Here is a 57,671-nt window from a genome sequence, read left to right as displayed (position 1 = left end):
AGTCCACGAGGACGGCACCGGGCTGCCGTCGGTCGACGCCGACGGCCAGCAGCATGCGTTCCGGGCCATCGGACGGGTCGACGGATGCGGCCGGGGCCGACCAGGACCACTCCCCCGGTTCGGCGGTGGCCTTCTGCCAGGGCCCGGCGGGGGGCAGCGGATCGCGCCCGGCCACGACGACGCGGACCTGGTCGCGGGCCGGGCTCAGCTGCACCGCCAGCGCGTAACAGCCGTCATCGGTGGTGGAGTCGGCGTGGTCGAGCGCGGCGAGCGCCGTGGCGGGTGCGGCGGGGTCGGCGAGATAGCCGGAGAGGATCCGGGCCCATCGGCGGTGGCGGCTGAAGACGCGGAAGGGCTCGGCGAACGCCCGTCGCGTCATCCGCACTTCCCAGACGATACGGCGGCAGGTGGACCGAAGGCCGCCCTGGGATCTGATCAACCGCGCTATCAGCCAGACCAGCAGGGTCAAAGCGGCGAGGAAGCCGAGGAGGATCAACCAGGAGGCGCGATCGGGCATGCCGAGAGCGAGCCGTGTGTACACCGGAACCTCACGCTGGGGGACGAGTCGGGGGAACGAACGCGGATGGCACTGAACCGCTCCCACCATACGGCGCGTCAGGCGGAGTTCACTGTTCCGCCTCCGCGAGAGCGCGTGCGACGAGTGGGCTGTCGAGCTGACGAGCGACGGCGACCAGATGCCGGCGCTCGCCCTGCGGCGGCACGTCGATGCCCGGCAGCCGCTCACAGGGCATGCCCGGGGGCCGCCCGGACCTCAGGGCTTCCAGAGCCCCCCTGATGCCCGCCGCCGCGGCCAGCGCGTCGTGTTCCGGCGCGTCGCGGTCGGGTGAGCCGAGGCCGTGTTCGTCGGTGAGGCGCCGTGCCGCGTTCACGATGTGCTGGGAGGTCCAGGGGCGCAGTGCGAGCTGTCCGTCCCGGATTTCATGCGCCCGGCGCAGGGTGTGGAACTCCCAGGCGGAGCCGGAGGGCGGACTGTGCAGGATGACTCCGGGGTCGGCCTGGGTGACGGTGGTCCACAGGGTCTCCAGGGCGTAGAAGTCGCGTCGGCGCTGTCGCCGGGTGCGCAGCGCGGCACGGGTCCATCCGGTGGCCGTGATCACCCCGCCGAGGGAGGACAGCGCGGTGGCCACATGGGAGGACAGGACGTCCAGCGTGTGGGTCCCGAGCACCACGCCGAAAATCGCGATGAGTTTGCATACGCCGTAACTGCCGATGAATGTGCAGCCGATGACCAGGAGGCGCAGACTGCCCCGCAGGATCGGATCGTGAACATCCTTCAAACGTTGGCAGCACACGTACACCATCGACCACAGCGCCCATCCGAAGGCCGCGTGATACACCAGCAGAAAGGCGAACACGGGCGGGCGGTCGGCGAAGGCGGTGTCGAAGGTCAGGGGCCTTTCGCCGGTGGGCAGGTCGGCGGAGAGGAACAGCGCCCACATCACGGCGACGGCGGCGCCATAGCGCGGCAGGACCCGGCGCAGGGCACCGCGCATACCGATCCCCCGGTGCGGCCGACCGCCGTTGCCGCCTTTGCCGCCGGCGAGCCGCCGTGGTGACCACAGCAGCGCCAGCGCGCGGAGACAGCCGAAACACACGATGACCTGCGTGTAGCCGACGAGGGTCGCCAGATTGGAGATTCCGCTGGTCTCCCCGAGCCACCGGTAGACCGCCGGGGTGGCGGCGGTGAAGGCGGCGCCGCCGGCCAGGGCCCCTATGGCCATCAGCAGCAGGGCGGGGATCCGTTCGGCGGCCCAGGCCAGCGCCTTGTACCCGGCCAGCCCGTACATGACGGCGCTCACGGTGGTGTAGGCGAGGGTGTGAACGTCACCCGCCTCAGACATGGCGCCCCTCGCGGTGGACCAGGGACGGTGCGAGGCGGGCGGCCGGTCCGACCTCGGGCGCGAGGTTCAGCTGCTGGTACAGCAGCGTGCCGATGGTCTCGGCCTCGTGCTCGGTGGGGTCGTCGTAGTGGGACCGCCCCAACACCCGGCGCACCACGGCGGGGTCGATGGCGTCGTACCGGGGGAGGTGGCCGAGCAGCAGATGCGCGAGTTCATGGCAGACGACCAGCAGTTGATGGGCGCGGCTGGTGTGCATGGGGTAGTAGATGCGGTCGTGCGTCAGGTACTGCTCGTACCGTCCGGTCGGCTCGCCGGGTGCCACGTCCTGCTCGATCAGTCGCAGCGCCCGCTGGAAACGGGCCTCGTAGGCGGCGTGCAGCTCGGCGAGGGTCGGATGCGGCGGTAGCCCCAGGTCCTTCAGCAAGGCCCGGACCCTGCGCCGTTCGGACCGCATGCCCACGCTGTCGTCCCTTCCTTCGGCGCGCTGTCAGGAGGCCGGTCCCCACGCGGATTTCGGGCGGGGCCGGTTCAGCGTGGCTGTCCCTCGCGGCTCTTGTGCTGGCGGGCGACGCGGCGCAGCTGGTCCACCAGGGTGCAGACGGTCTCGCGCATGTCGTGGGGCAGTACGGCCACGCCCTCGGCGATCTGACGCACCTGGTCATCGTCGAGCAGCCCGGTGTTCGCCGGTGCCGGACCGCCGACGAGCAGGGTCGAGCCGCCGGCTGCACGGTTCAGTTGACCGATGGGCTCGCCACGCCGCTCTTGTTCGATGGCCCGCAGGTGCCGCTCGACATCGCGTGCGTACGGGTCCTCGTCCGGGGAGAAGAAGTACTCCACGCGCACCCCGAACAAGGTGGCCAGCGCGACCGCCCGGTCGGCCCGGGGGACGGAGCGGCCGTTGCGCAGATTGCTGATCTGGCTCACGGACATCCCGACGGCTTCCGCGATCTCCCGCTCCGTGTACGGCCTGCCCAAGTCGGCGGGGTAGATGACCTCTTGCACGCGCTGGAAGCGTCGCGCGAAGCACTCTGCCGCGTCATGACGTCCTGACATCCGTGGACGCTCTCCGGGGTTGTGCTGGGGGGGCGACATAACCGTGGATCCTAAGCGAACCGTGAGGGGGCCACCGCCAGTTCATCCACGCCGGATCCAGAAAACTGCGACCGACCGGCCCTGGATTGCCCGATATGGGGAAGATGTGTCCGAGGTCGGCTGAATTAGTTGACAGTGTCGACGGACGTATTACAGGATCTCCTCGCTCGCAACACACCCTTGGTTCAGCACAACTCCTGATCAAGTAGACCCGTTTTTTCGGTAAAGGAGTTTCCTTGACGCCGGACGAGCTCTTCCGCGGCCCGCGCCAAGAGAATTCACTGACAAGAAGCGTACGTTCCGGGAGTCCCGCGTCCATTAATGGCCGACCGTCGCACAGCCGGGCCCGGAAAAGCGGACAGCCACAGCAGACAGGGGGAATGGCATGCGTGTCAGGACGGTTGACGGTCACCTCCTGATCGGAGACCCCCGATCGCCGCTGAGGGTGCTCTTCTTCCACTACGCGGGCGCGACCGCGCTGTCCATGCTTCCGCTGGCGCGGGCCCTGCCGCCGGGCTGCGCCGCGGTCGCGTTCGAGCTGGACGGCCGGGGGGAGCTGACCGACGCTCCCCCAGTGCACAGCTTCGACGACGCGGTGAAGCGGCTCCTCCCGGCGTTCCGCAGCTGGGTCGACCGGCCCGCCGTGGTGGTGGGGCACGGCCTGGGCGCCCTCCTCGCCCACGCCCTGGTCTCGGCGCTGCCCGGCGAACGCCGGGGCCATGTCAGGGATGTCGTGCTGTCGGGGGCCCGGTCCCCGGCGACCACCGCGCGGCTGGCGGCGCATCCGCGCGCCCCGTTCCTGACCAGGACCCGGGAAGAGCTCGTCACGGAGCTGCGGCGGCACGGCGGCTGCCCCGCGGAGCTGTTCGACTATCCGCATATGCTGGACGTCGCGGTCACGATGCTCGGCCAGGACCTGCATCTCCTGGATACGTACCGGGAACCGCCCGCCATGTCGGCGGGTGGCGGCACGGACTACCACGTGTGGTTCGGCCGTGACGACGAGAGCCTGTCCCCCGCGGAGCTGGAGCGGTGGCGGCTGAGCACACCGTCCTCGCCCCAGCCGCGGGACTTCGCCGGCGGCCATGTCTTCCTCTGCCAGGAGCGGCCGCCGACCGTCGCCCTGCGCGAGCTGGTGAGCGGCCGGCTGGCCGCCGTCAACGGGGAGCCGCCGTCCCCGCGGTGCGGCGCCGCTTGAAGGCACCGGCGAGGAATTTAAAGCAACTGCTTGACTCGGGCCGCGCGGATGCGGTTGCCTGGCCATGTGCCCGAGGAGGGTGGTGATCATGGCCGGCAGGACGGCAAGGGCGGAGCAGGTCAGCGCGACGAGGGAGCTGATCCTGACCGCGGCGGAACAGCTGTTCGCCGAACGCGGGGTGTACGCGGTGTCCAACCGTCAGGTCAGCGAGGCCGCGGGGCAGGGGAACAACGCCGCGGTCGGCTATCACTTCGGCACCAAGGCCGACCTGGTGCGCGCCATCGCGCGTAAACACTCCGAACAGGTCGAGCGGATCCGCACCCGGCTGCTGGCCGAGATCGGCGACTCCGACGACATCCGCGACTGGGTGGCCTGCCTGGTGCGACCGATCCCCGAGCATCTGTCGGCCCTGGGCAGCCCGACGTGGTACGCGCGGTTCTGCGCCCAGGTGATGACCGATCCCGCCCTCCACGACATCATCGTCGAGGAGTCCCTGTCCTCCGGGTCGCTTCCGCAGGTCGTCGAAGGGGTGAACCGGCGGCTGCCCGATCTGCCCGCCGATATCCGCGCCGAGCGGGGCGCCATGGCGCGCGAGCTCATCCTGCACATCTGCGCCGAGCGGGAACGCGCCCTCGCCGAGAACACCCCGACGCCCCGCGCCACATGGCACGGGACCGCCACCGGGCTGATCGACGCGATCGTCGGGATGTGGCTGGCCCCGGTCACGCGCCCGGGGAGTTGAGGAGCGAGGACCTGGTCCCCGTATCCGGGGCACCAGACGACCAGGCCCTCGGCGACCTGTCCGCCGTCTGATCGGCAACCAACTCCCCCGCACTCCACATTGGTTGGCTCTTCACCCCGTCGTCATCTGTCGCCACTGACGTTGTCAGGGAGCAGCGTCCAATATGCGACTCCGTCGCGTGGCAAGAGGCTGACTTGGGCATGCCAACGCTGACCGGCCCGCCCCCACCCCCCGGTCCTTCAGGAGGACGCAGTGAACAGAAGGTCGCGCATCCGCAAGGTCCCGCTCATCCTCGGCAGCGCCGTCGCGCTGGTCATCGCCTTTCCGGGCAGCGCGCTCGCCGACCCCCCGAAGGCACTGCCCGGCAACGCGGACGGAATGGAGCAGACGTTCCAGCCGGCCTTCGACTACGACACGGACGGCTGCTACCCGACCCCCGCCATCGGACCCGACGGGACCCTCAACGGCGGCCTCAACCCGTCCGGGAACCCCAACGGACAGTGCCATGACCAGTCCGACCTCGACAACACCAACGGATACGCGCGCTACAAGTGCAACAACGGCTGGTGCGCGATCATTTACGGCCTCTACTTCGAGAAGGACCAAGCCACGATCGGCGGGCACCGCCACGACTGGGAACACGTCGTGGTGTGGGTGCAGAACAACCAGGCGCAGTACGTCTCCACCTCCGCCCACGGCAACTTCCAGATCCACAGCCGCGACCAGATCCCGTGGGACGGAACGCACCCGAAGGTCGTCTACCACAAGGACGGCCTGAGCACCCACGCCTTCCGCGCCGCGAGTTCGGGCGACGAGCCGCCGGAGAACCACTACCACACCTGGCAGTTCCCCACCCTGGTCGGCTGGAACGGCTACCCCGCGGGGATCCGTGACAAGCTGAGCCAGGCCGACTTCGGCAGCGCTGTCTTCGGCCTCAAGGACGGCAACTTCAACAGCCACCTCGCGAAGGCCAAGCCGTCCGGGATTCCGTTCGACCCCAACGCCTGACGGGCGGGCCGGGAGCGGCACGGGCCGCCGTACCGCCCCCGGCCGCATGGAACGGACCCGGATCACCCGAAGCATTGACGCACTCTCAGCGGACCTCTACCTTTTGGTCGACATCTCGGACTTCGTTCGAAGCCTCGATGAGGAGATGTCCGCCGAGCCCGCCGGGACGGGCGGGACGGTCGGCTCCGCCGAGGCTGCCTCGGCGGCGGTGGCGCGCCCCGTGCGGCCGTTCGCGCTCAAGGACGTGGCGCTGAGCGATGGCCCGTACGCCACCAAGCGCCGGCTGATGCTCGGTTACGGCCGCCGCACCATGGTCGGCGCCCTGGTCGAGGTCCGCGACGCGCTGCGCGAGGAGCCGCGCGCGCTCGGTGTGCCGGGCAGATTCGGCACCGCGGTGGAGCAGATCCGCGGCTCCTACCAGTACATCGACCTGCCCGCCGATGTGCTCGGCGCGGCCGGCGCCCTCACCCTCTCCGCTTGGACACGCCCAGCGCACACCGCGAGCTGGGCCGCGAGGTGTACGCCGCCGAGTCTCCGCTCCGCTATTTTCTGTGCCGGCACGACTTTCTGTGGTGGGCCGACTTTCTGTGCCGACACGGCCTCCGGTGTCGGCAGGCCGCCGGGCACGGCCACGCCCACGCCTGGCGGTCGCTGAGGAATCCCAGGCCGATACCGAGCAGCCAGAAGTCCTTCGCGAGGGGGACGCCTTCGTCAGTGGGCAGCGGGCTGCCCTTCTGATGGGTGCCAGGGGTGCGCAGATAGAACCCCACCAGCCCGGTGGCGAAAGCGGTCAGCCCGGCCCCGGCCAGGGCGGTGGGCACCAGGGGCGACAGGAGCGCCGCGCCCAGAGCGACCTCGGTGGAGCCCAGCAGCCTGGTGAACTGGTGGGGCGACATCCGGCTGAATACGGGATAGGCGCCGGCGGCCATGCCGTGGAGCCCCTGCTCGGTCTGCTCGTCGGCGCGGAGCTTGCGCAGACCGGAGTTCAGCATGAACGCTCCGGTCGTGAGCCGAGGAGCGATGTGGTGGGGTCTCATCACGGGGTACATGGCCTACTCCCTTCGCCGGAAAGCGGGTAACCGTCGGGTAACCCTGCTCACGAGGGGTATGCAGTTCCCCGCTCAGCCACAGCCACCGCCCTCGGCAGAAACAGAGAGGCCCATGTCCCATGCGTATCGCCCTGAGCCAGCTCACCACCGGCCCGGAGCCCCGGCGGAACCTGGCTGCCCTGCGCGAGCAGGCACACCGCGCGGCGGAGGCCGGTGCCCGTCTCGTGGTGTTCCCCGAAGCGGCGATGGCCTGCTTCGGTACGCGGCTCGGCCCGCTCGCCGAGCCGCTGGACGGACCGTGGGCCACCGAGGTGCGGCAGTTCGCCAAGGGCGCCGGTCTGGTGGTCGTGGCGGGCATGTTCACCCCGGCGCCCGACGGCCGGGTGACGAACACCCTGCTGGTCACCGGCCCGGGCGTCGAGACGTCGTACGACAAGATCCATCTGTATGACGCCTTCGGCTTCACCGAGTCCAGGACCGTGGCCCCGGGCTCCAAGGTGGTGACCTTCGACCTCGACGGCCTCCGGATCGGCCTGGCCACCTGCTACGACGTGCGCTTCCCCGAACTGTTCCGGGCCCACGCCGACGCCGGCGCACATCTCTCCCTGCTGCCCGCCTCCTGGGGCGCGGGGCCCGGTAAGCGCGAACAGTGGGAGCTGCTGATCCGGGCGCGGGCGCTGGACGCCACCGTCTGGCTGGCCGCCGCGGGCCAGGCCGACCCCGCGGCCACCGGCCTCGCACCCGCGACCTCCGCCCCCACCGGCATCGGGCACAGCGCCCTCATCGGCCCCGACGGCACCGTACGGGAGCGGCTGGGGGCAGGCCCGGGGCTGCTGGTGGGGGATGTGGACCCCGACGAGGTCGCCGCGGTGCGGCGCTCCGTGTCCGTCCTCGCCAACCGCAGGCTGGACGGCTCATGAGTGCGTGGCGACCGGGCCGCGACAACGCGCCTGCGCGCCCTCACCAGCGGGACCTCAGGCGTCGTACGAGCTCCGCGGCGGCCTCCTCACCGCCCCGTGGTGCCTGTGGCCACTCATCGACCCGCGTCCACCAGAATTCCCGGGGCGTGCCGGGATAGCGCGGCAGGAGATGCAGGTGCAGATGGGACACGCGATCACCGATCACGGCCGCGTACACATGCTCGGCGCCCGCGACCTCCCGCAGCGCACGCGCGGACCTGGCGCTCCAGCGCCCCATGCGCTCGGCCTCCTCGTCCGTGAGGTCGGGGAGCCCGGCCGCGTGCCGACGCGGCTCCACGAGGAGGTGTCCCAGATAGACCTCTGCCGACTGCCCCGGAGCCCGCGGGGACACGTGTGAGACCACCACCAGCTCGTCCTCGTGTACCGGCCCTCCCGGCATCAGCGTGATATCGCGGTGCTTCCGGCACACGAAGCAGTCCACAGGGCACGCTCCTCAGGCGTCTCGGTCGCTCTCCGCGGCTTCGTCATGGTCGCCCTCCTCGACTCGGGGCCGGTCAGCCAAGGCCCGGCACCACCATGGCCAGCCAGGCCACGGCCGGAACCGTCGCCACCACCACGCCCCCGTACACCATCAGCTGCCGGAAGAACCGGTCCCGGTCGACGTCGGGGGCGGCCGCGAGCACCAGGGCGCCGTTGGTGGAGAAGGGGCTGACGTCGACCACGGTGGCCGAGACCGAGAGGGCGGCGACCATGCCGACCGCGCCGATGTCGCCCTTGGCCAGGAAGGGGACCGCGAGCGGGATCAGCGCGCCCATGATGCCGACGGACGAGGCGAAGGCGGAGATGAGGGCGCCGATGTAGCACAGCAGGAGGGCCGCGAGGAGGGGGACGCCGATGTCGCTGACGGCCCGGCCCGCGTAGTCGATGGTGCCCATCTCCTGGAGCACACCGACATAGGTGAGCACCCCGCAGATCAGCAGCACCGTCGGCCACGAGATCTCGTTGGCCGCCTTCTTGCCGTCCTTGGGCCAGAACAGGCTCAGCAGCGCGGCGAGGGTGATCGCGGCGAGGCCCGCGTCGAGGTCGAAGACGAGCACGGCGACGACGAGGGCGACCAGCGCGAGGAGGGTCGCCACCCGGTCGGGGGTCAGGCCGGTCGCCGACTCCTCGACGGGCGAACCGGCAGCCGCCTGGCCATTCCCGTCGGCCGGTGCGGACTCGGCGGCGGCAGCACCCGGGCCGGCCGACCGGGGTACGGTGGCCGCGTGGCGCGGCAGCTTCAGGCCGCCGCAGACGACGAAGACGACGGCGGCGATGACCAGGTTGACCACCAGGCTGGCCAGGAAGAGCGTGATCTCGTTGCCCGGCAGCTTCTCCCGTTCCACGATGCCGTTCACGATCGAGCCGTAGATGCTGATCGGCGAGAAGCCACCGCCCTGGGCGCCGTGTACCACCATGGCCCCCATCAGCAGTGGGCTGATGTCGTACCGCGCGGCGAAGCTCAGCGCGATGGGGGCGACGATGGCCACGGCGGCCGGGCTCACCGCGCCGATCGCGGTGAGGACACCGGTGATCGCGAACATCACCCAGGGGATCAGCGCCACCCGCCCGCCCACGAGTCTGACCGCGGCGTGGACCAGCCACTCCGTGGTGCCGTTGGCCCGGGCGAGGGCGAACAGATACGTCACACCCACGAGGACCACGAACAGGTCCCCGGGAAAGCCCGCGAAGATACCGTCCGCGTCAAGGTCGGCGACCAGCTCTCCCACGCCGAACGCGGCCGCGAAGGACAGAGCACCCATGTTGACGGAGCGGGTGGTGGCCAGCGCGAAGACCGCCACCAGCACGATGATCGAGATGAGTTCGGGGGACAACCAGGGCTCCCGTCGCCAAGTGATCAGTGGCCGAATCACGGTGGGCCCCACGGTGCGTCAGAGTCAATAGATGGGCAAGCCCTTGCTCGCCTCGCACGGGCCCGGACCCTGGCCGGGCGAACGCGTAAGCGCTCAGGCCGGGTTCACCCAGCCGCCCCGCTCGGCGGACCGGGCCATGGCGTCCAGCGCGGCGGCGCTGCGGACGGCGTCGTCCAGGGTGGCTCCGTACGCCGTGCCCTCGGCGATGGAGCGCAGGAAGTGGCACGCCTCGATGACCTTGAGGTCGTCGTAGCCCATGCTGTTGGCCGAGCCGGGCTGGAAGGCGGCGTACTCGCCATGTCCGGGGCCGACGTACACGGTGCTGACGGGCTGGTCCTGATAGGCGGTGCCGCGGCTGACGCCGAGCTCGCCCATGCGGCGGAAGTCCCAGAAGACCGCGCCCTTGGTGCCGTGGATCTCGAAGCCGTAGTTGTTCTGCTCGCCGACCGAGACCCGGCACGCCTCCAGTACACCCCGCGCGCCGGAGTCGAAGCGCAGCAGGCAGGAGACGTAGTCCTCGTTCTCCACCGGGCCCAACTCGCCGCCGGCGGAGCGGGCGTGGCCGGCGGTGGCGCCGGTGGGGCGGGCTCGCTCGGGGACGAAGACCGCGGTGTCGGCGGCCAGCGACTCGATCTCGCCGAGCAGAAAGCGCGCCAGGTCCACGCCGTGCGAGGCCAGGTCGCCGAGCACCCCGCTGCCACCGCGCTCGCGCTCGTACCGCCAGGTCAGGGCACCTTCGGGGTGGGCGGCGTAGTCGCTGAACAGCCGGATGCGGACATGGGTGACGGCGCCGATCTCCCCGGCGGCGATCAGCTCGCGGGCGGCGGCGACGGCGGGCGCGTTGCGGTAGTTGAAGCCGACGGTGCCCTGGACACCGGCCTTGGCCACGGCGTCGGCGACCGCTCGGGCGTCCTCGGCGGTCAGGCCGACCGGCTTCTCGATCCAGATGTGCTTGCCCGCTTCGGCCATGGCGGTGCCGATCTCACGGTGCAGGAAGTTGGGGGCGGCGATGCTCACGGCCTGGACCCGGGGATCGGCGGCCACCTCCCGCCAGTTACGGGCCGCGGTGGCGAAGCCGTACCGCTCGGCGGCCTCCTCGGCGCGGCCGGGCACCTCGTCGGCCACGGCGATCAGTTCGGGCCGCACGGACAGCTGGGGGAAGTGGTGCGGCACGCGGGCGTACGCCTGGGCGTGCACCCGTCCCATCCAGCCAAATCCGACGACGGCGACGCCGAGCGTACTCACCATGGCTGCTCTCCCCTGACTGCCCTGCTCAGGACTGTGGCCTGCGCAGGACTCCGGCCTGCTTGGGACCGCATCTGTTTTGGAACGGTCCACAACGTTCCCGGCCCACCCTGAGGGCCACCTCAGCAGCTGTCAATCCCTTTGACAACCCGGCGCGCCTTATGGAACGGTCCAGGCCATGAGACCACCGACGATCCGCGATGTCGCCGAACGGGCCGGAGTGTCGAAATCGCTGGTGTCCCTCGTACTGCGCGGCTCCGCCCAGGTGCGCCCGGAGAAGCGGCGGGCCGTGCTGGCCGCCGTCGAAGAGCTCGGCTACCGGCCCAACGCCGCCGCGCGCAGCCTCAGCGAGCGGCGCACCCGCACTGTCGGGGTGCTTCTGAACGACATGCGCAACCCCTGGTTCGTGGAGTTGCTGGACGGCCTCAACTCCCGGCTGCACGACTCAGGTCTGCGCATGCTGCTGGCCGACGGCCACCTCAACCGGCGGCTCGGCGAAGACCTCACCCGCACCTTCACGGATCTGCGGGTCGACGGTCTGATCGCCGTCGGCACGCTGCCGGCCCCCGAGGCGCTGCGCACCGCGGCCGGGCAGGTGCCCACGGTGGTGGCGGGCGCCCGTGAGCCCGTACTGCCCGGGGTGGACATCGTGGCGGGCGACGACGAGCACGGCGCCCGGCTGGCCACCGAACACCTCATCGGCCTCGGCCACCGGCGCATCGCGCATATCGCGGGGCAGGGGGCGGTCGGCGAGTTGCGCCGCCGTGGCTTCGAGACGGTGATGCGCGAGCGCGGACTGGGCGCGACGGCGGCCGTGGAGCAGGGCGACCTGACCGAGGAGGGCGGCTATCGGGCCACGGTCCGGCTGCTCGGCGCCCGCGAACGGCCCACCGCCGTCCTCGCGTTCAACGACATAGCCGGCGTCGGCGCCCTGTCGGCCGCCGAAGAGCTCGGCCTGCGGGTGCCCCGCGACCTGTCCCTCGTCGGCTACGACAACACCTATCTCGCGCGGCTGCGCCATCTGTGGCTCACCACCGTGGACAACGCCAGCCATGAGGTCGGCCGCCGCGCCGCGCAGTGTCTGCTCGACCGGATCGCCGACCCCGCCCGCCCCGGCGAGACCGTTCTGACCACCCCGGCCCTCGAGGTCCGCGGCACGACGGCGCGGTGCCCCGGCCCGCCCGACCGCCTCTAGCGGCCGGCCATCTCCTGGGGCGCCTGCTGAGGTGTGGCCTTTGCCCTGATCCGGCCCGCGACGCTGAGCGCGTTGGCCACCACGACGGCTCCCACGCCGGTCCATTCGATCCACCCCAGGCGCTGCCCGAGGACGATCCATCCGACCACGGCGGCGAGGACGGGGTTGACGCTCATGAAGAGCCCGAAGGCCGGTGCCGGTACGCGGCGCAGGGTGAACAGGTCAGCGAGGTAGGGCACGGCCGAGGAGAGGACCCCGGCCGCGACGGCGCAGCCGACGGCCGACGCGGTCGGCGGCTGCCTGATGGCGAGGACGATCCCGACGGGCAGGAACATCAGGGCGGAGAGCGTGGCGGCGGTCGCCGATCCCTGCGCGCCGGGGATGCGCCGGCCGACGGTGCGGTTGAGCAGGATGTAGGACGCCCAGCAGACGGCGGCCAGCAGGCCCAGGCCCGTCCCGACGTAGTCGGCGGAGGGCCGAGGGCGCATCAGGGTGATGACGCCCGCCGCGGCCAGCACCGCCCAGCAGGCGTCGGCGCGGCGGCGTGAGGCGGCCAGGGCGATGGCGAGCGGGCCAAGGAACTCCAGGGTCACCGCGAGTCCGAGGCCGATCCGGTCGATGGCGCTGTAGAGGGAGAGGTTCATGGTCCCGAACACCAGGGCCAGCAGCAGCACCGGCCACCACTGCCGCCAGGTGAAGCTGCGCGGCCGGGGGCGGCCGACGGCGATCAGGACGATGGCGGCGACGTATTGGCGTACCGCGACGACGCCGAGGGGGCCGAGCGCGGGGAAGGCGAAGGACCCGGTGGCGGCGCCGATCTGGTTGGACAGGCCACTGCCGATCATGGTGGCCACACCGGCCAGGCGTCCTCCCCCGGACTTGGGGGCGGAGGCTGCCGGGACGGCCCGGTGGGCGGGGGCTGCCGCGCGTACGGATGCTGTTCGCATGCCCCGATCGTGCGGCGGCCTCTCTCTTGCGCAAAATGCATCGACGGCGGGATCTATACGCTTGAGTCATGGATATCGAGCTGCGGCAGTTGCGCTGTCTCGTGGCGATCGTCGACGAGGGCAGTTTCACCGATGCCGCCGTCGCGCTCGGTGTCTCCCAGGCGGCCGTGTCCCGCACGCTGGCCTCGCTCGAGCGGGCGCTCGGGGTGCGGCTGCTGCTGCGTACCTCCCGTGAGGTGACGCCGACGGGCACGGGTCTGCGCGTGGTGGCGCACGCCCGGCGGGTGCTCGGCGAGGTGGACGGGCTGCTCCGGGAGGCGGCCTCGGGCCACCGGCGGCTGCGGATCGGTTACGCCTGGTCGGCGGTGGGCCGCCATACGCTGGCGTTTCAGCGCCGTTGGGCTCAGACGGTCCCCGAGACGGAGCTGCAGCTGATCCGCGTCAACTCCGCCACCGCGGGGCTGGCCGAGGGTGTCTGCGATCTGGCCGTCGTCCGCAGGCCGCTGGACGACCGGCGCTTCGACTCCGCCATCGTGGGGCTCGAGCGGCGGCTGTGTGCCCTGGCCGCCGACGATCCGCTGGCCTCGCGCCGTTCGGTCAGGCTCGCCGATCTCAGCGGGCGCACCCTGCTGGTCGACCGGCGGACCGGCACCACCACCGCGGAGCTGTGGCCCTCCGGCTCCCGCCCGGCGACCGAGGAGTCACACGACATCGACGACTGGCTCATCATGATTTCCACGGGCCGGCGGGTGGGGATCACGGCGGAGTCCACTGCGCACCAGTATCCGCGGCCCGGTGTCGTCTACCGGCCGGTGCGCGACGCCGAGCCGATCGCGGTGCGGCTCGCCTGGTGGCGGGACGATCCGCATCCCGCCGCCCCGGCCGTGATCGAACTGCTCACGGCGCTCTACCGGCCGGAGTGAGCCCCGGACTCCGGTTCCAGCTCCGGCTCCGGCTCCGGCCATGGCAGGTGGCGGAGCAGCGCGTGCAGCACCGGGTTGTCGTTGTTCTCGCGCCAGACGAGGTTGAGCTCCACAGGGTTGGGGGTCTCCAGCTCGACCGGTTTGAAGACGACATCCGCATAGCGCAGCCGCGCGGCGGCCTCGGGGACCAGGGACACCCCCAGGCTGCAGTTGACCAGGGCCAGGATGCTGTGGACCTGGCTCAGATATTGGGAGAAGACGGGGGCCACATGCGCCGCGCTGAAGATGCTGATGAGCAGTTCGTGGAAGTAGCGGGAGTCCGTGGGTGAGTACATCAGGAACAGCTGGCCGTCGAAGTCCGCGACCTGGAGCGCTCCTTCGCGCGCCACCAGGGGGTGTTCCTTGGGCAGCGCCGCGAGCAGCCGCTCCCGTACGGCCGGGCGGGAGCGCAGCTCCGGGTTGGTGACCGAGGGCCGGCCGAGACCGAGGTCAAGGCGGTTCTGGGTGAGGGCTTCCAACTGGTCGCGGGTGACCATCTCTTGCAGCACGATCTCCGCGCGGGGCATGGCCGCGCGGGCGGTTTCCAGCAGGGTGCCGAGTGTGGAGTACGCGCTTGCCGCGGTGAAGCCGATGGCGATGCTGCCCGCTTCCCCGGTCGACACCTGGCGGACGGCGAGCGCCGCGTGTTCCGACTGGCGCAGGATACGGCGGGCCTCGGTCAGGAAGGCGCGCCCGGCAGGGGTGAGCCGCACCGACCGGTTGGTGCGCTCCAGGAGCCGGACCCGCAGGTCGTTCTCCAGGAGCTGGATCTGGCGGCTCAGCGGTGGCTGTGTCATCTTGAGCCGTTCCGCGGCCCGTGTGAAGTGCAGTTCTTCGGCCACTGCCACGAAGCTGGCCAGCTGGGCGAGTGTGAACAATGATGCTCTCCCTGTATCAACGCATACAAACTTTAAGTTAGACGGAGATCAATCGACCACCTAGCGTCAAGGGACGGCCGAGCGGACACGCCCGCCGACACCGCGACCGGCCACCTCAGGGACCGGCCGCCCCGCCCGCACTCACAGGGGACGCTAAGTGATGAGCACACCGGAAACGACGGCACATGCCGCGCAGCAGGCAGGGGAGGCGACCCTCGACAGGATCTCCTGGATCAAGCTGTCCTCGGTCACCCTTCCACTGGCCACTCCGATCAGCGACGCGAAGGTCTTCACCGGGCGGCAGAAGCCGATGACCGAGGTGGCCTTCCTCTTCGTCGAGCTGGCCACCGAGGGGGGACATCAGGGCATCGGTTTCAGCTACTCCAAGCGGGCCGGCGGCCCCGGCCAGTTCGCACACGCCAAGGAGATCGCCCCCACTCTGCTGGGCGAGGACCCCAGCGATATCGCCAAGCTCTGGACGAAGCTGGTGTGGGCGGGCGCCTCCGTCGGGCGCAGCGGGCTGTCCACCCAGGCGGTGGCGGCCTTCGACATCGCCCTGTGGGATCTGAAGGCCAAGCGGGCCGGTCTGCCCCTGGCCAAGCTGCTGGGCGCCCACCGCGACTCCGTACGCTGCTACAACACCTCCGGCGGTTTTCTGCACACGCCCACCGAGCAGCTGCTGGAGAACGCCTCCCGCTCGGTGGCCGAGGGCATCGGCGGCATCAAGCTCAAGGTCGGCCACCCCGACGGCAAGGTGGATCTGAGCCGGGTGACCGCCGTACGGGAGCACCTGGGCGACGAGGTGCCGCTCATGGTGGACGCCAACCAGCAGTGGGACCGGCCCACCGCCCAGCGCATGGGGCGTGCCCTCGAGGAGTTCGGCCTGGTCTGGATCGAGGAGCCGCTGGACGCCTATGACGCCCGCGGCCACGCCGCCCTCGCGGCCTCGCTGGACACTCCGGTGGCCACCGGGGAGATGCTGGCCAGCGTCGCCGAACACTGGGAGCTGATCCGCAACGAGGCCGCGGACATCATCCAGCCCGACGCACCGCGCATCGGCGGTATCACCCAGTTCCTCAAGCTGGCCACCCTCGCCGAACACCACCACCTCCAGCTCGCCCCGCACTTCGCGATGGAGATCCACCTCCACCTGGCCGCCGCCTACCCGTACGAGCCGTGGGTGGAGCACTTCGACTGGCTGGAGCCGCTGTTCAACGAGCGGTTGCGGATCAGTGGCGGCCGTATGCATGTGTCCTCCCGGCCGGGTCTCGGTATCACCCTCAGCGAGCAGGCCCGGGCCTGGACACAGGCGGACCACGAGCTCGGTACGCGTCCCTGAACGTACCGCCGGCGCGGAAACGGGTCGGAAATCGGGTCGCGCACCCATTGACCTGTTGGGTGAGCCACCCTAACCTCCATTCTCATATCTAGATTCACGTATGTGGAGAACAGTTCATGACTATGAACACGGCGGTCCAGGATGTCGCGCAGCGACTGCGTGATGGCATGGCGCGCGGTGTGCTGTCCTTCCCCCTCACCAGCTTCGGTGACGACGGCAGCCTCGATCTGGACGCCTACCGTGAGTATCTGACCGCTCAGCTGGACACCGCCCCCGGCGCGGTGTTTCCCGCGTGCGGCACCGGGGAGTTCACCGCCCTGGACGAGGACGAGTACCGCCAGGTGATCACCACCGCGGTGGAGGTGGCCGACGGCCGTATGCCGGTGGTCGCCGGCATCGGCTACGGCTACGCGCAGGCGCTGCGCTTCGCCCGGATCGCGGAGGAGGCCGGCGCCGACGCCGCTCTGGTGCTCCCCCACTACCTGGTCAAGGCCCCGCAGGACGGCCTGGTGGAGCAGGTGCGGCGGATCGCCGCCGGGACCGGACTGCCGCTCATCGCCTACCAGCGCGACCACGTGGCGTTCACCATCGACGGCCTGCGGCAGATCGCGGAGATCCCCACCGTGATCGGCCTGAAGGACGGACACAGCGACCTGGACCGGCTGCAGCGGCTGACCCTCAACGCCCCCGACGACCTCCTGTTCTTCAACGGGGCCGCCACCGCCGAGATGCAGGCACGCGCATACGCCACCGTCGGCGTGCCCGCGTACTCCTCAGCCGTCCACGCCTTCGCACCCGAGATCGCGGGCGCGTTCTTCGACGCGTTCCAGGCCGGCGACGACGAGACCGTGGACACGCTGCTGCGTGACTTCTACGTCCCGCTGGTCGAGCTGCGGGACCGGGTGCCGGGCTACGCCGTATCGCTGGTGAAGGCCGCCGCCCGGCTGCGCGGCAAACCGGTCGGCCCGGTGCGCGCCCCGCTCACCGACCCCGGCCCCGAAGACCTGGCCGACCTCAAGAAGCTCCTGGAGACCGGTCTGAGCCTCGTGGCCGCCGACCGCTGACCGGGACGACAGAACACTGATGGGATCCGGGCGGCCCCGTACGCCGCCCGGCCCAGCCTTCCGCCGCATCCCCGCGACGAGGGCCCGACCGGCACGGCTGCCGGCATGACCGGGCCATCCCCCACACCCCCTCACTCCGATCCGCGTACGCGATCCGCATACGCCCCACGGACCGGAAGCCACTTCCTGAGCAGTTCAAAGGGGAACTGACCCATGCCTCTTGTCGTAGTAGGAATCAGCGTCCTGGCGCTGCTCTTCCTGATGACCAAGGTGAAGCTGAACGGCTTCATCTCCCTCCTCCTCGTGGCCGTCGCCGTGGCGCTGGTCCGAGGCGTCCCGATGGAGAAGATCCCGGACGTCCTCGGCGAGGGTGTCGGAGGGCAGATCGGCGACACCCTGATCGTCGTCGGGCTCGGCGCCATGCTCGGCCGCGTCATGGGAGACTCCGGCGCCGCCCAGCGAATATCCGGCAAACTCATCGACGCCTTCGGCCTGCGCCGGGTCCAGATAGCCATGGTGGTCACGGCCATGCTGCTGGGCGTGACGATGTTCTACGAGGTCGCCTTCGTGATCATCGTTCCGGTGGCGTTCACCATCGTCCGGGTGACGGGCAAGAACCTGCTGTGGGTCGGCCTCCCGATGTCGATCGCGCTGTCCACCATGCACAGCTTCCTGCCGCCCCACCCCGGCCCCACCGCCGTCGCCGCCACCTTCCACGCCTCCGTCGGGCTGACCCTCTTCTACGGCCTGTTCTTCGCCATCCCCTTCGGAGCGCTCATCGCGCTGGTGTGGCCGCGCCTCCCGTTCGTCAGGAAGATGAACCCCACCATGCCCAAGGGCCTGGTCTCCGAGCGCACCTTCACCGAGGAAGAGATGCCCAGCATGGGCTGGTCCCTCTCGGTGGCGCTGGTCCCGGTGGTGCTGATCGCGTTCGCCGCCGTGTACGACATGGCGGTGTCCGAGTCCAACCCCGCCCGCCCCTTCATCACCTTCATCGGCTCGGCGCCGGTCGCCCTGCTGCTGACGCTGCTGCTGGCCATCTGGGCGTTCGGCCCGCGCATCGGCCGGTCGCTCTCCGAGGTCAGCGCGTCCTGCAACTCCGCGGCCCAGGCGATGGCCATGATCCTCCTCGTGATCGGCGCGGGCGGCGCCTTCAAGGGTGTCCTCGTCGAGGGCGGCATCTCCGACTACATCAAGGACGCCACCGAAGGCTGGAACATCTCGCCGATCATCCTGGCGTGGCTGATCGCCGTCATCCTCCGTATCGCCCTCGGTTCGGCGACGGTCGCGGTCGTCACCGCCGCCGGTGTGGTGGCGCCGCTGGTCGCGGACAGTGGAGTGCACCCCGAGATGATGGTGCTCGCCGTCTCCTGCGGGTCCATCGCCTTCAGCCACGTCAACGACCCCGGCTTCTGGATGTTCAAGGAGTACTTCAACCTCTCCGTCATCGACGCCATCAAGGCTCGCACCACTTACACCACCACCCTCGCGGTCCTCGGACTCGGTGGCGTCCTGGCCGTCGAGGCCTGCCTCGACGCCCTGGGCGTCTAGCTACCGCCACCGCCACCGATCGATCACCCACGCGCTCGCTCCGACGCCGGTTCCCCTCCGGCGCCGGAGCGAGCGCGTGTTGGCGTGTCATGCCGAGTTGTCTGTCACCGCCTCGGTGTCACAGCTCGTCGGTATCCATTCGCCGGTATCCATCGGTATCTATTCGTCGGTATCTATGACGGACGCCTCGTCGTCGGAGAGCCGCAGCGCCGCCGCGGCCACGTTCTCCACGAGGTGGTCCGGGTTCCCGGTGCCGGGGATGGCCAGCACATGCGGCCCCTGCCGCAACGTCCACGCCAGCCGCACCTGCGCGGGAGTCACCCGGTGTGCACGGGCGGCGGCGAGCACCGCCTCGCCGTCGGTCGCCCTCGCGCCGGAATCGCGCCCGGCGCCGGCGATCGCGTAGAACGGCACAAAGGCGATGCCCTGCTCACCACAGGCCCGCAGAAAATCCCGCTCCTCGGCCGGCGCGCCGACACCATAGGCATTCTGCACACAGACCACCGGCGCGATGGCCTGAGCCTCGGCCAGCTGCTCGGGCGTGACATTGGACAGGCCGAGGTGGCGGATGAGCCCGGCGTCCCGGAGGGCGGCCAGCGCGCCGAAGTGTTCCGCAATGGAGCCGGACCTGCGGCTCGGCGGAACACGCAGATTCACCACATCCAGGTGGTCACGGCCCAGCTGGCGCAGATTCTCCTCGACCTGACCGCGCAACTGGTCCGGCGTGGCCCACCACCAAGCACCCGACGGGTCCCTGGCCGGCCAGACCTTCGTGGCGATGACGAGATCGTCCGGGTAGGGCGCCAGCGCCCGGTTGATCAGCTCGTTGGCGGACCGCAGCGACGAGAAGTAGAACGCCGCCGTGTCGATGTGGTTGACGCCGAGCTCGATCGCCCGCCGCAGCACCCCGATCGACCGGCCACGGTCGCTCGGGGTGCCGAGGTCGAAGGCGGCGCTGCCGGTCAGCCGCATCGCCCCGAATCCAAGGCGGTTGACGGTCAGATCGCCGAGTTTCCACGCGCCCGCGGCCGCGGCGGTGGGTGTCTCTTCGGTCGTGCTCGGCTCTTCGGTCATGCTCGGCCTCACGTGGTCGTCCCCTCAGCGGTGTGGTTTTCAGGCATGAAAAAAGCCTCCTCGGCGGAGGCGGTTCCGCGACGAGAAGGCTCAACAACTGCTGAGTAGGATACCGCATGGGCGACAGGTGGGGCAGCGGAGGGGAATGCTGATGGCCCGATGGCGACCGCTGCCTGGTGAACTTCCGCCCCAGGCGCGGCGGCTGGCCGAAGAGTTACGACTGCACAAGGACCGCTCACGGCTGAGCCTGAACTCGCTCGCGGCCAAGACCGCGTACAGCAGCTCGTCGTGGCACCGCTATCTCAACGGGCGGGCGCTGCCGCCGTGGGAGGCCGTCGACGCGCTCGGCCGGCTCACCCGGGCGGACCGGGGGCTCCTGCGTGTGCTGTGGGAGTCGGCCTCGGACGCCTGGACGGCGGAACAGGGCCCGAAGGAGCCCGAAGATCCGAAGGCGGCGGAAGATCCGGAAGCAGAAGAAGCGGCGGAGGCGGCGCGGCTCGGGGCCGGGAGCAGCGCCGGTCGCACCTGGTTGCCCGGCCGGGTGCGGCGCCTGTCCCGCAGGACGGTCGTCGGCGCCGCAGGGGCGGGGTGCGGTCTGCTCGCCGTACTGCTCCTCCTGCTCCTCGTACGCCCCTGGAGCGGCGACACCCGCCCGCGCAGCGCGCCACCGGGAGCGCCCGAGGGCTCACCCGCCTGGCCCTGGGACCTGCGCGCCCCGGGGTCGGCTTCCGCGGACGGGCGTTGCGCGGGCCGCTCATGCCAGGGCCGGGATCCCTACCGGGAGGGGTGCGACCGCGACAGCGTCACGGTCCATGCGCTGAGCGCGGACGGCCGGACCCTGCGCCTGCGGTACAGCCCGGTGTGCCGGGCGGTATGGGCGGAAGTGGATCCGGCGGATGGCACCGAAGAGCTGCTGGCCGCCGCCGCGGGAGCCACGACGCAGACCGCGGCCCGGGGCGCGACCCGCACCGCGATGGTGGCGGCCGACCAGCACCGGGCACGGGCCTGTGTGGTGGTGGCGGGGCGGCAGCTCGGCGTGACCGAGCACGACAGCTGGATCGGCCCGGTCAGTGGCGGCACTGGACGAGGGTGACCGCGTCCCTCCGCAGAGCATGGAATCGGCCGCCGTCGTACACCTCGTACGCGCCGCTGCCCGACCGGCGCAGCGGCAGGTTCCGCTCCTCGCCCTGATACGCCGTCCACGGCGGGATCCGGGTGAGGCGCCGGCCGGCGAAGCCGAAGGTCGCGGGGCCCACGATGCCGTCCGCGTCCAGGCCGTGATTGCTCTGCCACAACCGGGTCGCCTCGGCGGTCGCCGCGTCGTACGTACAGCTGACACCGGACCGGGGCAGATAGCCGTCCGCCCACAGCACCCCCTGCCACATCCCCACCAGATCGCTGCGTGGCACCCGTCCCACGGCGAGCTGCGGCTCGTCCCGCCAGTCGTCGGCGGGCGCCCCCTGCCCGTCCACATATGGCGCCACATACGAGTCCACATACGAGGGCGGGGGCGATGCGCCGCCGGGAGCCGCGCCCAGCGCCAGCACGGCCGACATCGCCAACACCGTGACCGTCCTCGACGCTACGGCGCCGCGCGCCATGCTCATTCCTCCCCTGAACGGCCTGAGGCCCTGACAGTTGGCGGAAAAACGGCTGCTGTCCGACCCGCTGAAACCAGAGTGGCGTAAAGAGGAGTATGCATCACGCGGAAACCAAGGCTGGGATGTGGCCATGGCCAACTGGAAATCGCTGCCGCAGGACCTCGATCCGGATGTCCGCGACCTCGTCGAGCAACTGCGCCAGTACAAGGACCGCAGCGGGCTGAGCCTGGCCGCTCTCGCGGAGCGGACCTTGCACAGCAAGTCCTCCTGGGAGCGGTATCTCAACGGCAAAGCGCTGCCCCCGCGGCAGGCCGTGGAGTCGCTGGGCCGCGCCGTGGGAGCCGATTCGGCCCGGCTGGCCGCCCTGTGGGAGCTGGCCGAACGGGCCTGGAGCGGCCGCGAGGCACCGGGACAGGGACCGCCCGCGGGCTCCCCCACGTCCACGGACTCCGCTGCCCCCACTGCCCCTTCCTCGCACGCGGAGGACGTCGCACCGCCCGCCGGACGCACAGCGCGGGGCAAGCTTCTCCTGATCGCGGCAGCGGTGGTGACCGTCCTGGCGCTGAGCGCTGCCGCCGTCGTGTGGTGGGGACCGGGTGATTCCACCGGGCCGCACACCGTCGCGCACTCGGCCTCCCCCTCGGCCGCCGGGCAGCTGTACACGCACTGCTTCCAGGAGAGTTGCGCCGGCAAGAGCCCCAAGGAGACGGGCTGCGCAGGAGACGCCTGGACCGCGGCCATGACCAAGGTCCATGGCGTGTATGTGGAGTTACGGTACAGCGACTCCTGCAAGGCGGCGTGGTCCCGCATCAGTTGGGGACACCCCGGTGACATCGCGAAGGTGGTGGCGGCCGAACACGCCTCGTACCAGGACAAGGTCCACTACGACACCGACATCTACAGCCCCATGGTCGCCTCCGCCACTCCGTCGGCCGCCCGGGCGTGCACCGTCCTCACCTCGGGCGCGCACGGCTGCACCAGACCAGGGGGCACGACACATCTCACCGAGGCCCCCGACCCCACCCTCTCCCCCAGCGCCGGCAACCGCTGAGTTCAACTGTCCCGACCCCCGTACGCCATGGGTGCCAGGCGCCTTCGGTACTCCGCCGGGGGCAGTCCGTACGCGCGCTTGAACGCCCGCGCGAACACCGCCGCGTCCCGGAACCCCCATCTCGCCATGATCCGGCCTACGCTCTCGGCGGCGCGGCCGGGGCTGAGCAGATCGGCCCGACAGTGTTCCAGCCGCCGCTCCCGGATATGGCCCCGGACGGTCCGCTTGTCCTGCTGGAAGATCTGGTGCACATAGCGCAGGGAGATGTGATGGGCCCTGGCGATACCGGCCGGGTTCAAGTCGGGATCCGTCAGTCGCAGGTCGATATAGGTCTTGATCTCGTCCAGCAGGGCCGCCTGCCGCGATATCGGCCGCCCGGGGTCCCCCAACCGCCCGCGGTCCCCCAGGTCGGCCATGCCGCTGAGGAGGGCGACCGTGAGGTCGACCACCGCCGAACCCAGCCATGTCGCCTGCCACTCCTCCACCTCCGCCGCCTGGGCGGCGAGTCCCATGAGGAGGTCGGCCAACAGCGCCCCCGCGCCACCCGCCGACTCCAGGGGCCGGGCCGCCGGGGAGCACACCAGCCGCACCGGGACCGGTAACGCCCGGCGCGGCAGGCACACCACCAACGCCCGGGCCGATGGCGCGCCGCGGACCGTCAGGGGCGTCGCGGCGTCCGGCGGGGCCCACAGGGCCAGAGCCCCCGGGGCGAGGCGGACCGCGTCGTGGCCGCCGCCCAGCGTGAGCGGCCCGCCCGAGGCCAGCACCACCTGCCACACCTCCGCCGTCCCCCAACTGGCGCGACCCCACGATGCGCCGTCTCTCGCGGATCTCGCCGACAGCCCGGCGGAGCACAGCATCAGCAGGCGCGCCGGGCCGAGGTCCAACTCGGTCGGCTGGTGTGGCGAATCTTGTGTGGTGCCGTACATGGTGATGGGTGCTGTCCTTCCGCTCCGTCCCCTTGCTCCGACCGAGCTTGGGGACGGGTCCCGGCGACGGCCACCATTGCGGGACAGCTGAGCTGAAAGAGGGACGGCCACCCCCGTGACCTGCGGGGATAGTGGGCAACAAGACAATCCCGCGGGACGCGGGGCGGGAACCCGCTCATCGGCTGCCGCCGAGCCCCGCGATCCGGGCCAGCCCGCGGTGGGATGCGATCAGGGCGTCCCGGTCGTAGGTACTGGTCGTGACCATGATCTCCTGGGCGCCGGTCTCCTTGATCACCGTCTCCAGCTCATCGGCCACCTGCTCTTCCGTGCCATGGATATGGCCGCGCAGGTGCGACTCGTAGAGCTCCCGCTCCTTCGGGCTCATGGTCCGCCGCTCGATCTCCTCGGCCGGGGCGAGCGGCGGGAAAGTGCCGTGGGTGCTCGAGTACGCGATGGCCCACGCCTCGGGGATCAGCAGCCGGCGCGCCGGCTCGGGGGTTTCGGCGACGGCGAGCGTGCCCGCGGCGATGACGTACGGTTCGTCGGCCCACGCGGACGGACGGAAGGCGCCGCGGTAGCGCTCGATCGCACGCAGCAGCTTCTCGCGGCCCCTGAGGTCGCCGATCACCAGCGGAAGCCCGGCCTCGGCGGCGATCGCCGCGCCCTCGCCGGTGGCCAGGACGTACGGCGGCACGCGCAGCCCCTCGGCGGGGCGGGCATGGACGCGGGTCGGCGAGGTGCCCTCGAACCAGCCAAGGAGCTCGGCCAGCTGCCCCGCGAAGTCGTCGGCGTCGTCCTTGTCCCGGCCCAGTGCCCTGCGCACGCCATTGGTGAAGCCGACCGAGCGGCCCAGGCCCATGTCGATCCGCCCGGGGAAGAGGGATTCCAGCACGCCGAACTGCTCGGCGACCACCAGCGGTTGGTGGTTCGGCAGCATCACCCCGCCGGTGCCGACCCGGATCGTATGCGTGGCGGCGGCGATCGCCGCGGCCAGCACGGTCGGCGCCGAGCCCGCGACACCGGGCACGCCGTGGTGCTCGGCGACCCAGATCCGGTGGTAGCCGAGCCGTTCCACCTCCTGGGCCAGGCGCACGGTGTCGCGCAGCGCCTGCGGACCGCCGGATCCCTCCCGGATCCGCGAGCGGTCGAGGATCGAGAAGCGGGTCGAGGCGATCACAGAGCTCACAGAGGGTTCAACGCCTGGCGGACCCCGGCATTCCCACCGCGCCGAGGCCCGGCGCCGGCCACGCCGTCAGCCACGCCATCAGCCGGAGGGCGGGTACTCGATCTCGATTCCGTATCGACGCAGCACGGAGATCACACCGTCCAGCTCTTCGTCGCCGATGGCGCGCCGCGAGCTCTCGAAGTCGCGCCACACCAGCCGGAAAGGCGATTCCCGGCGGGCACCGCTGTTGATGAGGCAGTCGTCGAGTGCGCTGGGATTGGAGCCGAAATAGCCGCCGGGTCCATTGACCGCCTCGCCCAGCTCGCAGTAAAAGCCCGCGATATCGGCGAGGTCCGCTCCCGCGATTTCGCACGTGGTCGCATCCCCATAGCGTTTGGCCTGGTGGCCCGTGCGGAACCAGGCCATTTGGACCACGTGGAGCCAGCTGTCGTGTGCTTCGGCTGGAAGCCTCTTCCACATTCCGGATTCCGCCGGAGGACTCTGTACCCAGGTCTGCCAGATCTCCCCCGCATACGGATAGGGGGAGCCGAACCCGAAGAAGGACAGGGCCAGATCGGTCCCGCCCGGAACGCTCACACTGGCCCTGAGGTCCGTCACCTCGACCCTGCCGATGTAGTAGCCGCCGATCTCGCGCCCTCGGACGTCCCTCACCTGCATTTCGATGTCCTCGAAGAGCACGGGGACCCGCTCCGGCCGCAGTGACGATCCGACCGCCGTGATGATCTCCGACTCGCCGACCGACGGCTCGACGAAGAAGCCTCGGACATCGGTCGCGGTCAGAATCTCCCGCTCCGTCTCGTCCTCGACGAATCGGTACATCGCATCGCACTGAGTCACCCGATCGTCCCCGCCTCGCCGTGATCGCTCACTCCGCACCCCCCGTGTCCGCGGCCCGGACCGCCTCCGTATGACCCCACTCCGTCCGCGTCCACGGCGGAGCCCGTGTCCGATCCACCCTACGTGCCGCCCCTCGCATCCGAGCGGGTCGACAGGTGGTGATCCGCGCGCCACCGGAGCGCAGATACTGCGCGCTTGCAACTAAACGCGTATGCAATTAGCGTGATCGCTTGTCACCCGGTGTGGTCCCGCGACCGCACACCACCCCGGGCCGCTGTTTCCGCGGCACCGGCATGGACACCCGAAACCCAACGTCTCTTGGTTCGCGTACCGCATCCCTTTGGAGGAGCACCGTGCTGATCGATCTCTCCGGCAAAACCGCCCTCGTCACCGGGTCGACCCAGGGCATCGGCTTCGCCATCGCCGCCGGACTGGCGCGGGCGGGCGCCCGTGTCGCCGTCAACGGACGCCGGGAGGAGTCCGTGGCCGCCGCCATCACGAAACTGGAGGAGGCCGCGGACGGCGGTGGCACCTTTGTCCCCGCCCCGGGTGACATCACCACCGAAGACGGCGCCCAGCAGGTCACCACCGCCGTGCCGGACGTCGACATCCTCATCAACAACCTGGGCATCTTCGGCGCCGTTCCGGCGCTGGAGATCAGCGACGACGAGTGGCGCCGCTATTTCGAAGTCAACGTGCTGGCCGCCGTACGGATGATCCGCGTCTATCTGCCCGCGATGAAGAGCCGGTCCTGGGGCCGGATCATGAACGTCGCCAGCGACTCCGCCGTCGTCATCCCCGCCGAGATGATCCACTACGGCATGTCGAAGACCGCGCTTCTCGCGGTGACCCGCGGCTTCGCCAAGGATGCCGCGGGTTCCGGGGTGACCGTCAACTCGCTGATCGCCGGGCCGACGCACACCGGCGGCGTCGAGGAGTTCGTGTACGAACTGGTGGACTCCAGCCTGCCCTGGGACGAGGCGCAGCGGGAGTTCATGGCCAAGCACCGGCCCCAGTCGCTGCTTCAGAGGCTGATCGAGCCGGAGGAGATCGCCAATATGGCCGTCTACCTCAGCTCTCCCTTCGCGTCGGCCACCACGGGCGGGGCCGTGCGCGTCGACGGCGGCTACGTCGACTCCATCCTCCCGTAGACCTCGCGCAGCGGAGACCCTGAGGGGGCTTCGCGTCAACGGTCCTGGAGTTCGTCGATACGGACCGGGCCGGCCGTGATGATCGACCGGATGGCGGCGAGGGCCATGGACAGCGCGGCGCGGGCGTCCTCGCCGGTGACGGAGGGGGTGCCCGCCGGTGACGGAGGGGGTGCCCGCCGGTGACGGAGGGGGTGCCCGCCGCGCGCACGCACTCGGTGATGTCGGCGAGTTCGGCGACATAGGCGTCGCGGAACAGGTCCTGGTCGTAGCGGACACAGTCGGCGGCGATGCCGTCCGGGCCGCAGGCCGTCAGATGGCTGCGGCGGAGCTCGCCCATGGTGAGCATGCCGGCCGAGCCGAAGACCTCGCCACGGACGTGATAGCCGTATACGGCCTGGAAGTTGGCCTCGGCGGTGGCGAGCGCCCCGTTGTCGAAGCGGATGGTGACGAGGGCGGTGTCGAGCAGGCCGCGGTCCTTGAAATCGGGGTGTATCAGGCGAGCGCAGCAGCTGCGGGGTGCCGATGGCGCCGACGGCGATCTAGCGCGCCGGGGTGGCGATGACCAACGCCTCGATGCCGGGCTCGGCGAACAACCCCCCGATCGAGCCGAACCGTCCGCCGCCGAGACGTCCGGCGGGGACACATCTGGTACGGACGCACCCGGCGGGGAAGCCGTCGTCGCCCCCCCCACCTCGTCGTCCGGGGAACCACGGCCGCCCCCGTACACCTCGGCCCTGCCGGGATCACCCCGAGACGCGGCTCCGGTGCGCACGGCGTGTCAGCGGGTGGCTGATCGCCGCCACCAGCCAGTCCAGTTCGGCCTGGCGGGCCCGTACCGGGTTGCGCAGCGTGCCGACCCCGTCGATGGCTATCTCCACCACGTCCCCGGCGCTCAGCGTGAAGTCGAGCGCGGGCACGATGCCCGTACCGGTGGACAGCACCGCGCCGTCGGGGAAGGGCTGGGAGCGCCACAGGTGGTCCACCAGGCCCCTCGGGGTGCGGTGGAACGCGGCGGTGGAGGTCGTCCCCCGGTACGCCGCCTCGCTGTCGCGCCACACCACCAGGCTGATGTCCAGTGCGTCGGGTGTCTCGATCTCCCAGGCGGGCACGATGCCCGAGGACACCGCGGCGCTTCCGGCGTAGATCTTCGCCTGGGGGAGGTAGAGCGGATTCTCGCCCTCGATGGAGCGTGAACTGACGTCGTCGGAGACCAGATAGCCGACGGTCTCGCCGTGCCGGTTGAGGACCAGCGCCAGTTCGGGCTCGGGGACGTTCAGCTCGGAGTCGTCCCGTACGGCGATCGGCTCACCATCCGTCACCACCCGCCAGGGCTGCGACTTGAAGAACAGCTCCGGGCGCTCGGCATCGTAGATCCGCTCGTAGACGGACTGCTCGGTGCTCTCCTCCACCCTGGCCTCGCGCGAGCGCTCGTACGTCACCCCCGCGGCCCACAGCTCCATCAGCCCGTCCAGCGGCGGCAGCAGCAGAACGTCCCGCTCATCGGCTGCGGCCGGGCCGGAGGCGGTGTCCTCGACCAGGGTTCGGAGCTCCGCCGCGGACAGCCGCAGCAGCTCGGCGACCAGCGGCGCTCCAGTGAAGGTCCGGATCGCGCCGGTGTCGTCGGCGACTCCGGTCCGTACGGTCTCGGTGTCGTCGGCGAAGCGCACGATGCGCGTCATAGGTCGTCCTCTCCGTTCCTGACGGGCGATCCGCGGGCGATCCGCGGGTGATCGCAGATGATCCGCCCTGCCCCGCCGGGGGCTGTCGCATCGTTGCCCGGCAGGCGTGCTCTCAAACACTGCACACAACCGGTTGCGAACCGCTTGGCACAGTTTTTTCGAAAGTCTGCCGTGACTCTTGACGCCGTCTCGCGACAGGAAGAAGCTCTGGCCACTTGGTCTCAGCAACCGGTTGCTATGAGTTTTCACGCTTCGCAAGGAGAGTCAGGCATGAACACGCCCCTGTCCCGCCGTACCGCCCTCCAGGCGGCGGGCGCCACGGCGCTCGCCGCCGGCCTCACCGGCACCGCGGCGGCCGGGTCCGCCCGGGCGCAGCAGGCGGGCGACCCCGCGCCCACGCTGGTCACCTACGACATACCGAACGGAGCCCCGGTCAAGACGGACAGCTTCGCCGTCAAGGTCCGCAACCCCGGCGGCGCCTGGCAGAGACTCGGCACCTATCTGGCCACCCTGAACCTGGTCAACACCGCCACCGGCTCCGGCCAGCAGCAGAAGTCGTCCCTCGCGTACTTCGACTTCTCGGGCGAAGTCGAAGTCGAAGTGACCTACATCAAGGGCGGCGTGACCGCGGCGCGCGTCCGCCCCGACTCGTACGGCATCAAGCCCGACCTCCTCGGCGACACGCTCCGGTTCACCCTCGACCAGCCGCGCAATGTCGTCGTCCAGGTCAACGACGACATCTTCGACTGTCTGCATCTGTTCGCCCGTCCCCTGGAGAAGCACCGGCCCGCCGAGGACGACCCCGACGTCATCTACTTCGGCCCCGGTGTGCACACCACCCCCGGCGGCACGGTGACCGTGCCCTCGGGCAAGACTGTGTATCTGCACGGCGGCGCGGTACTCAGGTCGCGGGTGGTGTTCAAGGACGTCCGGGGCGCCCGGCTGATCGGGCGCGGGGTGATCCACGGGGCGCCCGGCGGGGGCGCCACCGTCGAGGGCTCCTCGGACATCGCCATCGGCGAGGTCACCATGCTCAACCCGGACGGCTACGCGGTCACCGTCGGCGAGTCGAAGGACGTCACCATCCGCGGCATGGGCTCCTTCTCCTCCAAGGGCTGGGGCGACGGCATCGACATCTTCTCCAGCTCCCATGTCACCATCGACGGCGTCTTCATGCGCAACGCCGACGACTGCGTGGCGATCTACACCCACCGCTGGGACTACTACGGCGACACCCGCCACATCACCGTCAAGAACTCCACCCTGTGGGCGGATGTCGCCCACCCCATCAACGTGGGTACCCACGGCAACACCGACAGCCCCGAGGTGCTGGAGAACCTCACCTTCAAGAACCTCGACATCTGCGACCACCGCGAACCCCAGATGGGCTACCAGGGCTGTATCGCGCTCAACCCCGGGGACAGCAACCTCATCAGAAACGTGCGGGTGGACGGTGTCCGGGTCGAGGACTTCCGGGAGGGCCAGCTGATCCATATGCGGGTGATGTACAACACGAAGTACAACACCTCGGTCGGGCGTGGCATCGAGGACGTCTACATCAAGGACCTCAGCTACACCGGCACCCGCACCAACACCTGTCTGCTGCTCGGTTACGACGCCGAACACCGCATCAAGAACGTCACCTTCGAGAACCTGGTCGTGGGCGGCAAAGTCATCGCCGACTCGATGAAGAAGCCGGGCTGGTACCTCGCAACCGACTACATCCCGATGCACGCCAACGAGCATGTGACCAACCTGAAGTTCATCACCACCGCCGAGGCCGCTGCGTCATGACGAACCCCGCAACCAGCCGCCGGGGTTTCCTCGGCGGCGCCACCGCCCTGCTGCTGGCCTCGGGCGCGACCGGGCTGCTGGTGGCCGGCTCGGCCCGGGCCCAGGAGAACACCGCGCCGCGGACCTTCGCCCACCCCGGGCTGCTGCACAGCGCCGCCGACCTCGCCCGGATGAAGGCCGCGGTGGCCACAGAGGAGTCGCCGATCCACGACGGGTATCTGGCGCTCGCCGCGCACGCCCGCTCCTCGGCTTCGTACACCGTGCAGAACACCGGCCAGATCACCTCCTGGGGCCGTGGCCCCTCGAACTTCATGAACCAGGCCGTGGCCGACTCGGCCGCCGCCTATCAGAACGCCCTCATGTGGTGCGTGACCGGCGAACGCGCCCACGCCGACAAGGCCCGCGACATCCTCAACGCCTGGTCGGCCTCGCTCACCGCCGTCACCGGAGCCGACGGCCCGCTCGGCGCCGGGCTCCAGGCGTTCAAGTTCGTCAACGCGGCCGAGTTGCTGCGCCATGGCGACTACGACGGCTGGGCTCCGGCCGACATCGCCCGCTGCGAGGAGTCCTTCCTGCGGGTCTGGTATCCGGCCGTGTCGGGCTACATGCTCTACGCCAACGGCAACTGGGATCTCACCGCTCTCCAGACCATCCTGGCCATCGGCGTCTTCTGCGAGGAGCGCACCCTCTTCGAGGACGCGCTGCGCTTCGCCGCGGCCGGCGCGGGCAACGGCAGTGTCCGCCACCGCATCATCACCGACGCGGGCCAGGGCCAGGAGAGCGGGCGCGACCAGGGCCATGAACAGCTCGCGGTCGGTCTGCTCGGCGACGCCGCCCAGGTCGCCTGGAACCAGGGCGTCGATCTGTGGGGCTACGACGACCACCGCATCCTCGCGAACGTCGAGTACGCCGCCCGCTACAACCTCGGCGACGACGTCCCCTTCACCCCCGACCTCGACCGGACGGGCAAGTACATCAAGACGACCGTGTCGGAGAAGGTGCGCGGCGCCCTGCCCCCGATCTACGAGATGGCGTACGCGCACTACGCCGGTGTGCGCGGACTCGACGCGCCGAACACCAAGCGGGTCGTCTTCCGGGGCGCCGGCGGTGCGCGCGTGGTGGAGGGCAGTAACGACGACCTGCCGAGCTGGGGCACCCTCACCTACGCCGGGGCGCAGGGCTCACCCGCCGCGCCGACGGCCCCCGCCGGGACCACCGCCACCGGCGACGACCACGCCATCACCGTGTCCTGGCTGCCGTCCGCATGGGCGACCGGGTACACGGTGCGGCGGGCCACCCGTCCCACGGGGCCGTACGAGCGGATCGCGTCCGGTGTGGCCACCCCGGCGTATGCGGACCGGGATGTGCGCGCGGGCCGGACGTACTACTACACGGTCAGCGCCACCAACGCAACGGGCAGCAGCGGCGATTCGGGCTGGGCCGCGGCGACCGCCGGGCTCCCCCGTCCCTGGTCGACCCGGGACGTGGGGGACGCGACGCTCCCCGGCTCCGCCACCTTCGACGGCGAGCGCTTCGTCCTGGAGGCGAGCGGCACCGCGGAGGCCCACCGCCTCGTCCACCTCCCGCTGACCGGCGACGGCACCGTCACCGCGCGCGTCGTATGGCCGCTCAGCTCGCAGTACTCGAAGATCGGGGTCACCCTCCGCGGCTCCCTCGACGCGGCGGCCCCGCACGCCTCGATGCTGATCCAGGGGCTGCCGCTGCACACCTGGAGCGGGGTGTGGACGGTGCGCCCCGCGGCCGGGGCCGTCACCTCGGCGACCGGGAGCAGCCCCGTGCCGCCGTCCCAGCAGCGGGCGATCACCACCGCCGCCGCCTTCCCGATCTCCGATCTCGGCACCCTGCCGGAGTCGGCGACACCCCTGGAGGCCCCGTATGTCGAGGGCGCGGGCGACGGCTACCGGCTGCGGGCGCCGTACTGGGTGCGGGTGCGGCGGAAGGGCGGGCGCTGTACCGGAGCCATCTCCCCGGACGGCGTCCGGTGGACCGAAGTCGGCTCCAGCGAGCTCGAGTTGGGGCGTACGGTGTACGCGGGGCTGGTCCTCACCTCCTGTCTGGGCGTGGCCGAGTCCTACGCCGAGACCGGCACCGGGGCCTTCGACAACGTCAGCGTCACCTCCGCCACCGGCCCGGTCTGGTCCATGCCGCGCCCCGCGCGCACCGCCACCGACCTGCGGGCGACCACCGGCGCCGACGCCGTCGAGCTGGCCTGGACCGACCCGGACCTCTCGGCCCGGTACACGGTGCTGCGGGCCGCTCGCGCCGACGGCCCGTACGAGACCGTCGCCACCGACATCGGCCCGGTCGGCTTCGGCACCCGCATCCGGTACGCCGACGCCACCGGCTCGCCCGGGGCGTCGTACCACTACACCGTCGCGAAGACCAACAGCGGCGGCCACGGCCCGCGCTCGGCCCCCGCCGAGGCCCGGATGCCCACCCCCGCCACTCCGCAACTCACCTCCCCCACCGCCGCGTTCGCGAACCGAAGTGTCCCCTTCCGCCATCTGCTCCGGGCCTCGCACGAGCCCGTACGGTTCCTCGCCAGCGGTCTGCCCAAGGGGCTGAGCGTCGACCGGCGCACCGGCCTCATCTCCGGAACACCCGCCGAAACCGGCGAGTTCCGCGTCACCACCACCGCGGGCAACGCGGCCGGGACCGCGACGGGCACACTCACGCTCGCGGTGGGCACGCCTCCGCCCGAGCCCTGGTCGTACGGCGATCTCGGCGACCCCGTCCTCGACGACCGCGCGTTCGGGACGTTCGGCGTGGTGGCGATCCGTACGCCCGGGAGCGCCGCGTACGACGACGGGGCCTTCGTCGTACGCGGTGCCGGGGTCGACCTCAACGTCAACGGCCAGGGAATGACCGGGCAGTTCGTGCGGCGGCCCGTCATCGGCGACTGCGAGATCACCGCCCGGCTCGTCTCCCGCGCGGGCTCCGCCGCCTCGGACCGGGTGGGACTGCTCATGGCCAAGTCCCTGTCGCCGTTCGACCAGGCGGCCGGAGCGATCGTCACGGGCGGGGCCACCGCACAGCTGATGCTGCGCACCACCGTGGCCGGCGCCTCCGCGTTCACCGGCACGAGCAGTGTCCGGCTCCCCTGTCTGCTGCGGCTGAGGCGCACCGGGACGGCCTTCGCCGCCGCCGTCTCCGGCGATGACGGTGTCACCTGGACCGCACTCGCCGAGGGAGCGATTCCCGCCTTCGGCGACGCGCCCTACTACGTGGGGCTCGTGGTCTGTTCCCGCGATCCCCTGGCCCACAGCACCACCCGGTTCGAGCAGGTGAGCATCGCCCGAGGCTGACTGTACCTACTAGTATGTACGAGAGCATCGAGAGCCCTGAGAGGAGAACCGCCGACATGCCTTTCGTCCGCATCGACGCACTGGGGGCCGACCGTGACCGGCTCGACGCGCTCGGCCGCGCCGTACACGACGCCTTGACGGAGACCATCGGCTTTCCGCCCGACGACCGGTTCCAGGTCCTGACCGGCCACGACGGCGTCGGCAGCACCCTGCGCTACGACAACTACCTCGGCATACGGCGCGACGAAGGCATCGTGTACATCGCGATCACGATGCGCTCCGGGCGGACCCCCACCCAGAAACGGGCGCTGTACCGGCGGATCGCCGAGCTCGCCCACGCATACGCGGGGACCGAGCCGCGGAACGTGTTCATCATGCTGACCGAGAACGAGTCGATCGACTGGTCGTTCGGCCACGGGGTGGCGCAGTACGCCGAGGCCCCCGACGCGACCGCCCCCGGTGCGACCGCCTCCAACGCGGCCGACCCGGGCGCGGAGGCGAGCTGATACGGCGCTCACCCGGCCGGCGCCGTCCACGTGACACGTGACACGTGGACGGCGCCGGCCGAGTGGCGTCAGCCGGCCTCGGCCACCCGCACCTGCTTCTTACGGGCGCGGTAGGCCGCCGCCTTGACCTTGTTCCCGCAGGACTCCATGCCGCACCACTGGCGTCGCATACCGCGCGACCGGTCGATGTAGACGCGGGTGCATTCGGGGTTGCCGCACTCCTTGAGCAGCGGCACATCCGGCCCGCCGAGAAGCTCGACGGCGTGCCGCGCCACAGTGGCCAGCGCCTCCTCCGGCGTCGCCTCGGTCCACCGGCCCGACGCGGTGAGCTGGGGCGTGGCGGGAGGCTTGCGGGCCATCCCGTTCACCAGGGCCAGCGCCTCGCTGTCGTACGCGTCCCCGGCGACACGGGCTTTGATCAGCCCGTAGACGGCCTCCCGCACGGCGATCGCCTGCTCGACATCGGCCTCCTGACTGGCGGAGACCGCGTCGACGATTCCCGACTCCAAATACCAGGCGTCCAGCCGGTCCGGCGACACGAACATCTCGAACCGCACCGAACGGCGGGCTCGGAGCGTCGCGGCGAGGTCGAGAGCGGGGTTGCCGCAGAGAAATACGTGATCCAGATTCACGTCACCATCTTGACGGGTGACTGCAACTTCTGCAAGGCTCGTCACCCACCAGAGCGGTGACGGAAGGCGATGACATGGCACAGCCCGAGCAGATACGCGATAACGCCGAGACGGCACGACGTGCTCGATTCGGCACCCTGCCCCAGCGCATCCGCCTGGAGGACACCGTCGAGGAACAGCCCGCCATCGCACCGGACCCGGCGAAGGACACCTACAACGCCGACGAATGGCTCACCCGCAACTGTCTGTGAGCGGTCCCGCACCGCCCCGCACCGCCCCGCGAGTCGCCTCGCTAGTCGCCTCGCCAGATGTTGTCGAAGGCCGCTTCCTCGATGGCCCGCCGCTGCCGTACGGCCTCCAGCTCCATGACCGCATCGTTCACCGCGGCGAGCACCGTCACCACCGCCTCGTCGGCCACGGCCGGGGAGTCCTCGGGCGGCTCGCCGCGGATCCCTACGGCCGCCGCGAGCGCGGCGAGGACGGGCTCGTCCGATGTCCAGCGGTCCGCCGCCTCGTGGTGCGCGGGTGAGTCGGCCAGTACGGGCCGGCTGGTCCGGAAGGGTGTCCAGCGGTGGCGGCGCCGGGTGATCTCCCCCTCCTGCTCCAGCTCGGCCGCGTAGGCCGCGGACAGACCGCGGCCCCTGCGCCACAGCCAGTCGCCGACCGCCTCGTACGGCGCCTGTCGATCCAACGACGACGCGGCCTCGTCCAACAGACGATCGGCGATCGCCGGCTGCGGGCCCGGCACGATGACATCGCCGTCCAGGCTGAGCGCATGGGCGCCGATGAGGTCGATCATCTCGGCCCCCGCGAGCGCGAGCGACAGATCTCCGCGCTCCACTGGACGGTCGGGCACCGTATCCATGGCGACGATCAACAAGTCCCGCGGTGTGGTCATAAGTGGCTCCACGTCAGAGGCATCGATGGCGATACGTCGCTGAGCAGCCGGGCCGGGACGGTTCCGGCGGAGGAGTTCAAGGAGTTTCCCGTACGTGGCCGACTGTAGCGCGCCCCGGTCAGGGGTGCTCTGCCGCTCAGGCCCCTTGACAGCGCCCCGGGCCTCGCTGACCATGTGAAGGCTCTTGGGAGCGCTCCCATACGCTCTCACGCACCATTCCCCCCGTTGTCAGGCCGTACGGCACTGCCCCCTCGGTGCCATGGCCCGTGCGCCCGTGTCCCGCCGTGCGGGGCGAGCGTGGCTGAGCCGTGTCGCATGGCCGCATGGAAGGAGACCATGCGCATGACTCGAAGAGCCGCGCTGGTGGCCGCGGCGCTGCTGGTGGCCGGTGCCGGTCTGGCCGCTCCCGTCCAGGCCAGCGACTTGTCCGACCAAGGCACTCGGCCCTCCGCTGCCGCGGACGGCCCCGCCCTCAGGGTCGACGCCACCACCGGGCGCCACGCCATCGACCCGCATGTCTACGGGATCAACTTCGCCGAGGAGGCGCTGGCCAAGGAGCTGCGACTGCCGGTGCGGCGATGGGGCGGAAACGCCACCACCCGCTACAACTACAAGCTCGACGCCTACAACGCGGGTTCCGACTGGTACTTCGAGAACCTCTACTACGAGAACGGCACCGCCCAACTGCCGGACGGCTCGGAAGCCGACAAGTTCGTCGACCAGAACCGCCGCACGGGCACCGACACCATACTGACCGTGCCGATGGTCGGCTCGACGACGGCGGCGCGCAACGCCGCCTGCGGCTTCAGCATCGCCAAGTACGGGCCCCAGAAGGGCAGCGACGCCCAGTGGCGCCCGGACTGCGGCAACGGCGTGAAGAGCGACGACACCAACGTCACCGGCAACGACCCCGCCGACACCAGCGTCGCCGCCGGCCCGGAGTTCACCAAGGGCTGGGTGGAGTATCTGAACCGCGCCTACGGGTCCGCGAACGCCGGCGGAGTGCGCTTCTACAACCTCGACAACGAGCCCGACCTGTGGTTCACCACCCACCGGGACGTCCACCCGGCCGGGGCGGGCTATGACGAGATACGCGACAGCACCTACGCCACCGCCGCCGCGATCAAGGAAGCCGACCCCGGCGCGCAGACCCTCGGCCCGGTCGGCTGGGGCCTGAACTCCCTCATCTACTCCGGCCTCGACCAGAAGACCTGCAACGAAAAGGGCGGCGACTGCTGGTCCAACCCCCCGGACCGGGCGGCCCACGGCGGGCAGCAGTTCGCCCCCTGGTACCTCCAGCAGATGAAGGCGTACGAGCAGAGCCACGGCCGCCGCATCCTGGACTACTTCGACAACCACATCTATCCGCAGCAGTCCGGGGTGTCCAGTGGCAATGACGACCCCGCCACCCAGGAGCTGCGGCTGCGTTCCACGCGGCAGCTGTGGGACCCCACGTATGTGGACGAGAGCTGGATCAACCAGCCCGTCCAGTACATCCCGCGGATGCGCTCCCTGGTCAACGAGAACTACCCGGGCACCAAGCTCGCCATCACCGAGTACAACTGGGGCGCGCTGGACCACATCGACGGCGCCCTCGCGCAGGCCGATGTGCTCGGCATCTTCGGCCGGGAGGACCTTGACCTGGCCACCTTGTGGTCGCCGCCCAAGTCCACCGACCCCGGCGCCTACGCCTTCCGCATGTTCCGCAACTACGACGGCAACGGCGGCGCGTTCGGCGACACCGCGGTCCAGGCGGCCAGCGCCGACCAGGAGAAGCTCTCGGTCTACGCGGCCGAGCGCGACAGCGACCACGCGCTGACCGTGATGGTCGTCAACAAGACCACCGGCGATCTGACCGCCCCGGTGTCCGTGACCGGCCGCACCGGGCTCGCCGGCTCGGCGCAGGTCTACCGCTACGGCCAGGACGACGTCACCTCGATCAAGCACCTGGCCGACCAGCCGCTGACCAACGGCGGGTTCACCACCACCTTCCCCGCGTACTCCATCACCGAGTACGTCCTGCCCGCCGGCTCGTCCGAGGCGAAGCCGCCCACCGCCCCCGGTACGCCGACCGCCACCGCGATCGGTCCGGACCGGGCCACCTTGTCCTGGGCCGCGTCCACCGCCGGTTCGTCCCCGGTGGCGAGCTACCAGGTGTACTCCGGCGACCCCGCGGGCAGCGCCCCGGTGGCCACGGTCGACGCCCCCGCCACCAGCACCACCGTCACCGGCCTCGCCCCGTCCACCGCCTACACCTTCCGCGTCGTGGCCAAGGACACCGCGGGCCGCAGCTCGCCACCCTCGGCCACGGTGCGGCTGACCACCGCCGCGGCCCCGGCCGCCACCTGCACGGTCGACTACCGGGTGAGCAACGACTGGGGCTCCGGCTTCACGGCCACCGTCACCCTCACCAACAAGGGCCCCGCCCTCAACGGCTGGCAGCTGGGCTTCTCCCTCGCCGGCGGCCAGAAGGTCACCCAGGGGTGGAACGGCACCTGGAGCCAGAGCGGCACCCAGGTCACCGTCAAGGACGCCGGCTGGAACGCCGCGCTGGCCACCGGCGCCTCCACCACCATCGGCTTCAACGGCACCTACACCGGCACCAACATCGCGCCGGGGAACTACACGCTGAACGGCAAGTCCTGCACCGCCCCCGGAACCGCGGCCGCCACGCATATCGCGCCCCTAGCCGGCCACGACCCCGGCACCCACGCCGTACGCGGACACTCCGCCCGGTGAGCCGCGCAAGGTGAGCCGTACCGGGTGACTCGTACCCGGTGAGCCATACCCCGGGGCTCGCGGACCCCCATTCCGCGGGCCCCGGACCCCGAGGCGCAACCCCGCCTGGGCGGGAAGGACGCCCAGCCAGCCGATCTGCCCACGTGCGCCGATACCTGTGGGGCGCCCTTTCTGGTCCGGCCCGTATTTCGCCGGAGGTTGCGGCGGGGCACCACTGACCGGCGTACGCCAGTACATCGAGAACCAGCAGCGCCCCGTGTGACGGCAACCGTGGGCGCGGGCCGAAGCGGAGCGGTCGGCGCCGCTGGTGCTCCCTGGCCACCTGCGGCAGTCGGCGCCGGCCCGCCCCGCCCTGCTGACGACCGCCCCGGGGCGCGAACCGGCCACGTCGGGTGTCAGGGGTGTCAGCCCGCGCGGAAGCGGTTGATGGCGCCTATGTGCCTTCCGCGCAGTTCGGCGTCCTCGATCCCCTTCCCTTCGGCCGCGGCGAGACAGAGCACGCCCACCTTGCCCAAGTGTCTGTTCCGGTGGACGTCTTCCACCGCCTGGCCCACCTCGGCGAGCGGATAGGTCCTGGACAGGGTGGGGTGGATCTTGCCCTTGACGATGAGGCGGTTGGCCTCCCAGGCCTCGCGGTAGTTGGCGAAGTGGGAGCCGACGATGCGCTTGAGCGACATCCACAGATAGCGGTTGTCGTACTCGTGGGTGTAGCCGGACGTGGACGCGCAGGTCACGATGGTGCCGCCCTTGCGGGTGACGTACACGCTCGCGCCGAAGGTCTCCCGGCCCGGGTGCTCGAAGACGATGTCCACGTCCTCGCCGCCGGTCAGCTCGCGGATGCGCTTGCCGAAGCGCTTCCACTCCCTGGGGTCCTGGGTGTGCTCGTCCTTCCAGAACTTGTAGTCCTCGGCGCTGCGGTCGATGATCGCCTCGGCGCCCATGGCCCGGCAGATCTCGGCCTTGCGGGGCGAGGAGACCACACAGATCGGAGTGGCGCCGCCGACCAGTGCCAGCTGAGTGGCATAACTGCCCAGACCTCCGCCCGCGCCCCAGATCAGCACGTTGTCCCCCGGCTTCATCCCGGCGCCGTTACGGGAGACCAGCTGCCGGTAGGCGGTCGAGTTGACCAGGCCGGGGGCGGCCGCCTCCTCCCAGCTCAGATGGATCGGCTTGGGCATGAGCTGGTTGGACTTGACCAGCGCGAGCTCGGCGAGGCCGCCGAAGTTGGTCTCGAAGCCCCAGATGCGCTGCTCGGGGTCGAGCATGGTGTCGTCGTGCCCGTCGGCCGACTCCAGCTCCACGGACAGACAGTGGGCCACCACCTTGTCCCCCGGCTTCCACTTCCGCACACCGGGCCCCGTACGCAGGACCACGCCCGCGAGGTCGGAGCCGATGACGTGGTACGGCAGATCGTGCCGCTTGGTGAGCGGGGAGAGCCTGCCGTAGCGCTCGAGGAAGGTGAAGGTGGGGATGGGCGCGAAGATCGAGGACCAGACGGAGTTGTAGTTGACCGAGCTGGCCATGACGGCCACCAGCGCCTCGCCGGGGCCGACTTCGGGCACGGGCACCTCACGGACATGCAGGGACTTGATCGGCGCCCGGTCCATGACCGGTATGTTCTCGAACATGTCCTGCTCGTCCCGGAAAAGGACCGCCGCCCGATAGGACTCCGGCAGGGGGAGGGACCTGAAGTCGCCCTCAGCCGCTTCCGGAGACTCGATAGCTTCCACCAGTGCGTTCGTCATGCGATCTCTCCTGCTGAAACGGCTGATGACGACGGATGTCGGGTGGCCGGGGCGGATGTCGCGCCGCCCCGACCACCCCGTGGCCACGCTAGGGAGCGAGCCGTACGGGAAGTTCGGTCAGGCCTCGCATGACCAGGCCGGGCCGCCACTTCAGATCGGCGGTGGGATCGGTCCGCTCCATCTTCGGGAAGCGCTCCAGCAGTTGCCGGAAGGCGATCTGGGCTTCCAGCCGGGCCAGCGGAGCGCCGAGGCAGTAGTGCATTCCATAGCCGAAGGCGATGTGCTGGTTGGGGGTTCGTTCGGCGTCGAGGCGGTGCGAGTCGGTGAACAGCTCCTGGTCGCGGTTGGCGGAGAGCAGGGAGATCAGCACCATCTGCCCTTCCTCGATCGTCTCACCGCCGAGTTCGAGGGTTTCGGTCGCGACCCGGAAGCTCGCGCCGGGGACGGGGCTTTCGAAGCGCAGGAACTCCTCGACCGCCGCCGGGATGTGGTCGTGGTGGTGGCGCAGCCGGTCCGCCATCTCCGGATTGTCCAGCAGCAGATAGGCGCCGTTGCCGATCAGGTTCACGGTGGTCTCGTAGCCCGCGATGATCAGCAGGAAGCACATGGAGGTCAGCTCGTTCTCGGTGAGCCGGTCCTCGTCGTCACGGGCGGAGATCATCGCGGAGAGCAACTTGTCGTCCGGCTCCGTGCGCTTGTGCGCGACGAGGTCGCGCAGATACATCACGAACTCCGTCACCACGTCGACGGGGAAGTTCTGGGTGCCGACCCCGGCGAGATAGCTGTTGGACCAGGCCCGGAAACGATCGCGGTCGGCTATCGGCACACCGAGCAGTTCACAGATGACCTGCATCGGCAGCGGAAACGCGAGGTCGCGGATCATATCGGGATGCTCGGTCGCGGCCATGGCGTCGAGCAGATCGCTCGTCATCCGCTCGACCATGGGCCGGAGCTTTTCGATCCGGCGGGCCGTGAACACCGAGGAGACGAGGCGCCGCAAGCGGGTGTGGTCGTCGCCGTCGACGCGCAGCATATGGGTGCCCATGCTGGCGCGGATCTCCGCCGGAAGAATCTCCTTGGCGACGACACGGGCGCCGATCCGGTTGGACAGCCGGGCGTCGCCGAGGGCGGTACGGCAGTCGGCGTACCGGGTCACCAGCCACAGGGGCACGCCGTTGGGCAGTGAGATCTGGCTGAGCGGGCGGTCGTCGCGCAGCTGGTCGAAGAGTTCATGGGGTGAGGTGACGCCGTACTCGGTGTAGAGATCGGCGAAGGTGGTCATGCTGGGCTCCTCCCAGGGGTGTCCGGTCTGTGGCCGCGGGGACGGTGGTCAGTCGCGGGCATCGACCACCGGCTTTCCGGCCGGGGCGGATGCGGGCGCGGCCTTGGGCGGTGTCGGCGCCGGGATGCCCAGCGCCAGCGCGGCGCCTCCCACGAGGACCGCCGCACAGATCCACAGCCCGGGGACCATGCCGTCGGTGAAGCTCTGCGGCGAGAGATAGTCGCCGTAGGTGGCGAAGACGGTGGTGGCCACGGCGATGCCCAGGGCGCTTCCGATCTCGCGCACGGTCGCGTTGGTGCCCGACGCCTTGCCGATGTCCTGCGGCTGGACCGAGGTGACGACCACGGTGGTGCTCGGCGCGAAGATCAGGCCGGTGCCGACCCCGGCCAGCAGCCACGGCGCGATCATGTGCCAGTCCGGGGTGTCCGGCCCGACAGCCAGCGCGGACCAGCCCACGCCGAGGGCCGACAGGACCAGTCCCAGGGCGATCAGCCGGCCGGCGCCCACCTTGGGGATGAGTTTGCCGACGAACGGGGCGACCATGGCGGGCGCCATCGCCCAGGGCAGGGTCCACAAGCCGGCGACGAACGGCGAGTGGTGGCGGACGACCTGCAGATACTGGGCGAGGAAGAAGACCGAGCCGAACAGGCCGAAGAACACGGTCAGGGAGGACGCATTGGCCAGGGTGAAGCCGCGGTTGCGGTAGATGCGCAGCGGCAGCAGGGGCTGGGGCGCCTTGCGTTCCCAGGCGATGAAGGAGCCCAGCAGCACGGCGGCGGCGATGAACTTGGCGAGCACCTGGCCGGCGGTCCAGCCCTCCTCGCTGCTTTCGACGATCCCCCAGATCAGCGCGAGCACCCCGGTGGAGCCGAGCAGCAGCCCGGGCAGATCCAGCCGGGAGGCCGTGCCGTGGCTCTCCTGGAGGACGCGCAGCACCAGAAGCACCGCGACGACGCTGACAGGTACGTTCACCCAGAACAGCCAGTGCCAGCCGATGCCGGTGGTGATCGCGCCGCCGAGCAGCGGTGCGAGCCCGACGGCCAGGCTGTTGACACCGGCCCACAGGGCGATGGCCGCCGCCCGCTTCTCGGCGGGTACCGCGACCGTGAGCAGGGTCAGCGAGAGCGGTAACACGGCGGCGGCGGACATGCCCTGCAGCGCGCGGAAGGCGATGAGCGCGGCGGACGAGGACGACAGGGCGCAGCCGATGGAGAACACGGTGAAGCCGACGAGACCGGAGAGGAACACCCGGCGGCGGCCGAACCGGTCACCGAGTCCGGCCGCGACGAGCAGCAGGCTGGCGAAGCCGAGAATGTACCCGTTGGTGACCCACTGAAGTCCCTGGACCGAGGCGCCCAGGTCCTGTTTGATCCTGGTGAGCGCGTTGGTGACCACCAGGTTGTCCAGGCCCACCATGAACATCGGCAGTGACACTGCCAGGACGGTGAGTCCGAATGAGGGGCGTGAGTTCACACCCGGCTCAGTTGCCATGCGTATCTTCCCTGCGTGTATTGAGATGGAGAAACGTGTATTGAGATGGAGAAAGGTGCCGGACACGGCTCGTTTCCGGTCGGCGGCCGACCGGAAACACGTCTCAAACGTGAACCTCCTCGCGCAGCCAGGAGGAAATGGCGTCCCCGGTGGTTCGATGGTGTTCGTCGAGGATCGAGAAGTGGTCGCCCGGTACCTCCACGACGTGGTGCGCGTGTTCCCAGCGCGCCTTCTCACCTCGACCGTCGGCAGCCGGGGAACCTGGGGACGACAGCCCGGTGAGGGCGGCGGTGGCGCTCAGCAGAAGGACGGGCGTGGACACCGGGCGGGGAGTCCAGTCCGCGAAGACCCGGAAGTAGCCGCCCATCGCGATCAGCCGGTGGTCGTCGACCACGGCCGCCGCGTCCTCGTCGTCCAGCATGGCCGAGGTCATCAGCCGGGTGGCATGCCGGTCGGCCGACCGGGCGAAGGTGTCCGCGAGCACCACGGCGTCGGCCGGCGTACCGGAGTCCTCGAGGTACTCGGCCACGGCATGGGCGATCCAGCCGCCCGAGGAGCGGCCGAGCAGTACGAGGGGCCCGCCGGCCGCCGTCTCGACCGCGATCTCCGCCTGGGCCCTGACCAGGGCCTCCCGGGTGCGGGGCAGCGGCTCACCGGGCAGGAAGCCCGGGTGCGGCAGCGCCCACACGGTGGCGTGGTCCCCGAGGGCCACCCCCAGCCGCAGATACTCCTGAGGGCCCGATACGGCGCTGAGCGAGGGAAAGCACACCACGCCGGTACGTCGCGCCCCGGGGGTGATCCGGACCGGCGCGGGCCAGCGTTCCGCCTCGGCCCGGTCCTCGAAGTCGGGCCCGAGCCGCGCGGCCGCGTCCAGCAGCCGGAAGCCCTCGGCAAGCCGGTCCGCGGCGTACGCCTGGCGGAACAGCCGGGTCACGGCCCCGCTGCCGTGCTCGGGCGCGGCCGCCGTCGACCGCAGGGCGGTGTGGAGGTGTTCGGCGAGCGCGGTCACGGTCGGGTAGTCGAAGGCCAGCGTGACCGGCAGGGTCAGCCCGGTGTCCGCCATGAGCCGGTTGCGCAGTTGCAGCGCCGTCAGCGACTCGACCCCGGATTCCACGAAGGAGCGCTCCGGGTCGATTCCGTCCGGGGTGGGATGGCCCAGAACGGCCGCCGCGACCGCCCTGACATGGTCGGCCAGCAGCGCCTGGCCTTCGGCCGCGGAACAGGTCTCGAGCTTGCGCAGCAGGGCGTCGTCGCTCTCCTCCGGCGCGGGCAGCGGGTCCTGACCGCTGGGTGTCGCGATGACGGCGGCCGGGGTGGACGCGAGCCAGTAGCTCCTCCGCTGGAAGGCGTAGCGCGGAAGTTCGACATGACGGGGCGTCGTCCCGGAGAAGGCCGGGGACCAGTCGATGTCGACCCCGCGGACATGGAGTTCGGCGGCCGAGCGGAGGAAGCGATCGGGACCGCCTTCGTCACGGCGGAGTGTTTCGACGACGGTGACTCCGGCGCCGCCGGTGAGGGTGTGCTCGGCGGTCTCCTGGACGGCGGTGCCGAGTACGGAGTGCGGGCTGCACTCGACGAAGAACCGGAATCCGTCCCCCAGCAGGCCCTGTACGGCGGTCTCGAACCGGACCGTCTGCCGGAGGTTGGTGTACCAGTACCCGGCATCCAGTCCGCTGCCGTCCACCGGGCGTCCGGTCACCGAGGAGTACAGCGGCACCTCACCCGGGCCGGGCACCACCGGCCCGAGTACACGTAACAGCTCCTCCCGCACCACCTCCACCTGCGGCGAATGCGACGCGTAGTCCACCGGCACCCGCCGCGCCCGTACCCCCTGTCCCTCGCACAGCGCCAAGAGCCCATCCAGCGCTCCCGACTCCCCCGCCACCACCACCGCCGACGGACTGTTCACCACCGCCACCGACAGTTCACTGCCCTTCACCAAGTCCCTGGCCTCGGCCTCCGATACGGCCAGCGACGCCATCCCCCCACCCTTCGCCAGCCGCCCGATCACCTGGCTCCGCAACGCCACCACCCGCGCACCATCAGCCAACGACAACACGCCCGCCACCACCGCGGCCGCGATCTCACCCTGCGAATGACCCACCACCGCACCAGGCACCACCCCGTATGACGCCCACACCGCCGCCAGCGACACCATCACCGCCCACAACACCGGCTGCACCACATCCACCCGATCCAGCCAACCCCCATCACCCCCCGACACCACCTCCAGGAGCGACCAGTCGACAAACGGCGCCAACGCCGCCTCACACTCCACCATCCGCTCACGGAACACCACCGACGACCCCAACAAACCCCCCGCCATCCCCAACCACTGCGAACCCTGACCCGGAAACACCAACACCACCCGACCAGCCGACCCCACCACCCGGCCGGCCACCACACCGGCACCCGCCCCGCCCTCCGCCAGCACACCCAAACCACCCGCCACCCCCTGACGATCCCCGGCCACCACCACCGCACGATGCTCCAGGGCGGCCCGGCCCGCCGCCAGGGACCAGCCCACATCCGCCGGGCTCAGCTCCGGGCGCTCCGCGACGAACTCCCTCAGCCGCGCCGCCTGTGCCCGCAGCGCGGTGGCCGTGCGCCCGGAGACCAGGCACGGCACGGCGGGCGCGACAGCCGTCGCGTCCTCATGACCTTCCTCGGCGGGGGGCTCTTCGAGGACGATGTGCGCGTTGGTGCCGCTCATGCCGAACGAGGAGACCGCCGCCCGGCGGGGGTGTCCGTTCCTCGGCCAGTCACGCTGTTCGGTCAGCAGCTCCACCGCCCCCGCCGACCAGTCCACCCGCGAGGTGGGCGCGTCCACATGCAACGTACGGGGCAGCCGACCGTGCCGCATCGCCATCGCCATCTTGATGACGCCGCCCACACCCGCGGCTGCCATGGTGTGCCCGATGTTGGACTTCAGCGAGCCCAGCCACAACGGCCGGTCCGCCTCCCGGCCCTGCCCGTACGTGGCCAGGAGGGCGTCCGCCTCGATCGGGTCCCCCAGCCGGGTGCCGGTCCCGTGCGCCTCCACCGCGTCGACGTCGCCCGGCGACAGCCGTCCGTCCGCCAGCGCCTGCCGGATCACCCGGCGCTGTGCCTGTCCGTTGGGTGCGGTCAGCCCCGTACTGGCGCCGTCCTGGTTGACGGCGGTGCCGCGCACCACGGCCAGTACGCGGTGTCCGTTCCGTACGGCGTCCGACAGCCGCTCGACGAGGAGCAGGCCGACTCCCTCGCCCCAACTGGTGCCGTCGGCGGCGTCGGAGAAGGACTTGCAGCGGCCGTCCGCGGCCAGTCCGCCCTGCGCGCCGAAATCGGCGAACGCTCCGGGGGAACTCATGACCGTCGCGCCGCCGGCCAGGGCCATGGTGCACTCACCGCGCCGGAGGGCCTGTACGGCGAGGTGGAGCGCGACGAGCGACGAGGAGCAGGCCGTGTCGATGGTGACCGCCGGGCCCTGCAGACCGAGGAAGTACGCGATGCGTCCGGAGGCCACGCTGCCGGAGTTGCCCGTGCTGAGGTAGCCCATGGCCTCGGCCGGAATGGCCGGGGCGCGGGTGGCGTAGTCGTGGAGGTTCACCCCGGTGAACACTCCGACTTCCGTGCCACGTAAGGAGGTCGGGGAGATCCCGGCCGCTTCGAACGCCTCCCACGCGGTTTCCATGAGGAGCCGCTGCTGTGGGTCCATGGCCAGCGCCTCGCGGGGCGAGATGCCGAAGAAGTCGGCGTCGAACTCGTCGGCGTCGTGCAGGAATCCGCCCTGCCTGTGCCCGGTGTCCCCCTCGTCGGCCGGTGGTTCGTCGGCGGTCTCCCAGCCTCGGTTGCCGGGGAAGCCGGAGATCGCGTCGCGGCCCTCGAACACCAGCTGCCACAGGCTGTCCGGGTCGTCCACACCCCCGGGATACCGGCAGCTCATACCGATGATCGCGACGGGTTCACGGCTCCGGTCCTCGAGTTCGCTCAGCCGGCGGCGGGTCTCGCGCAGCTCCGAGGTCGCCCGCTTGAGATAGTCGAGGTACTTCTCTTCGCTGGTCACTGTGGATGGCTCCGATCAGGGAACGAGCAGGGGCCGCCGAAGGTCATGGCGCTGGTCGCGGCGCTGGTCATGGCGCTTCCAGTTCCGCGTCCAGCAGATCGAAGATCTCCTCCGCTGTGGCCGAGGCCAGGTCGTCGTCCTTCGGTCGGTCCGCGGGCCGGCGCCACGCGTCCGTGATGGTGGTCAGCCGGGAGACGATGGCCTGCCCCTGGTCGGTGTCCCGGTCCAGCGCGGCCAGCAGGGATTCCAGCCGGTCCAACTCCCGGTGGACCGAGGACACCCCGGTCTGTTCGGCGGCGATCTCCTCCAGCACGCGGTCCGCGAGCGCGCTCGGGGTCGGGCAGTCGAAGAGGAGCGCGGGCGGCAGCCTCAGCTCCGTCGCCGCCACCACGTGGTTGCGCAGCTCCACGGCGGTCAGCGAGTCGATGCCCATCTCCTTGAACGACTGGGTCATCTGGACATCGGCGGGGTCCGCATGGCCGAAGACGAGCGCGGTCGCCTTGCGTACGACGGCGGCGACGGTGGCGTGCCGTTCGGTCTCGGACTGGCCGAGCAGCCGCTGCAGCAGGCTCTGTGTCGCCTCGCCGTCGCGTACCCGGCGCCGGGCCGCCTTGGTGGCGGACTCGGTGGCGGAGCCAATGGTTGTCTCGGTGGCTGTCTCGGCCGCTGTGGGTCCGCTCAGCTCCGCCGCGGAGGCCGGGCGGAGTGTCAGCGCTTCGATCGACGCCACCGGTTCTCCCGACGGATCGGCCATCGCGACGGACACCGTGTCCGGCCCGGTCGGCGTGAGCCGTACCCGCAGACTGGTGGCCCCGGTGGCGTACAGCGACACGCCCGACCAGGCGGCGGGCAGCCGTGGCGGTGTCGTCGGGTCGGCCTGCCCGGGAGGCAGGTTCACGGCCTGCGGGGTCACGGCCTGCTGGGTCACAGAGGGCAGGGTCACGGGGTGCAGGGCGCTGTCGAGCAGGGCCGGGTGCAGGCCGAACCGGGTGGCGTCGCGCGCTTCGTCCGGCGCCAGATCGACCTCGGCGAAGAGTACGTCGCCGAGCCGCCATGCGGCCCGTACGCCCTGGAACGCCGGGCCGAGGCCGAGGTCCCGGCCGTCCCGTGGCTCGTACAGCGCCGCGACGGGGATCGCGGTCGGGTTCGCCGGGGGCCAGGCCACCAGGTCGAACGCGGGGGCGGGGGCGGCGGTAGACAGTGTTCCGGTGGCGTGCCGCGTCCATGGGGCTGCCTGGGTCTGGGCTCCCTCGAGGCGAGAGTGGAGCTGCACATCCCATCGGTCCCCGCCGTCCCGGCGCCGCACGGTCACGCGGACGTGGACCCTGCCACCGTCCATGAGCCACAACGGCGTCTCGTCGTGGGACAGTTCCTCGACGAAATCGCACCCGATGTGCTGGCCCGCCTGCAGGAACAGCTCGGTCACCGCGGCCGCGGGCAGCACGGCCGTGCCCGCGAGTGTGTGGTCGGCGAGCCAGGTGTGTGTGCCTGATGACAGGCAACCGGTGAGGACGAGGCCATCGGTGTCCGGGAGTTCGACGGCCGCGCCCAGGAGGGGGTGGTCGGCCGCCGCCACGCCCGCCGAGCCCAGGTCCTCGGGCGGTGTGGGCGGGGCCTCCAGCCAGTAGCGCCGGCGCTGGAAGGCGTACGTGGGCAGATCGGTGGCCCGCGGCCGTCTGCCCAGCGCGGTGGCCCAGTCCACCGGCACACCGCAGAACGCCTGCCAGTCGAGCGCCACGCCGCGCACATGCAGCCCGCCGATCGCGCTGGTCAGGCTCCGTACCTCGGGGTGCCCGCCGCGCAGGGTCGCGGAGAACACCGGGCCGTCCTCGCGTACGGGAAGGCAGTTGGGCCCCATGGCGGACAGCACGGCGTCCGGTCCGAGCTCCAGGTACGTGGTCACGCCGGCGTCGTCCAGACGGCGGACGGCGTCGTGGAACCGTACGGCCTGCCGCGCGTGGCGCACCCAGTGGTCCGGCCGGCTCAGCTCCTCGGCGGAGGCGGCCTCACCGGTCAGCGTGGAGACGAACAGTTTCGAGGTGTCCTGGGAGGTGTCCTGGAACGACACTCTCTGTACGACCTCCGCGAAGGCGTCGAGCATCGGCTCCATCAGCGGCGAGTGGAACGCGTGGCTGACCGACAGCCGCCTGATCTTGCGCCCCTCGCGGCGCAGGCGCTCGGCGATGTCCAGCAGCGGTTCGCGGGCGCCCGAGAGCACCACGGCCGTGGGACCGTTGACCGCGGCGATGCCCACGTCGTCCCGGCCGCTCTCCCGCAGCAGCCGCAGGGCTTCGTCCTCCGAGGCCTGGACGGCGACCATCGCGCCTTCCTCGTCCAGCGTCTGCATCAGCCGGCCGCGCGCCGCCACGAGGGTCGCGGCGTCGGCCAGGCTCAGCAGGCCGAGGGCATGAGCCGCGCCCAGCTCGCCGATCGAGTGTCCGGCCACGGCGTCCGGGCGGACTCCCCAGTGCTCGACCAGCCGGTAGAGGGCCACTTCCAGGGCGAACACCGCGGGCTGGGTGAATTCGGTCCGCTGGAGCAGTTCCGCCTCGGGGGTGTCGACGGTGGCGAAGACGATGTCGCTCAGGGGCCGGTCGAGGTGTTTGTCGAGTTCGGCGCAGACCTCGTCGAAGGCCGCCGCGAACACCGGGAACGCGTCGTACAGCTCCCGGCCCATACCGGGGCGCTGGCTGCCCTGTCCGGTGAAGAGAAATGCCACCCTGCCCTGCCGTCCCGGCCCCTGGACGACTCCGGTGGCGCTGTCGCCGACGGCCACGGCCGCCAGGCCCCGCAGCAGCTCCTCCCGGTCCCCGGCCAGGACGACGGCCCGGTGCTCGAAGGCCGTACGGGTCGCCATCAGCGCGTACGCGGCCTCCGCCAGGTCGAGATCGGGGCGCTCCGACACAAACGTCTGCAGGCGGGCGGCTTGGGCCCGCAGGGCCGCCTCGGACTTCGCCGACACCACCCATGGCACCGCCGCGTCCGGGCCGGGGGCGTCGGCCGGGTGTTCGCCGGCCTCCGCTTCGGGTGGCGCCTGCTCGAGGATCACATGCGCGTTCGTACCGCTCAGACCGAAGGCCGAAACGCCCACGCGGCGGGGGTGTCCGGTCTCCGGCCAGTCGCGCTGCTCGGTCAGCAGCTCCACCGCCCCGGCCGACCAGTCCACCCGCGAGGACGGCTCATCGACATGCAGGGTCCGGGGCAGCACACCGTTGCGCAGCGCCATCACCATCTTGATGACACCGGCCACACCCGCAGCCGCCTGCGCATGCCCGATGTTCGACTTCAGCGACCCCAGCCACAAGGGCACATCCGTGTCGCGGCCCTGACCGTACGTGGCCAGCAACGCCTGCGCCTCGATCGGATCACCCAGCGCCGTACCCGTCCCATGCGCCTCAACCACATCCACCTCACCAGCAGAAAGCCGCGCGTCCGCCAACGCCTGGCCGATCACCCGCTGCTGCGACGGACCGTTCGGCGCCGTCAGCCCATTCGACGCCCCGTCCTGATTCACCGCGGAGCCACGCACCACCGCCAACACCCGGTGGCCGTTACGCTCCGCATCACTCAGCCGCTCCACCACCAGCACACCCACGCCCTCGGCCCACCCCGTGCCATCCGCCCCCTCGGCGAAGGCCTTGCACCGGCCGTCGGCCGCAAGCCCCCGCTGACGGCTGAAGTCCAGAAAGGCCGCCGGTGACGACATCACCGTCACACCCCCCGCAAGAGCCAGCGCACACTCACCCCGCCGCAGCGCCTGCACCGCCAGATGCAACGTCACCAGCGACGACGAACACGCCGTGTCGACGGTGAGCGCGGGGCCCTCCAGGCCGAACGTGTACGACAGACGGCCGGCCGCCACGCTTCCCGCGGTGCCGGTGCCGCGGAACGCCTCCAGTTCCTCGGGGATCGTACGGAGCCTGGTGAGATAGTCCCGGTTCATCAGGCCGACGAAGACACCGGTCCGGCTGCCCCGCAGGGTCGCCGGGTCGATGCCCGCACGCTCGATCGCCTCCCACGACGTCTCCAGCAACAACCGCTGCTGCGGATCCATCGCCAACGCCTCACGCGGAGAAATACCGAAGAACCCGGCGTCGAACTCTCCCGCGTCGTACAAGAACCCACCCTCACGCACATACACCGCCCCCGGAGCCTCCGGATCCGGGCCGAAGAGCTTCCCCAGATCCCAGCCACGGTCCTGCGGAAACCCGGACATCGCGTCACCACCGGAGACCACCAACCGCCACAAGTCCTCCGGAGACGCCACCCCGCCCGGAAGACGGCACCCCATCCCCACGATCGCGACCGGCTCGTCCGCCGCCACCGAGACGCTGGGACCGGGGACGACGGCCTCCTCGGGCAGCAGTTCCTGACGCAGATGGGCCGCCAGGGCCGCCGGGGTCGGGAAGTCGAAGACGAGGGTGGGTGACAGGGGCAGCCCGGTGGCCGGGCCCAGCGCATTGCGCAGCTCGACGGCGCTGAGCGAGTCGACCCCCAGGTCGCGGAAGGTCTGGTGCGGCCCGACCTGGTCGGGGGTGGCATGGCCGAGCACGGCCGCGGCACGGGTGCGCACGAGGTCGAGCAGCACGGCGTCACGCTCCGCCTCCGGCAGCCCGAGGAGGCGGTCCGTGAGAGATGTTGCGCCCGTTGGGCCGTCGTCCGAGCCACGGATCCGCCGCGTGGGCCGGATCAGCCCGCTCAGCAGGGGCGGCACGGCCTGTGCCGGCCGGGCCGTGAGGTCGAGACGTACGGGGATCAGCGCCGGTTCGTCCGCCGTACAGGCCGCGTCGAACAGCGCGAGGCCGTCATCGAGACCGAGGGCGCCGACACCCGCGCGTCCCATGCGGTCCAGGTCGGCGTCCGTCAGTCCCTGTGTCATTCCGCTGCGCTCGGCCCACAGCCCCCACGCCAGCGACACCGCCGGAAGCCCGGCCGACCGGCGCCACCGCGCGAAGGCGTCGAGGAAGGCGTTGGCCGCCGCGTAGCCGCCCTGCCCCGCCCCGCCGAACACGCCGGAGACGGAAGAGAACAGGACGAACGCCGACAGGTCCAGGTCCCGGGTGAGGTGGTGCAGATTCAGCGCGGCGTCCGCCTTGGGGCGCAGTACGGCATCGGTGTCCTGGACCGTCAGCGAGGTGAGGAGGCCGTCGTTCACCACCCCGGCGGTGTGCACCACGCCGCGCAGCGGATGCTCGGCGGGGATGGCGGCCAGAACGCGTGCCATGGCCTCGTGGTCGGCGGCGTCGGCGGCGGTGATGGACACCGACGCGCCCATTTCGGCCAGTTCGGCCGCCAAGGCCGCGGCGCCTTCGGCGCGCATGCCCCGGCGGCTGGTCAGCACCAGGTGGCGTACACCGTGCGCGGACACCAGGTGCCGGGCCACGACGGCGCCCAGGGTGCCGGTGCCGCCGGTGACCAGGACGGAGCCGTCGGGCCCGAAGGGGGACGGCGCGAGTTCGTCGGCGGGCAGCGCGGCGCGGGCCAGGCGGGCGGCCGACCACTGCCCCTCGCGCACGACGAGCTGCGGCTCCGTTCCGAGAACCGCTTCCGTCAGTGGCTCGGCGGGCCGGTCGGTGTCCACGAGAACGAACCGCCCGGGGTGTTCGGCCTGCGCCGACCGCACCAGACCCCATACGGCGGCGCCCGCGAGGTCCGGCGTTTCCTTGGTCTGTGCCGCCATCGCGCCGGTGGTCACCACGACCAGGCGGGAGGCAGCGAACCGCTCGTCCGCCAGCCACTCCCGCACCAGCGCCAACGCGTGGTGCACCGCGGACCGCACGGCGTCGGCCGAGGGGATCCCGGACGCCGGAGCGTCGCCGGCGGTCAGGCGAGCGACAACGGCCTCGGGGACGGGCGTACCGGCGTCCATCCGGGCCCGCAACCCGGTCGGGCCACTGCCATGGCCACCCCCGTCGAGCACCGCGTACCGGCTCGCGGCCAGCTTCGGAGTCGCGCCCACCGGACGCCACTCCAGCCGGAACATCGACTCCTGTACGGAGGACCGGCGCAGCTGCGCGTCCGTCACGGGCCGCAGCGCCAGGGACTCCACCGAAACGACAGGACGGCCGCCCGGGTCGGTGGCCAGTACGGACATCGCGTCCGGCCCGGCGGGGGCGAGCCGTACGCGGAGGGCACGGGCGCCGGTGGCGTGGATCCGCACCCCGGACCAGTGGAACGGCAGCAGGGGCGCGCCGGGCCGCGCGGCGCCGCCGCTGAGGCTCCAGGCGTGCAGCGCGCTGTCCAGCAGGGCGGGGTGCACACCGTACCGGTCCGAGCCAGGCGGTAACTCCTCCGGGAGGGTCACCTCGGCGAACACCTCGTCGCCTCGGCGCCACGCGGCCCTTACTCCCCGGAACGCCGGGCCGTAGCCGAGGCCGTTCGCCGCCAGCCGGTCGTACAGCCCTTCCACGGACACCGGCTCCGCGTCCTTCGGCGGCCAGGCCCGCGGCCCTGCCGTGGCCCTGGACTCCTCCGCCGGGTCGTCGGCACAGGTCAGTACGGAGCTGGCCTGCCGGGTCCACGGCGCGTCGTGCGGCAGGTCCTCGCCACGGGAGTACACCGTCAGGCCGCGCCGCCCGGCCTCGTCGGCCGCAGCGACCGCCAGCTGCACATGGACGCCACCGTGCTCCGGGAGCAGCAGCGGGGCCTCCAGAGTGAGCTGCTCGACCGTATCGCAGCCGACCAACTCTGCTGCCCGGAGGGCGAGTTCGACCCACGCCGTTCCGGGCAGCAGCACCCGGCCCGCGACGGCGTGGTCGCCCAGCCAGGGGTGTTCCGCGGGCGACAGGCGGCCGGTCAGCAGACAGCCGCCGCCTCCCGCCATGGACACCGTGGCGCCCAGCAGCGGATGGTCCGCCGCCCCCAGGCCCAGGTCGCCGGGGCGCACGGCGATGGCCGCGGGGGAAGGCCGCAGCCAGTAGTGCTGCCGCTCGAAGGCGTAGGTGGGGAGCTCGGCGGGGTGGGGCGGCCGCCGTGGCGCGAAGAACCCGTCGGCGTCCAGCGCCACCCCGCGTACGTACAGCTGGGCCACCGCCGTCAGCAGCGACCGGACCTCCGGTCTGCCCTCGCGCAGGCTCGGGAGCAGGGCCGCGTCAACGCCGTCGGACAGGCACTCCCGGGCCATGAGGGACTGCATCGCCACCGGGCCCAGCTCCAGGAAGTTGCGGACCCCGTCGGCCTCGAGTGTGCGTATGCCGTCGTAGAAGCGCACCGCGCCACGGACATGGCGGCCCCAGTAGGCGGGCGAGCACAGCTCCTCCGGCCGGGCCGGCCGCCCGTCCAGGCAGTTGATCAGCGGAATGCGCGGCTGGTGGAACGCGATGTCCCCGATGGCCTGGACGAAGGCGTCCAGGACGGGTTCCATCCGCGCCGAGTGGAACGCCTTCCCGAAGCTCATCCGGCGTGTCTTGCGGCCTTTGGCCTTCCATTGGTCGCCGATCTCCCAGACGGCCTCTTCGTCGCCGGATATCACCACGGCCCTGGGGCCGTTGATCAGCGCCACGTCGACCGTGCCGGTCGATGTCTCGAGCGAGGCGCGGACCTCGTCCTCGGACGCCTCGATGGCGACCATCGCGCCGCCGTCGGGTGTCTCCTGCAGCAGTCGGCCCCGCGTCGCCACGAAAGCGGCCGCGTCCGCCAGTGACAGAACACCGGCAGCGTGAATGGCGGCCGAGTCGCCGTTGGAACCACCGAAGAGCACATCGGGCCGGATGCCCCAGTGTTCCAGCAGCCGGTAGAGGGCCACCTCCAGCGCGAAGACGGCCGGATGCCCATACTGGGGCCCTGCGAGCAGGGCGGATGCGGGGGTGCCGTCGGCGGCGAAGACGATGTCGCGGATCGGCCGGTCGAGGTGTTTGTCGAGTTCGGCGCAGACCTCGTCGAAGGCCGCCGCGAACACCGGGAACGCCTCGTACAGCTCCCGGCCCATCCCGGGGCGCTGGCTGCCCTGGAAGGTGAACAGGAACGCCAGTCGATCCTTCTTGCGGGCGGTGTCCCGGACGACCCCGGCAGCCGTGTCGCCGGCGGCCACGGCCGCCAGGCCGCGCAGCAGTTCTTCCCGGTCCTCGGCCAGGACGACGGCCCGGTGCTCGAAGGCCATACGGGTCGCCATCAGCGCGTACGCGGCCTCCGCCAGGTCGAGATCGGGGCGCTCCGACACATACCCGTGCAGGCCGGCGGCCTGTGCGCGCAGCGCCGCCCCCGACTTCGCCGACACCACCCACAGCAGTACGGCGGGGTGCGTGGCGGGGCGTTCCTCGTTCTCCTCGTCTTCTTCCGGGGGTGCCTGTTCCAGGATGGCGTGGGCGTTGGTGCCGCTCAGGCCGAACGAGGAGACCGCCGCCCGGCGGGGGTGTCCGGTCTCCGGCCAGTCGCGCTGTTCGGTCAGTAGTTCCACGGCCCCGGCCGACCAGTCCACCCGCGAGGTGGGCGCGTCCACGTGCAGGGTCCGGGGCAGCAGGCCGTGCCGCATCGCCATCACCATCTTGATGACACCTGCCACACCCGCAGCCGCCTGCGCATGTCCGATGTTGGACTTCAGCGACCCCAGCCACAAGGGACTGTCCACCGCCCGGCCCTGGCCGTACGTGGCCAACAGCGCCTGCGCCTCGATGGGGTCGCCCAGCGTCGTCCCCGTCCCGTGCGCCTCCACCACATCCACGTCACACGCGTCCAGCCGCGCATCCGCCAGCGCCTGCCCGATCACCCGCTGCTGCGACGGACCGCTCGGCGCCGTCAAACCGTTCGAAGCCCCGTCCTGGTTCACCGCGGACCCCCGCACCACCGCCAACACCCGATGGCCGTTGCGCACCGCGTCACTCAGCCGCTCCACCACCAGCATGCCAATGCCCTCGGCCAGTCCGGTGCCGTCCGCGGCCTCGGCGAAGGCCTTGCAACGGCTGTCGGCCGCAAGCCCCCGCTGACGGCTGAAGTCCACGAAGGACGACGGCGACGACATCACCGTCACACCGCCCGCCAAGGCCAACGAGCACTCGCCGCGCCGCAGCGCCTGCACCGCCAGATGCAACGCCACCAGCGACGACGAACACGCCGTGTCCACGGTGAGCGCGGGCCCCTCCAGGCCGAAGGTGTACGACAGGCGGCCGGCGGCGATGCTCCCGGCCGTGCCACTGCCGAGGTAGCCCTCCAGCTCTTCCGGGGCAACCGCCGTGCCTGCGGCATAGTCGTGGTACATCAGCCCGACGAAGACACCGGTCCGGCTGCCGCGCAGGGTCGCCGGGGCGATGCCGGCACGCTCGACGGCCTCCCACGACGTCTCCAACAGCAACCGCTGCTGCGGATCCATCGCCAACGCCTCACGCGGGGAGATGCCGAAGAACCCCGCATCGAACTCCCCCGCGTCATACAAGAACCCACCCTCGCGCGCGTAGACCGCTCCCGGAGCCTCCGGGTCCATTGTGAAGAGCCGGTCCAGATCCCAGCCACGGTCCTCCGGAAACCCGGACACCGCGTCACCACCGGAGACCACCAACCGCCACAACTCCTCCGGAGACGCCACCCCACCCGGAAAACGACACCCCATCCCCACGATCGCGACCGGCTCGTGCGTACGCTCGTCCATATCGTTCAGCCGCTGGTGCGCCTGCCGCAGATCAGCCGTCATCCGCTTGAGGTACTCGACAAGCTTTGCTTCGTCAGCCATGTGCCCGCCCCTCTTCGGCGATAGCCCCGGTAGTGATTGATGCTCGGCAGGTCACACCGATCCGAACTCCTTGTCGATGAGGTCGAGCAGTTCATCGGCGGTGGCGGCGGTGATCTCCTGCTCCGGGGCACCATTCGCGGTCGGTGTTGCCTGGCTTCCCGTACCGCCTGCTGTCTCGATCTTCGTGGCGAGTACGCGCAGACGAGCCGCGACCTGGTCATGTCCCCCGCCGGGGGACTCCATCGAGCGGAGCAGAGTCTCCAGGCGGTCGATTTCCTCGAATATCGGGAGGGCCGGATCCGTGTTCTCCGGAAAAAGCTTCTCCAGCAGATGGCCGGCCAGCGCCGTGGGGGTCGGATGGTCGAACACCAGGGTGGGGGGCAGCTTGAGGCCGGTGGCGGCGCCGAGCCGATTGCGTAGCTGGACCGCGGTGAGGGAGTCGAAGCCCAGCTCCTTGAAGGCGCGCTCCTCGTCCACGGCCGCCGGGCCGGAGTGGCCCAGAACAGTGGCCGTATGCGACCTGATCAGCTCCACCAGGGCCGGTCCGCGTTCCGCGGCGGGCAGTTCGAGCAGCCGCTGTCCGGCCGCCGCCGTCGTGGCCACCCCCTCGCTCGGCCGTGCGCCCGGCCTCGGTGCTCGGACCAGGTTTCGCAGTACGGAGGGGATGTCCCCGTGGCGCAGTTCCGTACGGTCGAAGCGGATCGGCACGCCAAGGGGTTCGCCCGTGAGCTGGGCCGCGTCGAACAGCGCGAGACCTTCGGCGGAGGAGAATCCGAGTACGCCGTGTCGCCCGGTCCGTGCGGACCCCTGAGCCGAAGACTCGGCAAGTGACGAGGTCAGCTCGCTCTTCTCGGTCCACAGACCCCATGCGAGGGCGGTGGCCGGGAGCTCCTGGGCAGCGCGATGGGCGGCCAGGGCGTCCAGGAAGGCGTTGGCCGCTGCGTAATTGCCCTGTCCGGGTGTGCCGAGCACACCGGCGGCGGAGGAGAAGAGGACGAAGGCGGAGAGGTCGAGGTGGCGGGTCAGTTCGTGGAGGTTGACCGCCGCATCGATCTTGGGCCGCAGGACCGCGTCCATTT

42 protein-coding genes and 2 pseudogenes (1 of these 44 running past the window's edge) are annotated in these 57,671 nt (G+C 71.0%); 18 read left to right on the top strand and 26 right to left on the bottom strand.

Going from position 1 to position 57,671, the window contains the following annotated elements; all coding sequences use genetic code 11:
- The 4 genes from ACFV2X_RS44375 to ACFV2X_RS44360 all read right to left on the bottom strand — a co-directional run.
- Window positions 1-517, bottom strand: partial view of a hypothetical protein gene (locus ACFV2X_RS44375; protein WP_385627384.1) — the start only. 1,007 nt of this gene lie to the left of the window's left edge; 517 of the gene's 1,524 nt are visible here — the first part of the coding sequence; it begins with the start codon at window positions 515-517; its stop codon lies off the left edge, out of view.
- A 109-nt stretch (window positions 518-626) separates the two neighbouring features.
- Complete coding sequence (locus ACFV2X_RS44370; protein ID WP_385627382.1) at window positions 627-1,862, bottom strand: MAB_1171c family putative transporter; 1,236 nt, start codon at window positions 1,860-1,862, stop codon at window positions 627-629.
- Window positions 1,855-2,286 carry a hypothetical protein gene (locus ACFV2X_RS44365; protein ID WP_385627379.1) on the bottom strand — a complete coding sequence of 144 codons (432 nt, stop codon included), beginning with the start codon at window positions 2,284-2,286 and terminating at the stop codon, window positions 1,855-1,857. The genes ACFV2X_RS44370 and ACFV2X_RS44365 overlap by 8 nt, the downstream gene beginning before the upstream one ends.
- A gap of 104 nt (window positions 2,287-2,390) precedes the next feature.
- Window positions 2,391-2,915: a helix-turn-helix domain-containing protein gene (locus ACFV2X_RS44360; RefSeq protein WP_385627376.1), complete on the bottom strand. Its 525-nt coding sequence runs from the start codon at window positions 2,913-2,915 to the stop codon at window positions 2,391-2,393.
- 424 nt (window positions 2,916-3,339) lie between these two features.
- Here ACFV2X_RS44360 and ACFV2X_RS44355 point away from each other — a divergent pair, with 424 nt between their 5' ends.
- From ACFV2X_RS44355 to ACFV2X_RS44340, 4 genes are all read left to right on the top strand, one after another.
- Complete coding sequence (locus tag ACFV2X_RS44355) at window positions 3,340-4,152, top strand: thioesterase II family protein (protein WP_385627373.1); 813 nt, start codon at window positions 3,340-3,342, stop codon at window positions 4,150-4,152.
- An 88-nt stretch (window positions 4,153-4,240) separates the two neighbouring features.
- Window positions 4,241-4,894: a TetR/AcrR family transcriptional regulator gene (locus tag ACFV2X_RS44350; RefSeq protein WP_385627371.1), complete on the top strand. Its 654-nt coding sequence runs from the start codon at window positions 4,241-4,243 to the stop codon at window positions 4,892-4,894.
- Between the two features lie 252 nt (window positions 4,895-5,146).
- Window positions 5,147-5,902 (top strand): NPP1 family protein, encoded by a 756-nt coding sequence (locus tag ACFV2X_RS44345; RefSeq protein WP_385627368.1) that lies wholly within the window; start codon window positions 5,147-5,149, stop codon window positions 5,900-5,902.
- A gap of 145 nt (window positions 5,903-6,047) precedes the next feature.
- Window positions 6,048-6,557, top strand: coding sequence for a hypothetical protein (locus ACFV2X_RS44340; RefSeq protein ID WP_385627365.1), 510 nt, complete (start codon window positions 6,048-6,050; stop codon window positions 6,555-6,557).
- Here ACFV2X_RS44340 and ACFV2X_RS44335 read toward each other — a convergent pair.
- Complete coding sequence (locus ACFV2X_RS44335; RefSeq protein ID WP_385627363.1) at window positions 6,445-6,894, bottom strand: hypothetical protein; 450 nt, start codon at window positions 6,892-6,894, stop codon at window positions 6,445-6,447. The two genes, ACFV2X_RS44340 and ACFV2X_RS44335, sit on opposite strands and share 113 nt — an antisense overlap.
- 176 nt (window positions 6,895-7,070) lie before the next feature.
- Here ACFV2X_RS44335 and ACFV2X_RS44330 point away from each other — a divergent pair, with 176 nt between their 5' ends.
- A complete protein-coding gene (locus tag ACFV2X_RS44330) occupies window positions 7,071-7,871 on the top strand; it encodes a carbon-nitrogen hydrolase family protein (RefSeq protein ID WP_385627361.1) in 801 nt (266 codons plus the stop codon).
- A 40-nt stretch (window positions 7,872-7,911) separates the two neighbouring features.
- Here ACFV2X_RS44330 and ACFV2X_RS44325 read toward each other — a convergent pair whose 3' ends face one another.
- From ACFV2X_RS44325 to ACFV2X_RS44315, 3 genes are all read right to left on the bottom strand, one after another.
- Window positions 7,912-8,352 carry an HIT family protein gene (locus ACFV2X_RS44325; RefSeq protein ID WP_385627359.1) on the bottom strand — a complete coding sequence of 147 codons (441 nt, stop codon included), beginning with the start codon at window positions 8,350-8,352 and terminating at the stop codon, window positions 7,912-7,914.
- Window positions 8,353-8,425: 73 nt separating this feature from the next.
- Window positions 8,426-9,745, bottom strand: a complete 1,320-nt coding sequence (locus ACFV2X_RS44320; protein ID WP_385627356.1) for an SLC13 family permease — start codon at window positions 9,743-9,745, stop codon at window positions 8,426-8,428.
- Window positions 9,746-9,877: 132 nt separating this feature from the next.
- Window positions 9,878-11,032, bottom strand: a complete 1,155-nt coding sequence (locus ACFV2X_RS44315) for a Gfo/Idh/MocA family protein (protein ID WP_385627353.1) — start codon at window positions 11,030-11,032, stop codon at window positions 9,878-9,880.
- A gap of 175 nt (window positions 11,033-11,207) precedes the next feature.
- On the opposite strand from ACFV2X_RS44315, the gene ACFV2X_RS44310 reads away from it, so the two are divergent.
- Complete coding sequence (locus ACFV2X_RS44310) at window positions 11,208-12,224, top strand: LacI family DNA-binding transcriptional regulator (RefSeq protein ID WP_385627350.1); 1,017 nt, start codon at window positions 11,208-11,210, stop codon at window positions 12,222-12,224.
- On the opposite strand, the gene ACFV2X_RS44305 is transcribed toward ACFV2X_RS44310, so the two are convergent.
- Entirely contained in the window at window positions 12,221-13,171 is a 951-nt protein-coding gene (locus tag ACFV2X_RS44305) for a DMT family transporter (RefSeq protein WP_385627347.1), read from the bottom strand. The genes ACFV2X_RS44310 and ACFV2X_RS44305 overlap by 4 nt on opposite strands.
- 68 nt (window positions 13,172-13,239) lie before the next feature.
- On the opposite strand from ACFV2X_RS44305, the gene ACFV2X_RS44300 reads away from it, so the two are divergent.
- Entirely contained in the window at window positions 13,240-14,094 is an 855-nt protein-coding gene (locus tag ACFV2X_RS44300; RefSeq protein ID WP_385627346.1) for a LysR family transcriptional regulator, read from the top strand.
- Here the strand turns inward: ACFV2X_RS44300 and ACFV2X_RS44295 are convergent.
- Complete coding sequence (locus tag ACFV2X_RS44295) at window positions 14,079-15,011, bottom strand: LysR substrate-binding domain-containing protein (RefSeq protein ID WP_385627343.1); 933 nt, start codon at window positions 15,009-15,011, stop codon at window positions 14,079-14,081. The genes ACFV2X_RS44300 and ACFV2X_RS44295 overlap by 16 nt on opposite strands.
- Window positions 15,012-15,171: 160 nt before the next feature.
- Between ACFV2X_RS44295 and ACFV2X_RS44290 the strand changes: the two genes are divergently transcribed.
- The 3 genes from ACFV2X_RS44290 (at window position 15,172) to ACFV2X_RS44280 (ending at window position 18,965) form a co-directional block, all read left to right on the top strand.
- Window positions 15,172-16,350, top strand: coding sequence for a mandelate racemase/muconate lactonizing enzyme family protein (locus ACFV2X_RS44290; RefSeq protein ID WP_385627340.1), 1,179 nt, complete (start codon window positions 15,172-15,174; stop codon window positions 16,348-16,350).
- A gap of 122 nt (window positions 16,351-16,472) precedes the next feature.
- Window positions 16,473-17,414 carry a 5-dehydro-4-deoxyglucarate dehydratase gene (locus ACFV2X_RS44285; protein ID WP_385627396.1) on the top strand — a complete coding sequence of 314 codons (942 nt, stop codon included), beginning with the start codon at window positions 16,473-16,475 and terminating at the stop codon, window positions 17,412-17,414.
- 213 nt (window positions 17,415-17,627) lie between these two features.
- Window positions 17,628-18,965, top strand: coding sequence for a gluconate:H+ symporter (locus tag ACFV2X_RS44280; RefSeq protein ID WP_385627338.1), 1,338 nt, complete (start codon window positions 17,628-17,630; stop codon window positions 18,963-18,965).
- Between the two features lie 159 nt (window positions 18,966-19,124).
- Here ACFV2X_RS44280 and ACFV2X_RS44275 read toward each other — a convergent pair whose 3' ends face one another.
- Window positions 19,125-20,039 (bottom strand): aldo/keto reductase, encoded by a 915-nt coding sequence (locus tag ACFV2X_RS44275; protein WP_385627335.1) that lies wholly within the window; start codon window positions 20,037-20,039, stop codon window positions 19,125-19,127.
- A gap of 151 nt (window positions 20,040-20,190) precedes the next feature.
- Here ACFV2X_RS44275 and ACFV2X_RS44270 point away from each other — a divergent pair, with 151 nt between their 5' ends.
- On the top strand, window positions 20,191-21,132 hold the full coding sequence (locus ACFV2X_RS44270) for a DUF2690 domain-containing protein (RefSeq protein WP_385627333.1): 942 nt from the start codon (window positions 20,191-20,193) through the stop codon (window positions 21,130-21,132).
- Here the strand turns inward: ACFV2X_RS44270 and ACFV2X_RS44265 are convergent.
- The gene (locus ACFV2X_RS44265; RefSeq protein ID WP_385627330.1) at window positions 21,107-21,640 is read right to left on the bottom strand and encodes a peptidoglycan-binding protein; all 534 of its coding nucleotides are present in this window, start codon (window positions 21,638-21,640) and stop codon (window positions 21,107-21,109) included. The two genes, ACFV2X_RS44270 and ACFV2X_RS44265, sit on opposite strands and share 26 nt — an antisense overlap.
- A gap of 130 nt (window positions 21,641-21,770) precedes the next feature.
- Here ACFV2X_RS44265 and ACFV2X_RS44260 point away from each other — a divergent pair, with 130 nt between their 5' ends.
- Complete coding sequence (locus ACFV2X_RS44260) at window positions 21,771-22,691, top strand: DUF2690 domain-containing protein (protein ID WP_385627328.1); 921 nt, start codon at window positions 21,771-21,773, stop codon at window positions 22,689-22,691.
- Window positions 22,692-22,693: 2 nt separating this feature from the next.
- On the opposite strand, the gene ACFV2X_RS44255 is transcribed toward ACFV2X_RS44260, so the two are convergent.
- From ACFV2X_RS44255 to ACFV2X_RS44245, 3 genes are all read right to left on the bottom strand, one after another.
- Window positions 22,694-23,620 carry a helix-turn-helix domain-containing protein gene (locus ACFV2X_RS44255; RefSeq protein WP_385627325.1) on the bottom strand — a complete coding sequence of 309 codons (927 nt, stop codon included), beginning with the start codon at window positions 23,618-23,620 and terminating at the stop codon, window positions 22,694-22,696.
- 175 nt (window positions 23,621-23,795) lie between these two features.
- Window positions 23,796-24,806, bottom strand: a complete 1,011-nt coding sequence (locus tag ACFV2X_RS44250) for an LLM class flavin-dependent oxidoreductase (RefSeq protein ID WP_385627323.1) — start codon at window positions 24,804-24,806, stop codon at window positions 23,796-23,798.
- 78 nt (window positions 24,807-24,884) lie between these two features.
- Complete coding sequence (locus ACFV2X_RS44245) at window positions 24,885-25,643, bottom strand: barstar family protein (protein WP_385627320.1); 759 nt, start codon at window positions 25,641-25,643, stop codon at window positions 24,885-24,887.
- A 353-nt stretch (window positions 25,644-25,996) separates the two neighbouring features.
- On the opposite strand from ACFV2X_RS44245, the gene ACFV2X_RS44240 reads away from it, so the two are divergent.
- A complete protein-coding gene (locus ACFV2X_RS44240) occupies window positions 25,997-26,794 on the top strand; it encodes an SDR family NAD(P)-dependent oxidoreductase (RefSeq protein WP_385627317.1) in 798 nt (265 codons plus the stop codon).
- Window positions 26,795-26,829: 35 nt separating this feature from the next.
- Here the strand turns inward: ACFV2X_RS44240 and ACFV2X_RS44235 are convergent, their stop codons facing one another.
- From ACFV2X_RS44235 to ACFV2X_RS44225, 3 genes and pseudogenes are all read right to left on the bottom strand, one after another.
- A complete protein-coding gene (locus ACFV2X_RS44235) occupies window positions 26,830-27,006 on the bottom strand; it encodes a hypothetical protein (protein ID WP_385627398.1) in 177 nt (58 codons plus the stop codon).
- A gap of 20 nt (window positions 27,007-27,026) precedes the next feature.
- Window positions 27,027-27,437: pseudogene (locus ACFV2X_RS44230) on the bottom strand (hypothetical protein); the annotation flags it as partial.
- Window positions 27,438-27,537: 100 nt separating this feature from the next.
- Window positions 27,538-28,473, bottom strand: a complete 936-nt coding sequence (locus ACFV2X_RS44225) for a fumarylacetoacetate hydrolase family protein (protein ID WP_385627315.1) — start codon at window positions 28,471-28,473, stop codon at window positions 27,538-27,540.
- A gap of 270 nt (window positions 28,474-28,743) precedes the next feature.
- Here ACFV2X_RS44225 and ACFV2X_RS44220 point away from each other — a divergent pair, with 270 nt between their 5' ends.
- The 3 genes from ACFV2X_RS44220 to ACFV2X_RS44210 are packed head-to-tail and all read left to right on the top strand — an operon-like array spanning window position 28,744 to window position 34,099.
- Window positions 28,744-30,267, top strand: a complete 1,524-nt coding sequence (locus ACFV2X_RS44220) for a glycosyl hydrolase family 28 protein (protein ID WP_385627312.1) — start codon at window positions 28,744-28,746, stop codon at window positions 30,265-30,267.
- Window positions 30,264-33,593 (top strand): alginate lyase family protein, encoded by a 3,330-nt coding sequence (locus ACFV2X_RS44215; RefSeq protein WP_385627310.1) that lies wholly within the window; start codon window positions 30,264-30,266, stop codon window positions 33,591-33,593. Before ACFV2X_RS44220 ends, ACFV2X_RS44215 begins: the two co-directional genes overlap by 4 nt.
- 56 nt (window positions 33,594-33,649) lie before the next feature.
- Complete coding sequence (locus ACFV2X_RS44210; RefSeq protein ID WP_385627307.1) at window positions 33,650-34,099, top strand: tautomerase family protein; 450 nt, start codon at window positions 33,650-33,652, stop codon at window positions 34,097-34,099.
- Between the two features lie 68 nt (window positions 34,100-34,167).
- Here ACFV2X_RS44210 and ACFV2X_RS44205 read toward each other — a convergent pair whose 3' ends face one another.
- On the bottom strand, window positions 34,168-34,731 hold the full coding sequence (locus tag ACFV2X_RS44205; protein WP_385627304.1) for a CGNR zinc finger domain-containing protein: 564 nt from the start codon (window positions 34,729-34,731) through the stop codon (window positions 34,168-34,170).
- Window positions 34,732-34,805: 74 nt separating this feature from the next.
- Between ACFV2X_RS44205 and ACFV2X_RS44200 the strand changes: the two genes are divergently transcribed.
- Window positions 34,806-34,982 (top strand): hypothetical protein, encoded by a 177-nt coding sequence (locus tag ACFV2X_RS44200; protein ID WP_385627303.1) that lies wholly within the window; start codon window positions 34,806-34,808, stop codon window positions 34,980-34,982.
- Between the two features lie 41 nt (window positions 34,983-35,023).
- Here the strand turns inward: ACFV2X_RS44200 and ACFV2X_RS44195 are convergent, their stop codons facing one another.
- Window positions 35,024-35,629, bottom strand: coding sequence for a GPP34 family phosphoprotein (locus ACFV2X_RS44195; protein ID WP_385627299.1), 606 nt, complete (start codon window positions 35,627-35,629; stop codon window positions 35,024-35,026).
- A 342-nt stretch (window positions 35,630-35,971) separates the two neighbouring features.
- Between ACFV2X_RS44195 and ACFV2X_RS44190 the strand changes: the two genes are divergently transcribed.
- On the top strand, window positions 35,972-38,368 hold the full coding sequence (locus ACFV2X_RS44190) for a glycoside hydrolase family 44 protein (protein ID WP_385627297.1): 2,397 nt from the start codon (window positions 35,972-35,974) through the stop codon (window positions 38,366-38,368).
- 404 nt (window positions 38,369-38,772) lie between these two features.
- Here ACFV2X_RS44190 and ccrA read toward each other — a convergent pair whose 3' ends face one another.
- From ccrA to ACFV2X_RS44160, 6 genes and pseudogenes are all read right to left on the bottom strand, one after another.
- The gene (gene ccrA, locus ACFV2X_RS44185; RefSeq protein ID WP_385627295.1) at window positions 38,773-40,113 is read right to left on the bottom strand and encodes a crotonyl-CoA carboxylase/reductase; all 1,341 of its coding nucleotides are present in this window, start codon (window positions 40,111-40,113) and stop codon (window positions 38,773-38,775) included.
- Window positions 40,114-40,201: 88 nt separating this feature from the next.
- Window positions 40,202-41,395 carry a cytochrome P450 gene (locus tag ACFV2X_RS44180; protein WP_385627292.1) on the bottom strand — a complete coding sequence of 398 codons (1,194 nt, stop codon included), beginning with the start codon at window positions 41,393-41,395 and terminating at the stop codon, window positions 40,202-40,204.
- A gap of 48 nt (window positions 41,396-41,443) precedes the next feature.
- Complete coding sequence (locus ACFV2X_RS44175; protein WP_385627289.1) at window positions 41,444-42,886, bottom strand: DHA2 family efflux MFS transporter permease subunit; 1,443 nt, start codon at window positions 42,884-42,886, stop codon at window positions 41,444-41,446.
- A gap of 103 nt (window positions 42,887-42,989) precedes the next feature.
- The gene (locus ACFV2X_RS44170; RefSeq protein ID WP_385627288.1) at window positions 42,990-46,931 is read right to left on the bottom strand and encodes a type I polyketide synthase; all 3,942 of its coding nucleotides are present in this window, start codon (window positions 46,929-46,931) and stop codon (window positions 42,990-42,992) included.
- A 322-nt stretch (window positions 46,932-47,253) separates the two neighbouring features.
- A pseudogene (locus ACFV2X_RS44165) lies at window positions 47,254-56,493 on the bottom strand (type I polyketide synthase); the annotation flags it as partial.
- Window positions 56,494-56,643: 150 nt separating this feature from the next.
- Window positions 56,644-57,671 (bottom strand): KR domain-containing protein (locus tag ACFV2X_RS44160; protein ID WP_385627286.1); only part of this gene is annotated, 1,028 nt, incomplete at its 5' end.

The organism is Streptomyces sp. NPDC059679 (genome assembly GCF_042734105.1).
In the GTDB taxonomy this organism is placed as follows: domain Bacteria; phylum Actinomycetota; class Actinomycetes; order Streptomycetales; family Streptomycetaceae; genus Streptomyces.
Note: the sequence above shows the minus strand (reverse complement) of the source record. Positions and strands in the feature narration are given on the sequence as shown.

Coding starts and splice junctions, on each gene's coding strand:
- ACFV2X_RS44370 (WP_385627382.1), bottom strand. CDS start 1,862: ATGTCTGAGGCGGGTGACGTTCACACCCTCGCCTACACCACCGTGAGC.
- ACFV2X_RS44360 (WP_385627376.1), bottom strand. CDS start 2,915: ATGTCAGGACGTCATGACGCGGCAGAGTGCTTCGCGCGACGCTTCCAG.
- ACFV2X_RS44355 (WP_385627373.1), top strand. CDS start 3,340: ATGCGTGTCAGGACGGTTGACGGTCACCTCCTGATCGGAGACCCCCGA.
- ACFV2X_RS44350 (WP_385627371.1), top strand. CDS start 4,241: ATGGCCGGCAGGACGGCAAGGGCGGAGCAGGTCAGCGCGACGAGGGAG.
- ACFV2X_RS44340 (WP_385627365.1), top strand. CDS start 6,048: ATGTCCGCCGAGCCCGCCGGGACGGGCGGGACGGTCGGCTCCGCCGAG.
- ACFV2X_RS44335 (WP_385627363.1), bottom strand. CDS start 6,894: ATGCTGAACTCCGGTCTGCGCAAGCTCCGCGCCGACGAGCAGACCGAG.
- ACFV2X_RS44330 (WP_385627361.1), top strand. CDS start 7,071: ATGCGTATCGCCCTGAGCCAGCTCACCACCGGCCCGGAGCCCCGGCGG.
- ACFV2X_RS44315 (WP_385627353.1), bottom strand. CDS start 11,032: ATGGTGAGTACGCTCGGCGTCGCCGTCGTCGGATTTGGCTGGATGGGA.
- ACFV2X_RS44310 (WP_385627350.1), top strand. CDS start 11,208: ATGAGACCACCGACGATCCGCGATGTCGCCGAACGGGCCGGAGTGTCG.
- ACFV2X_RS44305 (WP_385627347.1), bottom strand. CDS start 13,171: ATGCGAACAGCATCCGTACGCGCGGCAGCCCCCGCCCACCGGGCCGTC.
- ACFV2X_RS44300 (WP_385627346.1), top strand. CDS start 13,240: ATGGATATCGAGCTGCGGCAGTTGCGCTGTCTCGTGGCGATCGTCGAC.
- ACFV2X_RS44290 (WP_385627340.1), top strand. CDS start 15,172: ATGAGCACACCGGAAACGACGGCACATGCCGCGCAGCAGGCAGGGGAG.
- ACFV2X_RS44285 (WP_385627396.1), top strand. CDS start 16,473: ATGAACACGGCGGTCCAGGATGTCGCGCAGCGACTGCGTGATGGCATG.
- ACFV2X_RS44280 (WP_385627338.1), top strand. CDS start 17,628: ATGCCTCTTGTCGTAGTAGGAATCAGCGTCCTGGCGCTGCTCTTCCTG.
- ACFV2X_RS44275 (WP_385627335.1), bottom strand. CDS start 20,039: ATGACCGAAGAGCCGAGCACGACCGAAGAGACACCCACCGCCGCGGCC.
- ACFV2X_RS44270 (WP_385627333.1), top strand. CDS start 20,191: ATGGCCCGATGGCGACCGCTGCCTGGTGAACTTCCGCCCCAGGCGCGG.
- ACFV2X_RS44265 (WP_385627330.1), bottom strand. CDS start 21,640: ATGGCGCGCGGCGCCGTAGCGTCGAGGACGGTCACGGTGTTGGCGATG.
- ACFV2X_RS44260 (WP_385627328.1), top strand. CDS start 21,771: ATGGCCAACTGGAAATCGCTGCCGCAGGACCTCGATCCGGATGTCCGC.
- ACFV2X_RS44255 (WP_385627325.1), bottom strand. CDS start 23,620: ATGTACGGCACCACACAAGATTCGCCACACCAGCCGACCGAGTTGGAC.
- ACFV2X_RS44225 (WP_385627315.1), bottom strand. CDS start 28,473: ATGACGCGCATCGTGCGCTTCGCCGACGACACCGAGACCGTACGGACC.
- ACFV2X_RS44220 (WP_385627312.1), top strand. CDS start 28,744: ATGAACACGCCCCTGTCCCGCCGTACCGCCCTCCAGGCGGCGGGCGCC.
- ACFV2X_RS44215 (WP_385627310.1), top strand. CDS start 30,264: ATGACGAACCCCGCAACCAGCCGCCGGGGTTTCCTCGGCGGCGCCACC.
- ACFV2X_RS44210 (WP_385627307.1), top strand. CDS start 33,650: ATGCCTTTCGTCCGCATCGACGCACTGGGGGCCGACCGTGACCGGCTC.
- ACFV2X_RS44200 (WP_385627303.1), top strand. CDS start 34,806: ATGGCACAGCCCGAGCAGATACGCGATAACGCCGAGACGGCACGACGT.
- ACFV2X_RS44195 (WP_385627299.1), bottom strand. CDS start 35,629: ATGACCACACCGCGGGACTTGTTGATCGTCGCCATGGATACGGTGCCC.
- ACFV2X_RS44190 (WP_385627297.1), top strand. CDS start 35,972: ATGACTCGAAGAGCCGCGCTGGTGGCCGCGGCGCTGCTGGTGGCCGGT.
- ccrA (WP_385627295.1), bottom strand. CDS start 40,113: ATGACGAACGCACTGGTGGAAGCTATCGAGTCTCCGGAAGCGGCTGAG.
- ACFV2X_RS44180 (WP_385627292.1), bottom strand. CDS start 41,395: ATGACCACCTTCGCCGATCTCTACACCGAGTACGGCGTCACCTCACCC.
- ACFV2X_RS44175 (WP_385627289.1), bottom strand. CDS start 42,886: ATGGCAACTGAGCCGGGTGTGAACTCACGCCCCTCATTCGGACTCACC.